The organism is Caulobacter sp. P4_E5 (assembly GCF_056401555.1).
In genome coordinates, this window is the sequence record NZ_JBFUJD010000029.1 from 1 (window position 1) to 50,983 (window position 50,983).

The following is a 50,983-nucleotide window of genomic DNA, read 5'->3' on the forward strand; positions in this document are numbered from 1 at the left end:
CCGTAACCCCTCACCCCTACCCCTCTCCCTATGGGAGAGGGAAGCAGCTCACCCCTCCTCGATCTGCCGTTCGTCCTCGCGGCTGATCGAGACCTCCTCGAAATCCAGTTCCTCTTGCAGGATCAGGAAGGCGTCGGCGCCGACGGTGTCGGCGTCGCGCAGTTCCTCCAGGCGCTCGCGTTGGCGGTGGAGGGCCTTCAGGCCGACGGCGCGGCGGGCTTCCAGGGGCGGGCAGTCGCGGGCCGCCTCGGCCCCGACGGCGGTGAAGCGGTAGCGCCAGTGCTCGGTGGCCGGGCCGCTCTTGTGCTCAAGGGCGGCCAGCGCCGTGGCGGCCAGGTCGGCGCGGGCCCGGGCCAGCTCGTCCTCCAGGCCGTTCTCGCCGTCCAGCTTCAGCAGCCGGACCAGCGGCGACAGGGTCATGCCCTGGACCACCAGGGTGGCCAGCACCACGGCGAAGGCGGTCAGCACGATCAGGTCGCGCTGCGGGAAGGTGGAGGGCAGGGCGAAGGCCGTGGCCAGGGTGACCAGGCCCCGCATCCCGCACCAGCCGACCAGCACCCCGTGGCGCAGCGAGCTCGGCTTGGCGTCGCCGCGCAGCCAGCGGAACCGCTTGGCCAGCCGGTTATAGGTCAGCACCCAGGCCAGGCGCACCCCGACCAGGGTCAGGATCACCGCCCCGGCGAAGGTCGCCGCGTCGCGCAGCCGGTCGGGCTCCATGGCCGTGACGATGGTCCGGGCCTGGAAGCCCATCAGCAGGAAGGCCAGCACGTTCAGCACGAACACCGCCGAGGTCCAGACGGCGAAGCTGTGGATCCGCGTCCGGGGCGGGGTGCGCAGGCCGGCGGTGCGGGCGATGGTCATGGCGAAGGCCACCAGGCACAGCACCGGCGACAGGCCGATCCGCTCGGCGATCACCCACACCCCGAAGGCGGCGACGAACTCGAACACGTTGCCGCCCAGGGTGCCGGCCACGTAGGACGACAGAAAGCGCATCAGCCGGGCCAGCACGATGCCCAGCACGATGCCGCCGGGGGCGGCCAGGGTCAGGCGCAGGCCCAGGGCGCCGTCGATCTGGCCCTGGCTCTGCAAGGCCGTGGCGGCCGAGAATAGCAAGAGGGCGGTGGCGTCGTTCAGCAGGCTCTCGCCCTTCAGCACCGCGACCGAGCCGCGCGGCATCTTCACGCTGCCCAGGACCGCGGTGGCGGCGGCGGCGTCGGGCGGGGCGACGATGGCGCCCAGGGCCAGGGCGGCGGCGATCGGCAGGCCGGCCAGGGTCACACCCAGCCAGGCCACGGCGCCGGCGCTCAGCAGCACGGCGACCACGGCCAGGGCGAACAGCGGCCGCCACAGCCGCCGGACCGCGCCGACCGGGAAGTCGAAGGCCGCGTCGACCAGGGCCGGAGCGATGAACAGGGCCAGCGCCGTGTGCGGCTCGATCGAGATCTTCGGCGCGCCAGGGATCAGGGCCAGGCCGACGCCCGCGGCGGCCAGCATGGTCGGATAGGGGATGGTCAGCCGGCGCGCGGCCTGCAGCAGCAGCACCGCCGCGGCCAGCAGGATCAGCAGGCTCTCGAAAAAGCTCACGAGACCGGTTCTCCCTCGGCCAGGTCCGGGGGCAGCCTAGAGCGGTCGTGAAGGAAGAGGGAAGTCCCTAGGGCCGATCGATCTTCATCTGGGGCGGGTGCAAGTTTCACTGCTTTCTAGGGCAGGCCCAAATCCCACGGCCATTTGGGGCAGGTACAAGTTCCACTGCCATTTGGGGCAAGTGCAAATCCTACTGCCTTCCTGGGCCTTGTGCCCAGGACCCATGTTCGAGGCAGGCCCGGGCTCTCTGGGTTCGCGCGGCCGAAAGGCCGTGAACTCGGCCCCAAGTCTGTCGAAGCTGAACCCTGGGTCCTGGGCACAAGGCCCAGGAAGGCGGGTAAATTGAATGTCGATTGGCTCTAGAGCGTGGCGGCCGAAAGTGCGAGCGGTTTCGGCGCCTRTCAGAAGCCGACAATCCCTACCGCGCGTTGGCCACGCCGTCGACGTCGTCGCCCGAGACCAGGCGCAGCAGGTGGTTGCGGCCCAGGGGGGTGATCTCCCAGCCGCCGCCGCTGTGGCGCGCCAGGCCCCGCGAGGTCAGGGCCTGGGCGGCGGCGATGTTGACGAAGTTGGACTCCTGGCCCGGTTGGCGCTCGGCCAGGCTTTGCAGCGCGCGCAGGTGGCTTTCCGGCAGCGTCTCGGTAGGGGCCTGGGTCATGTCGCTCCGGTGAATTGCGATCGGTGAGTTGCGATCGAAGCCGCCGATCGGCGAGGGCGGGCCCTCGGTAGCGCCTGGGAAAGCCGCCAGGTCGACATGAACGCTGGCAAGATAGCACATCGGCGCTCGGTTGGCGCGCCCTTGATCGAACGGCGCTCGCTTTGCCGGAGGGGAAGGCGCATGGTTCGAGGCGTCGCCGCCCCCTCGACAAGGCGCGCCGAGAACGAGGCCGTCGCGTCCATGACCACCTCTCCCCTTTCCCCATGACCACCTCGGAGAACCGTCTGTTCGGGCCGTACGACTACGAGATCGTCTATGGCTGGTCGGCGCGGGCGCTGGAGGTGACGATCTCGGCGCGGTCGGCCCATCCGCTGATCCGGGGCGACATCTGCACGATCGGCGGCGAGGGCGGGACCGCCTGCAAGGACTTCGTCGTCATCGAGGTCAAGTGGCGCGGCGACCTGTGGTCCGCCCGCTGCGTCGGGGCTGGCGAAGAGTTCTTCTGAGGCGCGCGCCAAGTTCCGGGCGTGTTTTCGCTCTGAATTCGAGAGGGCGACCTCTTGGCCGGGTTCAAGAAAAACACGCGGCCGATTTGACGTCTCTTTAATCGAGCAGCGCTTTTAATTTCATGTTAATGGTGCGAAATGCGTGAAATCACCAATCGTACCGTTCTCACCGTTCTGCGCCACGATGGTGGGTGGAGCGTCGAGCAGGATGGCGACTTCTTCGGTCAGTCGACCGATAAGGAAGTCGCCAAGGCCGCCGCCCACCGGCGGGCGCTCAGCCTGCACGCGTCCGGACAGGCCTGCCAGATCCGGATCTCCGGCGAGCACGGCTTCTGGGGGCGGTCATGATCAAGGCCGCCGCCAAGCCCAAGCCGCTCCTTTCTCCGGCCGTCACGTTCCGGGGCCAGATCGAGGCCGCGATCGCCGGCGGCGCCCCGGTCGCCGCGATGACCCTGCGCCTGACCCTCAATGACGGCCGCCGTCTGCGTCGCGACGAGACCGTACCGCTGGACCAGATCAGCTATCTGGGCGGCGAGATGCACTATCTGGGCGTCAAGGTCGTCGAAGGCGGCGTCGACGCCAGCGTCCTGGACCAGGGCGCGTAGGCCGCCACCGCCGCGGGCCCCCACCTGACCGCTTCGCGGTCGTCCGCCCCCGGAGGGGGCGGAAGGGGGTATGCCCTTCTTCCCCCTCCGGGGGAGGAGCGCCGCAGGCGCGGAGGGGGCAAGTACGGGGATTGGCGGTGCTGTATCCCCGGCGTTCGCGAGAYCGAACCCARCGAAATCAACSMCTTCTCACTTTTACGCGYGTCTGAATGATCCGCGTTSAAWCCCRCTGCACAATCATCGCTGTCCCCGTCGCAAGGGGAGGGCGCTTGGATCCGGCCCGAAGCGGCGATGGGGATAGGCTGAGCGGGGTCGCTGTTAGGTCCCCGGCTGGCTCGTCAGGCCACGTGGCTTACTCTTTAGGAGCGCACGTGGGTGACGGACTCGTCGGGACAAGGCTGAGCGGCGAAACGACAGGGCGGTGATCGATCCAAAACCGCCTATCGTGGATCGCCGAGCTGGAGACGGAGTAGCCGATCCAGTTGGTCCACGCCCGTCCGGGGGTAACGGAGGCCCGAGCAGACAACGCTCACGCCCGCCGTCCTCACGGCAGAGAACAGCCTGGCGGAGCGGTAAGCGAGCCGAAACACACAAACCCTTACGGTCTCCGGGTTCGCCCGGCCGCTCCGTCGCCTCCCCACCCACTTCAGCGGTGAACCGCGTGAAGCGGCGAAGCCGTGCGCCTAGTAGCTGCTCCCCCGCTCGCGGGGGAGCTGTCGCGGAGCGACTGAGGGGGCTAATGCGGCCCGCGTCCAGCTCGCCCCCTCCGGCCCTCTGGGCCACCTCCCCCGCATCGCGGGGGAGGATCAGTTCCTAGCGGCGACGCCCCTCACCAGCTCAGCCCGCCGCGCACCAGCACCGCGGTCTTGTCCGACATGCCATAGGCCATCAGCTCGGCCGGCTTGGCGGGCGGGGCCTTGGCCAGGGCTGGCCAGCCGTCGTGATACTCCAGGGCCGCGACCTCGACCTTGCCCGTTCCGGCGGTCGTGAAGCTCAGGGTCACGCCGTTCGGGTCGGGGGCGTGATAGGTCAGGCTGGACCACTTGCCGGCCACGGTGTTCAGGGTGACGGGCCGGCCGTTCAGGCGCGGCTGGCTGAGCGGGGCGCTGGGCCGCAGGCGGATGGTGACCATCTCGGCGCCGGGGGCGGGGATCAGCCGGACCAGCAGGCGGTCGTCGGCGCGGTCGACGGTCAGCTGCGGCGGCAGGACCGGCGCGGGGCGGGTCTCGGACATCCACACCGGCTCCCGCCAGAACGGGGCCAGGGCCTGCTTCTTCGGTTCGGAGCCGCCGTCGTCGGGCAGCACGGCCCGGGTCCAGGCGTCCAGGCGCGGCTGGTCGGCGACCCGCCAGGCCTTGCCGGTCGACAGGTCGGCCACCTGCAGGGCCTGGGTGATGGCCGGACGGCCGGGCTCGCCGCCCAGCCGCGCGGCGTTGGCGATCAGGGCGATCCCGGCGATGGCCAGGATCCCGGCGGCGCGCCAGGCCCAGCGGGTGGCGGCGAAGTCGTGGGCCAGCGGCGACAGAGCCGGGGCGGCCAGCATGGCGAACAGGGCCAGGATCGCCGGCTCCATCATGCCGACGCCGGCGAAGGTCCAGGCGCCCCAGGCCGCCAGCTGGGCGGTCGACAGCACGGCCAGGAGGCCGACGGCGAAGGTCAGGGCCAAGGCCACCCGCTTGTCCCGCGTGCCGCCGACGCCGATCACCAGGGCCGCGCCGATGGCGGCGACCAGCAGCGGCCAGGTCAGCATCACGGTCAGGCCGGGGGCCAGGGCCTGGGCGGCGGTGGCCAGGATCAGCACCACGATCATCCCGCCGATCCAGGCGCCCAGGGCGCCGGTCCGGAAGCCGAGCGCGGCGGCGGCGAACACGCAGGTGGCGACGCCGAGGCCAAGGCCGATCGGATCGAAGCCGCCGACCAGGCTGCACGCCCCGCCCAGGGCCAGGGCGACGACGCAGGGGATGATCCGGCTGGCGCCCCGCGCCTGGGCCGTGGCCACGCCCAGGCCGGCGGCGACCGCGATGATCCCCGCGCCCCACAGCAGATGGTCGAAGCGGATCAGCAGGCCATAGAAGCGCTGGATGTCCTCGATCATCAGCGCCCGGCCGGCCAGGTGCAGCACCAGGCCCGCGCTGGACGCGATCAGCAGCAGGCCCGCCGCGCCGCGGGCGATCTCCCAGCCGCTGGCGCCCTGTCCGGCCAGGGTGCGCCAGGCGGTGAACAGGATCAGCACGGCGGCCAAGCCCAGCAGGATCCAGCCGACGACCGGCGGATAGCTGACCAAGACCAGGCCCAGCACGTCGGAATAGATGGCGTTCTGGGTCCGGGCCGGCAGCTGGGCCGCGTCGGCCAGGGCGCGCACGGTCGGCAGGGCCTGGTCGCCGATGTGCTGCAGGCTGCCGCGCTGCAGGTGATCGGGCCGGGCCAGCGGCGTGTGATAGGCCAGCTGGTCGTCGATGAAGGCCAGGTTCAGCCCGGGCAGGCCGCGCTTCACCGCGTGGGTGAAATCGGTGTCGTTCGGCATCTTCTCGTAGACGGTCGAGGCGACCGAATTGGCCGACGGACCCTTGGCGGCGCGGGCGAAGACACCCATCAGCGCGCCGTTGCCGGAGCCGGTCTGGAACATCGCGGCTCGGCCGGCGTCGCCGCGCGCCTCCAGGTTCACGACCAGGCCGACGCGCTGCAGCATCGGGTCTCGAGCGAAGAAGGCGTCGGCGCCCAGCAGGCCCGGCTCCTCGGCGTCGGTGAACAGGAAGATGACGTCGCGGGCATGGGGCCCATCGCTCTTCAGGGCGCGGGCGATCTCCAGGGCGGCGGCCACGCCGGTGGCGTCGTCGGCCGCGCCGGGCGAATTGTGGACCGAGTCATAGTGGCTCATCACCAGGATGGCCGGCAGGTCGCGGTCCTGGCCCGGCAGCACGCCGACCAAGTTCTGCACCGCCGCGGCGCCCAGGGCGCGGCCGTCCTTCGAATAGGGCAGGAAGCCCTCGCCCGGACGGACCGAGACCTCAAGGCCCAGCGCGCTGATCCGGGCCAGCAGGTGGTCGCGGACCCGGGCGATCTCGGCCGAGCCGGTCGGGTGGGGCTTGCGGGCGATGGCGGCGACGTCGGCCATGGCCCGGTCGGCCGAGAAGGCGCTGGCCGGGGCGCTGACTGGCACGGCGGCGGGCGGCCGCTGGCTCCAGGCGCCGAGGGCCAGGCCCAGGACCAGGCAGATCCAGAATCCGAGGAAGCGGATCGTCTTCATCGGCGTGCCTCCGGGTTCGAATCGATCCCCCACCCCAAGGCCATGCTGAGGTGATGCGCCGTGATCCGGAACCCCCGAAATGACTGGAGGCCTCGAAATGAAAAGGGCGACCCGGTCGCCCGGATCGCCCTTCCCCTTCCGAAAGCCGGCGACGCGTTTGGCGCCGCCGGTTCCCCCTCCCGGTTAGACTTTTAGGCCGGCTAGAACTTCGACCGCAGCGTCACGCCGTAGGTGCGCGGGGCGCCCAGGAACGCGTCGTAGGTGATCGTGTCCAGCGCCGGGCTGTAGGTCGCCTGGGTGGCGCTGAGGCCCGAGGAGCCCTGCAGCGTGCCGTTGAAGGCGACCTGCATGTACTTCTCGTTGAACAGGTTCTGGCCCCACAGCTCCATGGTCCAGCGGTCGTCAGCCGAGCCCAGGCTCACGCGGCCGTTCACGACGGTGAAAGCCTTCTGCATCTTCGGCGGGAACAGGTCCGAGCCCGTATTGTACGAGGACGAGTACTTGGCGCCGAGGTTGAAGCGGGCCTTCAGATTGCCGCCGACCGGGGTCTCGTAGGTCATCGAACCCGAGGCCGAGTACTTCGGAGCCAGCGACATGCGGCTGCCCGGCAGCAGGGCCAGGGCGTTGCCCGGGTCGTTCGGGATCGGCTGGTCGCCGTACTCGGTCAAGGCGTAGGTGAAGCCGCTCTGAACCATCAGGCCCTTGACCGGGGTGAACCACATGAAGTCGGCGTCGAAGCCCTTGGACTTCACCTCGGGGATCGAGCGCACCACGAACGAGGTGCCCAGGAAGGTGTTCAGCTGGAAGTCGGTGAACTTCTGCGAGAAGGCGCTGACGTTGAAGAGCACCGTGCGGTTGAACAGGGTGTTCTTGATCCCGAGCTCGTAGCTGTCGACAAATTCCGCGGGGAACGAGGTGTCGTAGATCGGCGTCACGCCGCTGCCGCCCGAGGGCAGGCCGTTCGACGACTGGGTGCGGTCGAGATTGAAGCCGCCGCCCTTGTAGCCGCGTGCGAACGAGGCGTAGGTGAAGACCTCCGGCGAGAAGCGGTACGAGGCCTTGAGCGTGCCGCTCCACTCCTTGTCCGATCGCGACTGCTTGGTGCCGCGGCCGTTGAACAGCGGATTGGCCCACGGCAGGCAGAGGTTGCCGATGACGACCGGAGTGGAGGCCGCGCCGACGATGCCGGCGATGCGGGCCTGGCCGGCGGGCGACAGGGCCGTGCCGCAGCCGACGCCGCCGTCGCTGTTGGTCTGGTAGGTGTCGAGCTTCTTCTCTTCCGACGTATAGCGCAGGCCGGCGGTGATCTCGAACGCGTCGGTGACGTGCCAGGTGTCGTTGGTGAACAGGGCGACCGTGGTGGCGCGCTGGTCGTAGCGGTCATAGACGCCTTGGCCGGCGGCGAACGAGGTGTTCGGGGCGCGGTTCAGCAGCAGGGCGATGAAGTTGGCCACGCCCGCCGGATTGGCGCCCGAGCGCGACAGCAGCCGGCCCAGATACTGCTCGTAGTCGTTGCCGTAGAGGAAGTTGGTGCGCGTCTCCAGGCGCTCGTCCGCCAGGAAGGCGCCGAACAGCCAGTCGAACTTCTCGCTCCTGCCGGCCAGGCGCAGTTCCTGGGTATAGGTCGTGAACTGCGAATGGTTGGCGCCGTCCTTGTTGCGGTAGACGAGGTCGGCGGTGCTGAAGTCGGCGTCCTGGCCGTTGTCGGTGCGCCACTGGCGAATGGCCGAGATGCTGGTCAGGCTGCCGAACGGCAGATCGATGTCGCCCTGCAGCGAGACGCCCTTGTCCTCGATGGTCGACGGAGCGCCGCGGTTCGAATAGGCCACGCGCTTGAACGGGTTGGCGGTCGCGGCCACCGGGGTCGCCTGGCCCGAGACCAGGGCCAGGATGCCGGCGGTCGGGCCGGTGCGGATCTGCACGGCGCCGCAGCAGTTCTCGTTGCGCTTCGAATAGTCGGCGATGACACGGAAGGTGGCCTTGTCGTCAGGCACGAACAGCAATTGGCCGCGCACGGTGTAGAAGCCCTGGTCGGCGTCCTGGGTGCGCTTGGACGGGCCGTTGCCGACGATCACGTCGTTGTAGCCGTCGCGCTCGCGAGCCGCGACGTAGAGGCGGCCGGCCAGCTTGTCGCCGACCAGCGGGCCGGTGACCGAGGCCGAGACGCCATGGGCGTCGTAATTGCCCAGGGTCACCTCGGCGTTGGCGCCGAAGCCGAACTCGGGTTCCTTGGTCACCACGTTGATGACGCCGGCCGAGGTGTTCTTGCCGAACAGGGTGCCTTGCGGGCCCTTCAGCACCTCGATGCGCTCCATCTCGCCCAGGTCGCCGAAGCCGACGCCGTTACGGGGACGGTAGACGCCGTCGATGACCACGCCGACCGAGCTCTCCAGGCCCGGATTGTCGCCGACGGTGCCGATGCCGCGCACGCGGGCGGTGGTCGAGGCTTCGGACGAGGTCGAGGTCACGGTCAGGCCGGGGGTCAGGATCGTCAGATCCTTGATGTCCCTGACGCCGGTGTCTTGCAGCAGCTTGGCGCCGACGGCGGTGACCACCACCGGGACGTCCTGCAGGTTCTGTTCCCGCTTCTGGGCGGTGACGATGATGCTGTCGATGGTTTGGTTGTCGCTCGTTTGAGCCTGCGCGGCGCTCGAGGCGCCAAGACCGGCGAGGACAACAGCGGACGCAGTGCCGCAAAGCACCTGGGTGAAGCGCATTTCCTACCTCGGTTTGTTGGCCGAAAGCGCTTGCCCGCCCCCGGCTTGTTTTTCGTTGGTCCGTCGAACGATTGTTCGAATGGATGGCCAAGGGTTAGGCGCCACCCCCGGTCTCGGCAAGTGAAATCCCTTGCCGTGGAAAGGTTCTGGCGGTTTCTGTTGCCGGGAAGCGACAGCGTTCGCCGCCGTCATCAACCTTCGAAAGGGACTTGCGCGGGCGACGGGCCAGGCTCATCTGGCGACCATGAGCTTCTCGCCCGACTATCGCCCCGACCCGCGTTTCCAGGCGCTGGGACGCGACTTCGCCGATCCGGTCGAGGCGGCCGACTTTCCAAGGACCGTCCTTCGCTTTCGGAACGATCGCGCCGCGGCGAGCATAGGCCTGGAGACTCTGAGCGACGCGGACTGGGTCCGTCACTTCGGACGCTTCGAGCCGTTGCCGGCCAACATGCCGCTCCCGCTGGCCATGCGCTATCACGGCCACCAGTTCCGCGTTTACAATCCCGACCTGGGCGACGGGCGCGGCTTCCTGTTCGCCCAGCTTCGGGAGCAGGGAGCTGGTCGCCTGCTGGACCTGGCCACCAAGGGCTCGGGCCAGACGCCGTGGTCGCGCTCGGGCGATGGCCGGCTGACCCTGAAGGGCGGGGTGCGCGAGATCCTGGCCTCCAGCCAGCTGGAGGCCTTGGGCGTCCCGACCTCACGGGCCTTCTCGCTGGTCGAAACGGGTGAGGCCCTGGTGCGCGGCGACGAGCCCAGCCCGACCCGCTCGGCGGTGCTGACCCGGCTGTCGCACAGCCACATCCGGTTCGGCACATTTCAGCGCCTGGCCTATTTCGATCGCCGCGACCTGATCGCCCAATTGGTCGACCATGTCGTCGAGACCTATTTCCCGCACCTGGCCGATGCGCCCGACCGCACGGCGGCGTTGCTGGAGACAACGGTGGCGGCCAGCGCCTACCTGCTGTCCCGCTGGATGGCGGCGGGCTTCGTGCATGGAGTGCTCAACACCGACAACATGGTGGTCACGGGCGAGAGCTTCGACTACGGCCCCTGGCGGTTCCTGCCACGCAACGACCCGAACTTCACCGCCGCCTATTTCGACCATTCCGGGCTCTACAGCTTCGGCCGTCAGCCCGAGGCGGTGTTCTGGAACCTGCAGCAGCTGGCCGCCTGCCTGACCCTGGTCGGCGACCAGGCTGGACTGCTGGCGGCGCTGAACGGCTTCTCCGACGCCTATCGGATCGCTCTGCGCGCGGCGATGCTGGATCGGCTGGGCGTCAAGGCCCTCGACCCCGACGCGGACGTCGAGCTGGTCAACGCCGCCTTTCGGGCCTTGGCCGAGGGCGGGGACGCCTTGCGCTGGGAGCCCTTCTTCTTCGACTGGTTCGGTGGTGAGGCTTCGGAGGCGCGCGCTCTGGCAGGGCCGCGCGCGGCGCTCTACGGAACCGAGGCCTTCCTGACCTTCCGCCGGAGATTGGCCGCGTTCGAGCCCGATCGCCCCGAACGCCTCGCCGATCCGGTCTTCCAGCGGCCCGAGCCCGAGGAACTGATCATCGAGGAGGTCGAGGCGCTGTGGGCGCCGATCGCCGAGCACGACGACTGGGCGCCGCTCCACGCCAAGCTGGGCCGGATCGAGGCGGCGCGGGCGGCGTATCAGCTTGGCCGCGACGGCGGTAAAAAAGCCGCGTTCTGAATTTTTTCGTTCGAGCGCGGAACAACCGTCAAGGTTCCGTCTTACAATTGCGGCACAGTGCCGCCGACGAACGCCGTGTGGAGACACCCAATGCGCTTCTTCCAACCGATCCTGCTGGTCTGCGCCGTGGCCATGTCATTCGTGGGCGCCCTGGGTCTGCCGGGCTGCGCCCGCGCGATTGGCGAGTGCCTGCGCGACCGTCCCGAACTGGCCTAGCGCCCGACTTAAGCGCCCGACCCTTAAGCGCTTAGCGCTTCCAGCTTTGCCGTCGTGTCGCCCGTAAGCTGGCGCCGCGCGGTCATGGGGAATGCGGCCAGGAACCGCTCCAGGAAGAGCCACGTCGCCTTGTCGTGATCAAGATGGTGGGTCAGCAGGCCGATCGGCTCGTCCCATCGGTGTGCGAGGCGTCGCTGGGCCATCAGCCGGCGCATCCGCGACAGGAATTTCCAGCTCCCCCGGAAACGGCCGCCGCCTTTCCAGCGCAGCACGTCCAGGTGCGCGTCCAGCCGCGCGACCCCACTCTCGACGCCGCTGACCCGGTCGAAGCCCGAAACGGCCAGGATCGAGGATTCCGGCAAGGCCGCGAGCAACTGCGGCGTCAGGTTGTTCCAGGGCGGCACGAACAGGGTGGGGGCGGCGCCGGCCCGGTGAAAGGCCATCACGGTCGATCGCAGCTGAGCGCTGACCCAATCGACGCCGTCGCCCTCGACGATCTCGCCGAAGCTCCGGCCTTCCGGTTGGCGATTGATGTGCTTGAACCCGTGGACAGCGATCTCGACGCCCGGCTCGGTCTCGACCCGACGAACCAGCAGCGGCAGGTTCGGACCGGCGATCGACGCCAGAGTCAGGGCGGCGCCATGACGACGAGCAAGGTTCAGCAGTTGCTCCAGCGCCCCGGTCGGGACGCGCGCGTCGTCGTCGCGCCACCACAGCACGGGCGTGCGTCCCGCTCTGGCCCAGAGCAGGAGCTCGGAACCAAGAACCAGGCGGAAGACGAAGGGCAGGCGGGCCGACACCGGCGGCCCTACTGCGCGGCGGCCTCGGCGCGACGCAACGGCAGCGGCGCCGGTGGGACGACCGGACGATCCGCCTGCCCGTCGCGCGCGCGGCTGCGAAGGATCTCGCGCGCCCTCAGGTTTGACAGGATCGGATACAGGCCGGCCATCAGCGAGATCAGGAAGCCCAAGTCGCCTTCACGGTGGCCCTTGCGCGAGACGTAGCACTTGAAGAACCGGCGCACGCCCCGGAAGGCGTCGTCGGCGATGCTCTTGACCTTGCCGCTGTCGGCCAGATCTTGGGCCTTCAGGGCGGTGTAGCGGCCCAGGCGCGCGAACATGTCGGCGATGTCTTCGTCGACCATATGGCGCAGGGGTTCCTTCAGGCTACCGCCAAAGGCGCCGTCCAGCTTGGCGCCCGGATGGACTCGCTCGGCCTTCCAGGACTTCACGCCGCGGCGGAACAGGCGCGCCGCCGACGAGGTGCCGAACGAGCCGCCCCAACCGTGGCGGACCAGCTGGTCGCCGACATAGTTGTCGATCGGGATCTGGTACCAGTCGGCGGCGTCGGCGCGCTCGATGGTGTCGCGGACCTCCTGGGCGAAGGCGGGGCTGACGCCCTCGTCGGCGTCCAGCTCCAGGATCCATTCGCCGGTGCAGCGGGCGATGCCGGCGTGCTTGCGCGGACCCTCGATCGGGAAGATGCCCGACACGACGCGAGCGCCGTACTGGCGCGCCACGGCCTCGGTTCCGTCGCTGCAGCGGTCAGCGACCACGACGATCTCGTCGCAGAACGACAGCGCCGCCAAGCAGGCGTGCAGACGCTGCTCTTCGTTGTGCGCGCAGATCAGCGCCGAAAGCTTGGCCATCACCAATTCCCCGATTGAACGACCACGCCCCCCGGCGATCGTCCTCGAATCGATGACGGCGCGGGCTAGGGCCGCCCCCCGCCCGCGCGGTGAGAATTGTGTAAGCTTTGCAACAAGCTTTCGGTTTTGACGCCTAGAAGTTGGCTGACAGGGCCAGGCTCCACGTACGCGGTCGTTGCGGCGTCACCTGGCGAACCTGGCCGAAGCTGAAGGGGTTGCCATAGGCGAAGGTGTCGCTGGAGCTATTCCAGGGATTGCTGACGAACAGGGCCGCGCGCCAGCGGTCGGTCATCAGCTGGGCCGACAGCTTGCCGGTGTAATAGCCGCCCATCGACGGCGAGTAGCGCGGATCGAAGGTCAGGCGGGACTCGCCAATATAGCCGGTCTCGGCCGTCAGCATCAGGGTGGCGTCGGCCAGGATCGGGCGCTGGTAGGTGACCAGGCTGCCGAACGAGACATCGGGTACGCCCGGCAGGCTGGCCGTGTCGGCGATGCCGTAGCCCGGCGCGATGCGGGTCAGCTTGGGTTCGTTGAACAGCGCGTTGCCTGACAAGGTCAGGTGCGGCGTGGCCCTCCAGGCGGCCTCGACCTCGAGGCCTCGGTTGCGCCCGTCGCCGATATTGGCGGTGTAGGACAGGCCCGAGGCGAAGTACTGGTCCGTCTGGATGTCGCGCCAGTCGTCGTAGAACAGCGCCGCCCGCAGGTTCATCCGTCCCCGGAACGGGTTGAGCGTCGCGCCGACCTCGTAGTTGCGCAGATGGTCGGGGTGGAACACCCGACGAGCCTCGTTGGGCGTGGCCAGGCCCCCGGAGTTGAAGCCGCCGGCGCGGTAGCCCTCCGACGTCAGCGCATAGATCAACCCGCCGCCGGCCAGGTCGCGCTGGACCGAGAACTTCGGCGAGAAGCCGCTGAACGAAGCCTTGCGGTCCAGGTCGCGCGACTGGCCGGGATAGGGCGCCAGCACGTACGAGCGCGTGTGGATCGTGGTCTCGAACGAGCGTCCGCCCAAGGCGACCTTCCAGCCAGCCCCAAGATTGTAGGTCGCCTCGCCATAGAGGGCGTATTCGTTCAGACGATCCTTGCGCTCCTCGTCATAGACGCTGCGGGTGACGCCGCCGGAGCGCGCCCGGAGGTCGGCGTCGCCTTCCTCGATGCTGGTGGCCGTGAACAGCCCGACCATCCAGCGCAGGCGGCCGCGCTCTGGCCCGGTGTAGAGCGCGTCCTCGACGACCATCCGCAGACGGGCGGATTCGTCGTAGAGGCCCAGCTCCACGGCCTCGTCGGCGAACTCCGTCAGGGCCAGCGTGGCGTCGTAGCGGCTGGCGTACTTGTGGGTGACATAGCCGGTGACCGACTCGAAATGGCCCCAGTCGCCCGAGCCGCTGATCTTCAGCGAGGTTTCGCCCAGGCGGTTGCGGTGGGTCTCGCGCACCTGGTTGGCGCGTCTCGGGGCCCCGGCCACGAGCGTGACGTACTGGGTGTCCTTGGACGAAACATTCTGGGCCGCGCCCCCCAGCTTGACCTGCCAATCGCCCAGGTCCACGCGCCAGGCCAACCGGCCGCCCCGGCGGGTGGTCTTGTCGACGTTGGACAGGCGCAGATTGACGTCGTCGAGATAGCCGCCGTCGACGTCGTGATAGACCGCCGCCCGCACGGCCGAGACCTGGCCGAGCGGGGCGTTGACCACGCCCTCGAAGCGATAGCTGAGCGAGCCGGATTCGGTCGTCGCGGAGGTCGCGCCGGCCGAGCCGTAGAAGGCCCCCAGCTCGGGCAGGCGGGTGACGATCCGGTAGATGCCGCTGAGCGAGCCGCCGCCGTAGAGCGCGCCCTGCGGGCCGCGCAGCACCTCGACCCGATCGACGTCGATCAGGCGCAGGTCGGGATCGGGCGCGTTGTAGTTGACCGGCACGTCGTCGAGATAGGTGCCGACCGTCGACTGGGTCCGCCCGGTGAAGGTCCCGTCCGACAGGCCGCGCAGCAGGATCTTGTTGCGCGCCGCGCCCAGGTTGGTGGTGATGAAGCCGGCCGTCTGGCGGGCCACCGAGCCGGTTTCGCCAACGCCGGTGTCCTGCAACTGCGGCGAGCCGATGACGCTGACGCCGCCGGGCAGGCTGCCCAGGCGCGGCGGCCGCTTGCCGGCGCTGATGACCAGAGGGGCCAGCGGAGCGACCGGCTCCACGGCGATCGTGGGTCGCGCGGTGACCACGGGTCTGGCCGGCCCGGCTGCCGGCGGGCGGGGATGGGATGAGAAGCGAACCGTCCGAGCGTCGACGAAGACATAGCCGCAGCCCTTGCCCAGGGTGGCCCGGTTCAGCGCCTGCTTGAGGCTGAAGGTTCCCACCAGGGGGACGCCGGGGCCCTGACAGGTCTCGACCCCGCCGACCGATACGCCCATGCGGACGCCCAGCTCGATAAGGGTTTCCGCGGTGGTGGCCTTGCGGATGTCGAGCGGCGCGCGGACATCCGCGGCGACCGCGCCGTGTCCGCTGGCGCCCAGGCCCAGTATGCTGGCGGCGAAAAGGATCGGGGCCCGTCTCAGGATCGGGCCCGCGCGCAAGCGTCAGTTCGGCGCTGAGGATTTCCCGCGCAGGACAATCGAATCATCGGTTGGCGTCGCCGATAGCGGCATGAGGCTGGTCAGGCGGCGAACCATCGCATCCTGACTATCCACGATCAATACGCCGGAAAACCGAAGGTTGGCCGCGTTTTCACCCTCGAGGCGAAGCGGCCGGTCGAAATAGTGGTTCATGTCGCCCACGATCCGGCCCAGCGGCTGGTCGCGATAGATCAGTCGGCCCGAACGCCAACCCACCTGATCCTCGGCCGCCACGGCGCGGACGACGACGCCAGAGGCGCCTTCGACATGCTCGAGCATCTGGCCGGGGCGTAGGCGCACGGGCGTGTCCTCGCCGTCGGTCGAAACCTCGACCAGACCGCGCAGCACGGTGATGCTGAGCTGGCCGTCACGGCGTCGAACGTCAAACTTGGTCCCGACCACGCGCACCGTCTCGTCGCCGGCGGTGATCAGGAACGGGCGCTGGCTGTCGTGCGCCACGTCGAACAGGGCCTGGCCGTCGTGCACGGTGACGCGGCGGGCGTCCTTGTCGAGGCGCACCGACACATGGGAGTCGGTGTTCAAATCGATGTGGCTGCCGTCCGTCAACTGGACGGCGCGGTGTTCGCCCTTGGCGGTGACGTATAGCGAGTCGGGTTGAGGCAGCAGTTCGCCCCAAGGCGCGACGACGATCGCGACGGCGGCCACGGCGGCGGCCGCGCCCAGACCACCCAGCCAACGCCAGTCGATCGTGAACGCCCGCTTCACCGTGGCGCGCCTGGGTTCGGCCAATTCCCCCCGGACGGCCGAACCTCGCTGGAAGATTTCCTCGTCGACGGCTTGGATAGCGTCATACGCCTCCAGCGCGCCAGGCTCGCTCAGCCAAGCGTCAAACGCCAGCCAGTCGGTCTCTTCGACCTCCGGCCGCTGCAGTCGGGTCAGCCAATCGGCCGCCTCTTGCAGGTGTTGCGCTGACCGGCTCATCCGGCGTTGCTCCGACGAGGATCCATCATCCCCCTGAATGTAGACGGCGCCCCCGAGCGCCGTCCTCCATGCGAGACTGCATAAATCACCGCAGACGCCTCGTCAGGGACTTTAAAGCAGAGCTGATGTGCTTTTCCACCGTGCTGACGCTGATGCCCATGCGGCGGGCGGTCTCCACGTGGCTGTGACCGTCCAGCTTGTGCAGCTGGAAGGCCTGGCGGGTTTTCTCGGGAAGGTCCTCGACCGCCTCGACCAGGGCCTGCAGGCGCTGGCGGCCGGCGACGACCTCGTCGGCCGAGGGCTCGTCGGCGATCTCCTGGCCCGCGACGGCCGTGGTGTTGATCGCGCGCCAGTCGTTGTCGCGAGCGCCGGAGCGCTTCTGGCTGCGCAGGCGGTCAAGCATCAGGTTCGAGCCGATCCGATGCAGCAGGGCGGACGGGTTGTCGACCGGGCCGACCGCCTCCATGCCGCTGAGCCGGAGATAGAGGTCCTGGACCAGATCCTCGGCCTCGGCGCGGGAACCCAGGCGCGCGGCGAAGAAACGCACCAGGTTGGCGCGCTTTTCCTCGTACAAGCCCAGCAGCACGGCCTTGTCCGAGCCCGTCACGCTCAAAAGATCCCCCGCGTCCGCCAATCGCCGCCCCCTCAAGGCGCAGCACTATCCATCTTTTTGGCCGAAAGACGATCGTTAGTTCGACCGTTCGTCCGTCCTCGCCGAAGCAGATAGGGCGGCGATGGATCTGGAGAAGGCGCCGCGAAGATTGAATACCGGTAGTTTTCTTGGTTCCCGTTGAAATCGGTTCGTTTGGCGCGATGGGGCGACGCCGCGAGGACCTGATTTGTGTGGCGAAATGTCGCGGAGACCTTGATGGAGAGCGCCGGCTTTCGCGGCGCCAGGGCGAGATCCGATCATCCGAGGTCCGATCGACGTCCGCTTCGTCCGGACGCGGCGGGGTTCGACAATGTAATCCATTGTAAAAACAACGCCGCCACCTCTGGTGGCGCCGGGGATCTTGCTCTTTAACCTTCCGCGAACGCGGTTCGGGGAGCGCGGGATCATGAGTCAGTCCAGCGTGATGCAGCGACACGTTCCCCAAATGGTCGGCAAGCCGGCCGTCGTCGCCCTCCTCAATCCGGTGGTCGGCGAAATCGCCAGCGCCCTGCTCGACCTGGGCGGCGCGGCGCATCGCGACGTGGTCGTCGCCTACGTCGCCAAGCAGCGCGGTCTGTATCGCCCGCCCGACGCCCTGCGGCGCGAACTGGGCGCGGCGTTTGACGCCTATTGTGATGGCGCCTGTGATCCGCGGGCGCCGGGCCTGCTGCACCTGCCCTATGGCCCCCAGAGCGCCCGCTGGGCCCTGACAGATCGCGGCTATCGCATGCTGCGGATGGGTGAGACGCGATGAAACCGGTCACGCCGCGCTGGGCGGCTGCCGTGGCCAAGCCGGGGCGAGAGCGCCGCCGCTTTACGCCGTTGATCCTGGCTGCCGCCCTCGCGGCCCTGGTCTGGGCCGCCATCGCCTGGGGCGGCGCTGTGCTGGGCGCCTGGCTGGCGTGACCCGCGGCGCGGCTCGCGCTATCGTGGAACGGTTGGGGATTTTCGGGGGCGAGTGATCATGCGCGGACGTAACCTGGGGCTGGGGGTCGCCGGCCTTCTGGCGCTGAGCGCCTGCGCCTCGCCACGGGCCGTGGGTCAAGGCGACGTCGCGGGCCTGAAGGGCGCGACGATCGCCGGCCATGCCAGTCAGGCCGACGGCGATGACGCCGTATACGCCAAGGCCGTGCAGGCCCGGGCGATCGCGCGCCTTGGAAATGAGCTCGCGGCCAAACCCGCCTATCTGGTTCAGGTCGGCGTGGCCCTGGCCCCGCCGGCCGTCGGCGTTTCCAGCGCCGCCGAGACCCTCGAGGCCAAGGCCTGGCGCAGCCAGCCGCCGGCTCCGCAATCCTGGAGTGGGGTTTTCGGCCGCAAGGGCCCCGTCCGCATCGTGACCCTGGCCGTGCTGGACGCTCGTACGGGCAAGACGGTCGCCTGGTCTTCGATCCGGGTGCGCAAGGGCGAGCCGGCGGCGGTGGCCGATCTGCTGGTCCAGACTCTGCAAGCGCCCGCCAAGGGCTGAGCCGCTTCATCGGATTCAAAAGTTGGCGCGCGTTTGGCGGGCGAAACCGCTCACGCTTTCGCCCAGCGCGCTTTAGCTCACGCCGTGGCGTGGCAGGCGCACGGTGAATTCAGCGCCGACGCCGGGTTCGCTGCGGCACGAGACCTCGCCGCCGTGACGGGCGACGGCGGCCTGCACGAAGGCCAGGCCCAGGCCGACGCCGCCGGCCGCCTCCGATCCCGGACGCTCGAAACGCTGGAAAGGCCGGAAAGCCGTGGCCGCCTCCTCGCGCGAGAAGCCCGGACCCTGGTCGGCGATGGCGACATTGGCCGTGGGGCCGTTGGCGGACGGCTGTTCCGACAAGGTGACGGTGATGGTCGAACCCTCGGGGCTGTACTTCACCGCGTTGCCCAGCAGATTGACCAGGGTGCGGGCCAGGACGCCGCGATCGCCCAGCACCATCAACGGGACGTCGCCGCCGACCTGGTCGATCCTCATCCGCCGCTGGATCGACTGTGGCCAGACCTCGTCGATGGCCTCGATGGCGATGTCGGCGAGGTCGACGGGCTCCAGGGACACCGGTGTCACCTCGGCCCGCGCCAACTGCACGAAACCATCGGCCAGGGCCAGGGTGCGCTTGGCGTAGGCCGTGATGCGCTCGGCCAGTTCGGGGGGCACGTCCGGCGTGGTGGCCAATAGCGCCAGGATCGAGGTTTGCGGCGAGCGCATGTCGTGGGTCAGCAGCTGCAGCGCCTGTTCGCGCTGGCGCATGGCGGCGGTCAGGATCGAGATGTCGGCCAGGCGCACGATGAAGCCGGCCCCGGCCCCGGTCTCGTCGCGTCGGAACACGGTTTGTAGCTGATAGGCCCGGCCGTCGGGCAGGTGCAGGTCGATCGGCTCGTGTCGATCGGTCGCRTGCGGCCAGTCCAGCTCGAAGCGGCGGCCCAACGGCTCCAGGGCGTTGATCAGGTCGGCCAGGGAGGCGTCGTTCAAGACACGCTGGGCCGGCCTGAACAGGGTCTGGGCCGCGGCGTTGGCGGCGATCACCCGGCCTTGCGCGTCGGCGACCAGGGTGGCGTCGGGCAGGCTGAACAGGGCGTCGGCCGAGAAGCGGCGCAGGTCGTCAATCCGGCTGATCGCCTCGCCCAGGTCCAGGGCCTGGCGGGCGACGACGTCGCTCTCGAACTCCTTGGACGAGTCCCTCGAGGGCGCGTGGCGGCCACGGACGATCGCGCGCACCCGCGCCAGCTCGCGGCCCAGCAGATCATTGACCCGGCCCAGCTGTCCCCAGCCCCAGACGAGGGCCACCACCTGCAGGCCGACCACGGTGGCGACGGGCGAGAGCCAGACGTGGCCCAGCCAGAACATCGCCGCCGAATAGGTCAGGCCCACCATGCAGAGGCCGATGGTCAGCACCAGATTGGCGCGCGGCGGCAGCACCAGGAAGCCGGTCATCAGCAGCCACAGCAGGGCCAGGGTGAACGCTACCCGGCCCCAGGGTCCGGCCGGCTTGATCATCAGGCCGCTGCGCAAGCCGTCCAGGATGCTGGCCTGGAGCTGAACGCCGGTCATGCTGGCGGCGTCCGGGGTCACGGGTGTAGGGAAGGCGGGCCCCAGGCCCGGCGCGGTCAGGCCCACGAACACGGTGCGGCCGGCGATCAGCGACGGCGGAACCTCGCCGTCCAGCACGCTGGAAAAGCTGACGTGGCGATAGATCGACGGCGGCCCCGCGAACGGGATCAGCAGGGTCTGATCGGCGCCGCGCGTCGTGTCGCGTCCGCCGGGCCGCCGGGTCGCGCGATGGACCACGGTCATCAGGTCCGGGCTGAGGGTGGAGCCGCTGGCCTCGAACGGCGCCATGCGGCGTACGACGCCGTCATCGTCGAAGTGGACGTGGGCCAGGCCGATCCCGGCCGCGCCGTGGGCGACCTCCGCGATCGAACCGACGATCCGGGGCGGGGCGTCGCCGCCGCCATATTGCAGGAACTGAGGCAGATAGACCTTGCCCGAGCGTGCGATGGCCTGACCCAGGGCCTGATCCCGGGCCGGGTCGGACGAGGGCTGGCTGAACAGCACGTCGTAGACGATGGTGCTGGCGCCGGCCGCGTTCAGCCGATCGATCATCTGGCCATGGATGTCGCGCGACCACGGCCAGGCGCCCAGCTGGGCCAGGCTACGGTCGTCGATGTCGACGATCAGGATCGAGGCGTCGGCCGGCCGCCCGTTGGCGCGGGCCAGAACGTCGTACAGCACGTCGTCCACCCGCTTGGGCGGCAGGATCGCGAACAGGACGAAGGCCAGGCTGGAAAGCACGGCCAGCAGCAGCCACGACAGCAGCCGTCCCGAGGTGCGCTGGGGTTTTGAACTCAGGCCTGTCACTTGCCAATCTGCAGGGTCTGCAACGGACCGACCTTCTCGGTGATCGTCCCGTTCTTGAAGCGGACGGCGGTCACCCGCCAGGCATAGGCGCCGGCCGGCAGGTCGGTCAGGGTCAGTTGCGGCTCGGTCAGGCCGGGTTGATCGACCACCGGCGTCTTGCCAACCTTGTCAGCGGGACCGGGGAACAGCTGGAAGCGGTAGTTGCGGACGCCGTCGCCAGCCGAGCTCCAGCGGAACAGGAACTTGCGGTGCTTGCCTTCACGGCTGTCGACGGGAGCGGCGGTCTCCAGGGTGTCGAGGTCGCGGTCGAAGCTGTAGTCGGCCGGAAAGCCTTCCAGCCCGTTGGCGTCCAGCACGGTCAGGCGGACGAAATAGGTGCCGTTGGCCAGCTCGCCGAAGTCGGCGCCGGGCGTGTCGGTCGTCGCTTCCGCGAAGACGCCGATGAAACCCGCGTCGCGTGACAGCTGCAGGCGATAGGCGCTGGCGCTCGCGACGGGCTCGACCGCGAAATGGACGGTCTTGTCGCTCTGGTTCTGGCCGCGGGTGTCCAGCTTCGGCGCGGGCGACAGCTTGATGGGGGGGGTGACCGCGCCCTGGGCGGCGCTGACGCCGAAGCCGGCGGGCACCGGCGGCGCGCGGGCGACGATCACGCCGGCGGCCACGGCGACCGCGCCCGCCAGCACCTCGGTGTGAGCCTTGCCTTCGCTGAAGCTGACCCGGAACTCGGTGCCCCGGACGGCCGAGACCGAGACGGGGGTATGGACCTCGAACTTGGCGGCGGGATTCTGGGTCGGGGTGGCTGAGATGGCGCTGCGGCCCTGCTCCAGCTGGAAGACGCGCTGCGGGGCGTTGTTGATCAGCACCTGGCGCAGCTTGGCGATCCGCACATGGGTGTTCGAGGGGAGGGTGACCCGAGACCCGTCCTCCATCTCGAAAGTGGCGAAGGCGTTGGGCCCGGTAATGACGCTCTGGCCTTCGTTCAGCGCCATGCCGATCCGGGCGGGGAGCTGTTGGCCGTTGGTTTCGATGAACACCGCGCCACTCGACGCCGACAGAGTGGCGGCGATCGGCGTCGATTTCAGCAGACTGGGATCGATGCTCAGCTGCGAACCGGCCTGCATTCGCCGAGGCTGTCTAACGCGGTTGGTCTTCTGGACCGCCCGATAGTCGCCGGTTCGGTTCAGATAGGCGCGGCCGAGGCCGATCAGGGTGTCGCCAGGCTTGACCGCGTAAACGACATGCGGCTCCGGCGCGGAAGCCGGGGCGCGAGTCTGCGCGTTGGCGCTCGCCGCACAGAGCACCGACGCCAGAAGGAAAAGGCCTGCCCCCGCAGCCTTGGTCATGATGTCAGTCTCCCCCGCCCACGCCGGTCTCCGCGACCTCGGGTTCGCAGGCTTCGAGACGATAGCCGAAACCGTAGACCGTGCTCAGTCGGAAACCGTTGCTGGGCCGCAAGTGAAGCTTGGCCCTCAAGCGCGAGACGTGGGCGTCCAGGGTGCGGGTTTCCAGGTCCGGACGCTGGCCCCAGATCCGCCGCAGCAGATACTCGCGCGACAGGGGACGGGACAGGTTGTTGAACAGCAGGGACGCCAGCTGGAATTCCTTGGGCGTCAGGGCTTCGACATGGCCGCCCCAGCTGGCGGTCTGGGCGCCGGGGTCCAGGCGGTACTGGCCATGCTGCTCGGTCTGCGGTTGGACCGGCGGGCGGTGAATGCGGCGCACCACGGCGTTGACCCGGGCCAGCAGCACCTGGGGCTGCAGCGGCTTGACGATGTAGTCGTCGGCCCCGGCGTTCAGGCCTTCGACCAGGTCGGCCTCGACCGAGCGACTGGTCAGCAGCAACACCGGCGGGGCGGTGGCCGGATCCTCGCGCAACAGCTTCAGGGTCTCGACCCCGGACAGCTCCGGCATGTTCCAGTCGAGGATGATCAGGTCGAAGGTTTGCTTGCGCAGCTCCGCCAGCAGCCGTGAGGGCTGGGTGAAACTGGTGCAGGTGAAGCCAGCGGGGTCCAGCACGGAGGCGACGAGCGCATTGTGGCTTTGGTCGTCGTCGAGCAGGGCGACTTTCATTTGCTCACTTAGGCTGACGGGTGGCGCGCCCCGCGGGGGAGCGGGGCGCGCAGCGGGAAGCTCACCGTCGGTGGGGCGACGAGCAGGCGACCAGCCATTCATCTCTACCTTGCCCCGACCCTGTTCGCTCGACTTTGGGAGGCGTTTTTACAATGCTTTACAGTCGAGCCGAACCACCAATCACGTCCGCTGACCGATGATCGGACTCAGACTGGGTGCGAGGTCGCCCGAGGGGCGAATTTCCACGGCGGACAGACCCAGCCACGCGGCCATGAGGGAGAGTTCCTGGGCCAGCCTTGCGGCCGTCTCGCCGTTGGCCTCCGGCTCGGCGTGGGCGGCCAGCACCAGCAGCTTGCCGGCCTTGCGGTCGGCCTTCAGGTCGACGCGGGCGGTGATCGCCTCGTCCTGCAGGAACGGCAGGACGTAGTAGCCGTGGGTGCGCTTGTGGGCCGGGGTGTAGATCTCCAGCCGCACGCGGACGCCGAACATCCGCTCGGTGCGCTCGCGGAACCAGATCAGGTTGTCGAACGGCGAGAGCAAGGCGCTAGCCTTGATTGAACGCGGGCGACGCGCGTCGGGCCACAGATAGGCCGGCTGGTCCCAGCCCTTGACCGCGACCGTCTCCAGGACGCCGGCATCGACCAGGTCGGCCACGCCTTGGCGCGTGTCGGCGAGGCTCAGGCGGAAATAGTCCCGTAGGTCCCGCTCGGTGGCCACGCCCATGGCGCGGGCCGAGATCGTCAGCAACTGGCGACAGGCGTCGGCGCGGTCCGGGGTCGGGGCTTGATGGATCGGCTTGGGCAGCACCCGCTCGGGCAGGCCGTAGACCCGCTCGAAACTGCCTCGGCGCGTGACGGTGGTCAGGCGGCCGGTCCAGAACAGGCACTCCATGGCCCGCTTGCCCTCGCTCCAGCCCCACCAGCCGCCTTCGCCCTTGGCCCCCAGCTCCAGTTCCGAGGCCGCCAGCGGGCCGCGCTCGGCCACGGTGTCGAGGGCCTTCTGGATGAAGCCGGCGTGGCTGCGCAGGAAGGCGGCGACGCCCTTCCAGACCCCGACCCCCTCGGCGGCGTCGGCCATGCGCCAGCGCAGCAGGGGGAGGGTGGACAGCGGCGTCAGCGAAGCCTCGTGCGCCCAGTATTCGGCCAAGGCGGGCTTTCGGCCCCAAGCCAGGTCCTCCAGCAGCGTCCGGTCGTAGGATCCCAGGCGCGAGAACAGCGGCAGATAGTGCGAGCGCGAAACGACATTGACCGAGTCGATCTGGACGACGCCCAGGGCCTCGATCGTGGAAAGGATGTGGCGCTTGCCGGGCGCGGCCGGGCGCGGACGCCCGAAGCCCTGAGCCGCCAGCGCGATGCGCCGCGCGTCCTTCGCGGAGAGGATCTCGACCATGGCCGCAATTGAGCTTGCGTCGCCCGCCAGCGCAAGGCGCTGAGACCGCTGCCGCCGGGCTTGGCCTCGGCGTCGAATGATCCTACCGATGCGGCTCTTTGAGTATCCTTCGGAGCCACCAGAATGACCGCCATCGAGAAGGGCCCGGCCCGCCTGGTGCTCGCGCCCGAGGTCGGCGGGGCGATCGCCGCCTTCACGGTCGAGGGCCGCGACGTGCTGCGGTCGATGACCGAAGGCGCGACCGACGCCCTGCTGACGGCGAGCTTTCCGCTGGTCCCGTTCTGCAATCGAATCCCCCACGGCCGCTTCGCCTTCGAGGGGCGCGAGGTCGTGCTGCCGCCGAATCTCGGCGACCACCCGCACGCCTTGCATGGCCAGGGCTGGCGCGCGGCCTGGACCGTGGAGAAAGCCGAGGACGGCGAGGCCGTGCTGTCCTACGATCACGCGCCCGACGCTTGGCCGTGGGCCTATCGCGCCGAGCAGCGCTTCGTGCTCAGCGAGACGGGCTTCCGGGCCGAGCTGAGCGTGACCAATACCGGCGACGCGCCGATGCCGGCGGGGCTGGGCTTCCACCCCTATTTCCCGCGTCGGCCGGGCGAGACCCTGACGGCGGCCAATGACGGCGTCTGGCTGATCGACACGGACGTCCTGCCCACGATCCATCACCCGGGCCCCTGGGACGCCGACTGGGCGGCGGGGGCGGCGGTCGAGGGGCACGGCCTGATCGACCACTGCTACACCGGCTGGGACCAACGCGCGGTGCTGTCGGCGCCGGGCGCGCCGGACACCGTGATCACCGCCTCGGCCGCGTGCCGCTGGCTGCATGTCTATGTCCCGCCGGGCGAGGGCTATCTCTGCGTGGAGCCTTGCGCCAGCCGGCCCAACCCGTTCGGCGACGGGGACACCGGCATGGTGACGCTGGCGCCGGGCGAGAGCCGCTCGGTGTGGATGGCCGTCGCTACGGCGTGATTCCCGCCTGGGCCTTCAGCCTGGCCACCATGTCATTGGACAGATAGCCGTCGGCCGGCAGTTGCTGGCTCTGCTGCCAAGCGCGCAGGGCCTTGCGGGTGCCGGCGCCGATGACGCCGTCGGCCGGGCCGGGATTGAAGCCGACGCGGGCCAGGGCGATCTGGGCGGCCATGCGGTCCGACATCGACAGGGGCGTCTCGACGGGCCACGGCGTGACCGGCGGATCGCCGCCGCCGAAGCGGTCGGCCAGCAGGCCGATGCCCAGGGCGTAGGACGTCGAGTTGTTGTAGGTGCGGATCGCGAAATGGTTCGGCAGGGCCAGGAAGGCTGGCCCGGTCGCGCCCGCGGGCAGGATCAGCATGGCCGGCGAGGCGGCGTCGGCGGCGGTCCAGGGCAGGCCGTCGGCGCGGCGCACGCCCTTGGCCTCCCACCAGGCCGGGATCTCGCGCGGGCCCTCGGTCACCGAATAGTCGAAGCCGGCTGGTAGGATGACCTCCTTGGCCCAGCCCACGCCGGGCTTCCAGCCACCCTTGGCCAGCAGGTTGGCGGCCGAGGCCAGTGAGTCGGAATCCGAACCCCAGATGTCACGGCGGCCGTCGCCGTCGAAATCGACGGCCGTGGCGCGGTAGCTGGACGGGATGAACTGGGTCTGGCCCATGGCCCCGGCCCAGGAGCCCTTCAGCCGCTCTCGCGTCACCTCACCCGAATCGATGATCTTCAGGGCGGCGATCAGCTCGCCCTCGGCCCAGGCGCGGCGGCGGCCGTCGGCGGCCAGGCTGACCATCGAGCGGACGACGTCGAAATTGCCCTGCAGCTGGCCGAAGGCCGATTCCATCGCCCAGACGGCCAGCAGGATGTCGCGCGGCACGCCGTAGCGCGCCTCGATGGTCGGCAGATAGGCCAGCTCCTCGCGCTTGCGCCGGCCCACGGCGACGCGGTCGTCGCTGATCACGCCCTTGATATAGTCCCCGACTGGCTTGGAGAACTCCGGCTGGCGGCTGTCCAGGCTGATGACCTTGGGGTCCGGCGTGACGCCGGCCAGCTCGCGGTCCAGCAGCTCGGCGGAGAGCCCGGCGGCCTGGGCGCGGACACGGAAGTCGGCCAGCCAGGTGTCGAAGGCCAGCTCGCCCGCCGGCACGGGCGTGGCGGGAGCCGGGGCCGGCGCGCTGGGCGTCCGCGGCTGGGGCGCGGGCGGCTGAGGCGTGACGGCGGTCAGCGGCCCCTGCGGAGAGGTGTCCGCGCAGCCGGCGAGCAGAAGGACGAGAAAGACGCGACGATCCATGGCCATGAGGCGAAAGCTACCGGGGTTCGTGTGAAAGCTTCAATCACAAGCGCGCCAGACGGGTGAAGTTCCCACGCGGCCTGGGCGAAAGGCCTTGAAACGCATTGACTCCCAGCCGTGTCCTGCTTATACGCACCGCCTCCGAAACACCCGGACGTTCCGGCCGTCACCTTGTGCGCGCCCGAACCTCTCCGCTGAGTACAGACAGAGACGGTCATGAAGGTTCGCAGCTCGCTGAAGTCGCTGAAGGGTCGCCACCGCGACTGCAAGATGGTGCGCCGCAAGGGCGTCATCTACATCATCAACAAGACCGACCCGCGCTTCAAAGCCAAGCAGGGCTGATGACGCCTGTGCGTCCCAGAGCCGTTCTCTGGGATGTCGGGAATGTCATCGTGCGCTGGGATCCCCGCGCACTGTATGCGAAGATCTTCAAGGAACCGGCCGATATCGACCGGTTCCTTTCGCATGTCTGCACCCTCGATTGGCATGTCGAACACGACAAGGGCGTCGGCTTTCCGGAGAACGCCGCGTCGCTGATCGAGCGCTTCCCCGAGCACGCGGATCAGATCCGCGCCTGGGACGAGCGCTTCGGCGAAATGCTGTCCGGCCCAGTCCCCGAGACCGTGGCGGTGATCGAGGCTCTGGCCGCCCGCGACACACCACAGTTCGCGCTCACGAATATGCCCCAGAGCAAGTGGCCCGTGGTTCAGGCCATCTCGCCCGCCCATTTCGGCCTGTTCCGGGATGCGATCGTCTCGGGCGACGAGAAGGTGATCAAGCCGGCCCGGCGGATCTACGAGATCGTCCTGGAGCGCACGGGCCTGCAGGCCGCCGACCTGCTGTTCATCGACGACAGCGCCGCCAATATCGAAGCGGCCATGGACATCGGCTTCCACACCCACCACTTCACCGATCCGGCGCTACTTCGCGCCGCTGTCGAGCGGCACGGCCTGCTCTAAGTCTCCTATTCGGAGGATCTCGCATGAACGTCGGTTTCGTCGGCCTGGGCGCCATGGGCGCGGCCATGGTTCGCAACCTGCTGGGCAAAGGCGTGTCGGTGACGGTGTGGAACCGCTCGCAGGCCATCGTCGATGACCTGGCCGCCGAGGGCGCGACGCCGGCCCAGACGATCGACGACGTCTTCGCCGCCGACATCGTCCTGAGCATGCTGGCCCACGACCAGGCCATGCGCGAGGTGCTGGTCGACAGCGGCGCGCTGGCCCGGGCCCGCAAGGGCGTGGTCCACGTCAACCTCGCCACCATCTCCACCGCCTTGGCCGCCGAGCTTTCGGCCCTGCACGCCGAGCTCGGCCTCGGCTACGTCGCGTCGCCGGTGTTCGGTCGGCCGCCGGTGGCCCTGGCCGGGGGCTTGAACGTCCTGGCCGCCGGCGCGCCCGCCGCCGTCGAGGCCGCCATGCCGGTGCTGGAGAAGCTGGCCGCCAAGGTCTGGCCGCTGGGCGAGGACCCCGTCCGCGCCAACGCCCTCAAGCTGGCCGGCAACTTCATGATCGTCTCGGCCATCGAATCGATGGGCGAGGCCGTGGCGCTGGGTGAGGCCTACGGCGTCGAGGGGGCCGAGCTGCTGGACATGCTGACCAGCACCCTGTTCGCCGCGCCGATCTACAAGATCTATGGCGGCATGATCGCCGAGCGCCGTTACAGCCCGCCGGGCTTCGCCGCCGAGCTAGGCCTGAAAGACGTGCGCCTGGTCCTCGACGCGGCCGAGGCCAAGGGCCTGTCCATGCCGCTGGCGGACCTGGCCGAGGCGAGCCTGGAATCGCTGCTGGGCGGGCCGGACAAGGACCTGGATCTGGCGGCGCTGGCCGAGGTCGCGCGAGGACGTGTGGAAGGTCGCTGAATCGCGCTTTCCATGGGCGCGGCTTCGAACTAGGTTCCGCGCCTCCCAATTCCAGCCTCTCGCGAGACTTCCGCATGGCCGACGACGCCACTCCCCACGCAGACGTTCTGAACTCGACCGCCCAGGGTCAGCTGAAGTCGATCATCGACCGCGTCGAGCGGCTCGAGGTCGAGAAGACCGAGATCATGGAGCAGATGAAGGAAGTCTACGCCGAGGCCAAGGGTAACGGCTTCGACGTCAAGATCCTCAAGAAGGTGGTCCGCATCCGCAAGCAGGACCGCGCCAAGCGCCAGGAAGAGGACGCGATCCTGGACCTCTATCTGTCGGCGATCGGCGAGATCTAAGTCCGTCGTTTTTACGGGTGCGCTGGCGCGTCGGATCGCGCTAGCGTTCTCCCCGATGCGCGCCAAGCCGCCCGATCCGAAAGAACAGGCCAAGCGGTCCGCGCTGAACGCCCTCAAGCGGGCTCGGCGCGCGGCCGAGAAGACCGGCGTCGAGCTCTCCGAATGGGAGGGCGAGTTCCTGACCAGCGTCGCCCAGCGCGTCGAGACCTACGGCCGGGCCTTCGCCGACCCGGAGAAGGGCGCGCGCGGCCAGGCCCTGTCGGGCAACCAGGCCATCAAGCTCAAGGAAATCGCCCGCAAGGCCCAAGGCGCCAAGAATGGGGGCGAGTCCAAGCCGATGAAGCGCGGCAAGGGCTTTGGCCGCCGCGAACGGCCGGGAGCCGAGCCGGAAAGCGACGAAGGCTGATTCTCAAAATGGGTGTGTGACGATGTCGACACTCCTATGAATTGTGTTTTAACTCCTCTCTATTGGGGGGAGCCAATGACCGAATTGAATCTTGATCACTTTGTCACCGCGCGGTCCGCCTTCCGGCGACGACTGGTGGGGGCGAGAGCCGAACGTCTGGGCCGACCAGTTCGAGGCGCAGAGTTTGATGATCACGCGATGCTGGTGGAGGTAGATGATCCACCGGCGCCGCCAATGGCCTTCCACATCGTCTACGAGGACACCAAGCTACAATTGACGGGGCGCTGCATCACGCTGCGCAATCTCCTCAGTGAGGTGGCCGAGGTCCGTTTGACCGCCTACTGCCATATGCGCGGAGCTATGCGCATGTTCCTCGCATCGAGGGTCGCGGAGGCGACCGACCTGTCGACCGGAGAAGTTCACGAGGACGCCTTGGGCTTTTTCCGCGAACACCCTCTCCTCCGGTACATGACAGCGGATGACGCCGCGACGCGCAGCCCTGAACTGATGGCAGTTCAGAGTTGCCGCGACGAGATCATCATCCTGAGCTTCGTCGGCGCCGCGGACGGTGATTTCGACGAAGACGAGCAAGAGGAAATCATCAAGCACGTCCTGCTGAACTGGGATGATCCCCTGGATGAGGTGCTCGTCCGGAGACGCGTCCAGTCCTGGGTACCGGATGAGCGGGCCTTTGAAAGAGCGCTTGCTCGCATGTGTGCAGGGGAGGGCAATCCCAAGGCTCTTATGCGCTCCATGCGCCGCGTGATCGATGCTGACGGTGAGGTCGATCCCGAGGAGGTCGCCTTTGCCAGTGAAGTCCAAAATCGATTGGCGGCGGCGGGGCGGATCTAGCGTCAGGCACTAGAAAGCGACGAAGGCTGATCCTGGCGCGACCGGGCCTGACGGCGAGACCGACGTTCTGCGGTTAACTCCCTTACCAACGGGGAGAGAACTTATGGACATCGTCAAATCTTCGCGCGGCGTCGCGCTGACCATCCTGCTGGCCACCGCGGTGGCCGGAACCCTCGATATCAGCGACGCCTGCGTCTATTGGGCGATCACCAAGGGGGTCCCGCCCGAGCGGATCTTACAGTCGATCGCCAGCGGTCTATTGGGCAAGGCGGCGTACAAGGGCGGCGCGCAGACGGCGGCTTTAGGCCTAGTCCTGCATTTCGGCATCATGGCGGTGATGGTGGCGGTCTACGCCGTGGCCAGCCTTCGCCTGCCGATCCTGACCAAGCGGCCGGTCGTGATGGGCCTTGGCTACGGGCTAGCGACCTATCTGGTGATGAACTACGTCGTCCTGCCGCTGTCGCGGGTGGGGCCGCGCGGCGCCTTCGTACTGCCCAATTTCATCAATGGATTGATGGCTCACCTGGTGCTGGTCGGTCTCACGATCGCCTTGATCGTGGCCTGGCGCGAACGGCGAACGAATACACTCTAGGATTTCGTCTCAAAGGCTTACCAAAAACTGTCGTTCACCCGCCACTGTTAAGGTCTTGGTAACGATCCCGGCTGAAAATGTGAATAATTGTAAAGAGTTAACGGTTTCCCTGTTGTGAGGTTCTGGGTCGCGGCTGCTCACAGCGACCCCCGTCTCGATGCGCGCAGGCGAAAGCCTGGATCGGCCGCCGAGCGAGCCCCACGGCTCAACGGACTAAGGACAATGGCGACGACTTATCAATATCTGCTGCGCCGAAAGGCGGAGCTGGAAACCCGTATGATCGAAGCGCAACGGCGGGCTCAAGCCCCGTTCGAGAGTGAGCTGCGCGCGATCATCCTGGCGCTGGACGCGCTGAAGCAGGCTGGCATGGCCGAGCGCCTGTCGGCCGGCGAGCCGGCGACGTTCGCGCCGCCGACGCCGGGCAAACGCGGCCGGCGAGGGCGCACCACGCGCGACATGATCCTGATGACCCTGGCCCAGGCGCCGGGCCTGAACGAGGCCGAGATCGCTCGTCAGCTCGACCACCGCTGGAGCCGCCCGGTCACGCCGGTGGCCGTCGGGCGCGAGCTGGAGGTGATGGAGATGGAGGGCCTCGCCCGCCGCTCGGGACCGGGCTGGATCCGGCTCACGGAGCAGGCGGAAGAGCACGTCACCGAAGAACACGTCGAAGACGCCGAGGAGCGACCAAGCCTCAGCCTGGCGGTTCCCGGACACTAGGTCGGCCCGAACACTAAATCGGCCCGAGCACCAAATCGGCAAGAGACCTAAGCCCGCGCCGTCGGTTTGACGGCCGGGCGGGCCGGTTTCAGCAGCGTCTTCAGGCGCTGCTCGCGCGACACCGGCCGGAAAATCATCAAAGTCGCCATTAGCCCGCTTCCTTCATGTCGACTTCGATGCCCTGCTCGCGGACCTTGCGATAGAGGGTCGAGCGGCCGATGCCGAGGCGGCGGGCCACTTCGCTCATATGACCGGCATAGACGTCGATCGCGTGCTGAATGAGGTCGCGTTCGATGTCCTCCAGCGTCCGCAGATGGCCGCGGTCGTCGAGGATGCGCACGGGCGCGTCGGCGGCCGGAGCGGACATGGCGGCGTGCGCGGCCTGCAGCATGGCGGCGGGCGGCGGCGCGGGCGCGATCGAGACCGCCTCCATCGGCGCGGCCAAGCCCGAGATGGCCGGGAAATCATAGGGCTGCAGATACGGCGCGTCGGCCAGCACGATGGCGCGATAGATCGTGTTCTCCAGCTGACGGACGTTGCCGGGCCAGTCGAAGGCGGTCAGTAGCTGCAGGGTCTCGGGCGAGGCGCCGATGACGCGCTTGCCCTCTTCCACGTTGAAGCGGCGGATGAACGCCTCGACCAGGGCCGGGATGTCCTCGCGGCGCTCGCGCAAGCTGGGAGCCTCCAGCGGGAAGACGTTCAGGCGGTAATAGAGGTCCTCGCGGAAGCGGCCGGCCGCGACGGCCTGCTGCAGGTCGCGATTGGTGGCCGAGACGATGCGGACGTCGACCTTCAGCGAGCGCTTGGAGCCGATCGGGTCGATCTCGCCCTCTTGCAGCGCGCGCAGCAGCTTGACCTGGACGTCCAGCGGCAGTTCGCCAACCTCGTCGAGGAACAGGGTGCCGCCGTCGGCTTCCTTGAACTTGCCCAGGTGCTTGTCGCTGGCGCCGGTGAACGAGCCCTTCTCGTGGCCGAACAGGATCGACTCCACGAGGTTCTCGGGGATGGCGCCGCAGTTGACGGCCACGAACGGCTTGCCCGAGCGGTCGGACGAGCCGTGCACGGCGCGGGCGATCAGTTCCTTGCCGACGCCGCTTTCGCCGGTGATCAGCACGGGGATGGCGCTCTTGGCCGCGCGTTCGCCCATGCGCTTGACCATGGTCATGACCGGCGACGCGCCGATCAGGTCCGCGAAGGTGGTCTTGCCGCCGGCCCGCTTGGTCAGGCGCTCGACCTCACCCTTCAGGTCGCCCATCGACAGGGCGTTGCGGATCGAGACGGTGATGCGCTCCGGGCTGGCCGGCTTGATGAAGAAGTCGGTGGCCCCGGCCTGCATGGCCTTGACCACGGTGTCGACGCCGCCGCTGGCGGTCAGCACGATCACGGGCTGGGTGAAGCCGCGCGCGCGCAGCTCCTTCAGCGTGTCCTGGCCGTTCAGCCCGGGCATGACGAGGTCGAGCAGAATCACGTCGGCGGGCGCGCCCGAGGTCAGGTGCGCGATGGCGGTGTCGCCGCCTTCGGCGTGAGCCACGGCGAAGCCGTCGCGCTCGAGCACCGCCTGGATCAGCCGACGTTGTGTCGGGTCGTCATCGACGACAAGGACCGTTTTGGTCATTGGGCACATCCACCAGAACCGGCCACGCCCACATGGAGCAGGGCTCTTGTTGGTTCAGAGTGATACAGCCTCGGGGTAAACATCGGCTTTCGCAGACGTGTCGTGAACCTTAAGGTTTAGGCTTAACAAGGTGTTGCGCGGAGGGGGCCATGGTCGATGACGAACAGCTGAAGGCGCTGGCCCTGGCCTTGCCGGAAGTGACCGGCGGCGCCAACGAGAGCGGCCAGTTCGGCTATGAGGTCGGCGGCAAGGGGATGGCCTGGGGCTATCTGGCCCGCCCGGCGCCCAAGGCCAAGCGCGTGCTGGTCCCCGGCGTCGCCGCCATCCGCTGTCCGATGGAGACCAAGGCGATGCTGATCGAGGCCGCGCCCGACCGGTTCTTCACCGACGACCACTATCGCGGCTATCCGGCGGTGCTGGTGCGGCTTTCCGAGATCGAGGCCGACGAGCTGGCGGGACTGCTCAAGCAGGCTTGGAAGATCGTGGCGCCCAAGGCGGTCCAGAAGCGTCATCCAGACGTTTGACGCATTGCGCCATGCCGGCGCCGAGGCCTATCTGCTAGCCCATGAACGCCCCCTTCAAGCCTGACGCCCCGCCCGAATGGAACCTGGCCGACCTCTATGTCGGTCGCGACGACCCCCGGATCGAGACCGACCTGGCCGCCGCCAAGGCCGCCAATGACGAGCTGGCCTCGCTGGAGGGGATGTTCCTTGAGGCCCGCAAGGAACCCCAGCGCCTGGGCGTGCTGCTGGATCGCGGCATCGGCCTCTACGAACAGGCGACCAACGGGTTGTGGAGCGTCGGCGCCTATGCGGCCCTGGCCGCCTCGGTGGCGCGCGACGATCCGGCCTGGGCCAAATTCGAAGGCGACCTACGGGCCCGCTCGTCGCAGGTCGCCGCCGAGAGCCTGTTCTTCACGCTGGAGCTGAACCAGCTGGAGGACGGCGAGATCGCCGCCGCGCTTAAAGCTTATCCGCTGAGCGCCCGCTGGGCGCCGTGGTTGCGCCGCGTGCGCCTGTCGCGCCCGCACGAGCTGTCGCCCGAGCTGGAGCGCTTCATCGTCGACAAGGCCCCGGCCGTCGCCAACTGGGTGCGTCTCTATGATGAGACCCTGGCCAAGCTGACCGCCCAGACCGAAGGCAAGGCCGGGACCGAGACCCTGACCCTGCCCGAGGCCTTGAACCGCCTTTCCGACCCCAGCGTCGAGCGCCGCAAGTCGGCCGCCGACGGCCTGGCCAAGGCCCTGTCGGAGCGCGCCTCGACCCAGGCCCTGGTGCTGAACACCCTGGCCTTCGAGAAGCAGATCGAGGACCGCTGGCGCCGCTACGACCATCCGGCCCAGTCGCGGCACCTGGCTAACGAGGTCGACGCCGACGCCGTCGACGCCCTGGAGCGGGCGGTGGTCGAGGCCTATCCGCGCCTGTCGCACCGTTACTACGCGCTGAAGGCCAAGGTCATGGGCCGCGGCAGCCTGGACTACTGGGACCGCAACGCCCCGCTGACCGCGGCCGCCCCGCGCGCCTATGCCTGGGACGAGGCCAAGGGCATGGTGCTGGAGAGCTTCCAGGACCTGGCGCCGAAGTTCGCCGACGCCGCCCGGGTGTTCTTCGACCGCCCGTGGATCGACGCCCGCCCGCGCCCCGGCAAGCAATCCGGCGCCTTCGCCCATCCGGTCACGGCCGACCGCCATCCATTCGTGTTCATGAACTATATGGGCGAGCGGCGCGACGTGCTGACCCTGGCCCACGAGCTGGGCCACGCGGTCCACCAGACCCTGTGCGCGCCGCTGGGCACCCTGTTGGCCGACACCCCCCTGACCCTGGCCGAGACCGCTTCGATCTTCGGCGAGGGCCTGGTGTTCGACCGCTTGCTGGCCGAGGCGACGCCCGAGGACCGCAAGGGCCTGCTGGCCGGCAAGATCGAGGACGGCCTCAACACCGTGGTCCGCCAGATCGCCTTCCATCGCTTCGAGCGCCGCTTCCACGAGGCCCGGCTGGAAGGCGAGTTGTCGGCCGACCAGATCGGCGGCCTGTGGCTGGAGGTGATGGGCGAGAGCCTGGGCCCGGCCGTGAAGCTGAACGACGGCTACGAGCACTATTGGGCCTATGTCAGCCACTTCTGCCACGCACCGTTCTACGTCTACGCCTACGCGTTTGGCGATCTGCTGGTGCGCGGCCTGATGGAGAAGCGCCGCGAGGATCCGGCGAAATTCGCGCCGCTGTACGAGGACCTCCTCGCGGCGGGCGGTACGCGCACCTATGTCGAGGCCCTGGCCCCCTTCGGCCTGAACCCCAGGGACAAAGCGTTCTGGGCCGCCGGCTGTTCGCAGCTGGAGCGGCTGGTGGACGAGTTCGAAGCCCTCGTCTGACGGAGCGACACGACATGCCCACCCAGGAACGCCTGGCCGATTTCATCGCCACCGTGGTCCGCAACGAGCATGTCGAGGCGATCGAACGCTTCTACGCGCCGCACGCGACGATGCAGGAGAACAACGCGCCGCCGCGCGCGGGGCGTGACGTCCTGGTGGCGCACGAGGCGGCCGCCCTGGCGCGGCTCGCCAAGATGGAGACCGAGCCGGCCGGCGATGTGATCCACGACGGCGACCAGGTGGTGATCCGCTGGGTCTTCCACATGACCGGCAAGGACGGCAAGACGCGGCGCTTCGAGGAGCTGGCCCACCAGCACTGGGAGGGCGACGTCATCGTCCGCGAGCGGTTCTTCTACGACCCGGGCCAGTTCGCCTGATGGCCGACGACCCGCGCGATCCGGAACGCGACCGCTTCTCGGGCCGCCTGTCTCGCTTCGCCAAGGTGGGGGCGGGCCTCTCGGGCGCGGCGGTCTCCTACGGAGCTAACCGGGTGTTTGGCGGCGACGACGCCAACGCCCGCAACGCCAAGGCGCTGAAGGCGGCGCTGGGCGGCCTGAAGGGGCCGCTGATGAAGGCGGCCCAGATGTTCGCCACGGTGCCCGACCTCTTGCCGCCCGAATTCGCCAAAGAGCTGGCCGAGCTGCAGACCAACGCCCCGGCCATGGGCTGGCCGTTCGTGCGTCGGCGGATGGCGGCCGAGCTGGGGCCGGACTGGCAGGACCGGTTCGCGAGCTTCGAGCACGAGGCCGCCGCGGCCGCCTCGCTGGGCCAGGTGCATCGGGCCACGACCCATGACGGCCGCGCCCTGGCCGTGAAGCTGCAGTATCCGGACATGCAGAGCGCGGTCGAAAGCGACCTTGGCCAGCTGCGCGCCCTGATCGGCCTGATGAAGCGCATGGACGGTTCGATCGACCCGTCCGAAGCCATCATCGAGATCGGCGACCGCCTGCGCGAGGAGCTGGACTACGCCCGCGAGTCCAAGCTGATGGCGCTGTACGGGACCTTCTTCGCCGGGCGCGAGGATATCCGCACGCCGACGCCGGTTCCGGAGTTATCCACAGGGCGCCTGCTGTCGATGACCTGGCTGGACGGCCAGGGCCTGCTGGCCTTCAAGGACGCCTCGCAAAAGACTCGCGACCATGTCGCCGGCCTGCTGTTCGACGCCTGGTGGAGCCCGATGACCCATCTGGGGATCATCCACGGCGACCCACACCTGGGGAATTACACGTTCGGCGGTGAAGGCGCGGCGCACCTGAACCTGCTGGATTTCGGCTGTATCCGGATCTTCCCGCCGAAGTTCGTGGCGGGGGTGGTGCGGCTCTATCGGGCGCTGTCCAACGACGACCGCGCCGAGCAGATGGAGTCCTATCGCAGCTGGGGCTTCACCGGTCTGACGGACGACCTGATCGATGCGCTGAACGTCTGGGCCCGTTTCATCTACGGCCCGCTGCTGGACGACCGGATCCGCACCGTGGCCGACGATGTCCCGCCCGGCGAGTATGGCCGCCGCGAGGCCTTCAAGGTCCGTCAGGCGCTGAAGGCGGTGGGCGGCGTGACCATCCCGCGCGAGTTCGTGTTCATGGACCGGGCGGCGATCGGCCTGGGCGCGGCCTTCCTGCACCTGGGCGCGCGGCACAATTGGCGGGCGCTGTTCGAGGCCTCGCTAGAGGGGTTCTCGGAAGAGGCGGTGGCTGAAAGGCAGGCCAAGGCGTTGGCGGCGGTGGGGCTGTAGACGCCCCCTCCGTCACGTCGCCTATCGGCGCCGCGCCACCTCCCCCGTTTCACGGGTGAGGAGGACGCGGCCTCCTCCTCCCATGCGAAGCGGGGGAGGTGGCGCGATGCGGATAYGCATCGTGACGGAGGGGGGCGCTGACGCCTAACCCTCATACTCCGCCAGCAGCCCCTCCAGCTTCCGCTGCTCCGGCTTCATCACCCAGAAATAGCGCGCGGTGTTCCAGCCGACGCTGGCGATCAAGGCCACGCCGAACACGAACAGCATCTGCCAGGTGTCGCGCTCGGTGGCCTTGCCCACCTCGCGCAGCTGGCCGACGCTGACCAGCATCGGCGTTACGAAGACCGGCAGCATCATCCAGAAGATCCTCATATTGGTTCGCGCGCGGCGGTTGGCCGCCAGCATCGCCGCAAGCGTGTCGCGCACCGGCGAGCTGTCCGGCTTGCCGCGATGGCGCAGCAGGATCCCGACGACCAGCACCGCCGCCAGCACCAGCCAGCACACCGCCAGCATGGCCAGCGAGCCCCACTCGCGGCCGACGTCCATCCGTCCGGCGGCGATCGTTCGAGCCATGAGGGCCGTGAAGATGGTCATGGCGGTCACGGGGATCGCGAAGAACAGGAGTTCGCCACGGCGGCGAGCCTTCAGCGTCTGCATCAGTGTCTCCATCAGATAGGCCTGGGCCTTGTCGTCGGGCGTGTTGGCCGGCGAGCGCCAGGCGGCTTCGAGCTGTTCAAACTCCATTGTCGGCGTCCTCCACGAGGCTCGAGACGCGCTGGCGGATACGGGTCAGGCGCGCCCCGACATTGGTTTCGGAAAGGCCGTGCAGCTGGGCGATCTGGGCGTAGGCCACCCCGTCCAGCGACAGCAGGATCAGCGACCGCTCGACTGGCGGCAGCTGGCGGATCGCCGCGTAGAGCCGCTCCAGCAGGACGGCCTGCGGGTCCGAGCCGGCGTCGCGCATCAGCAACTCGGCCTCGACCGTCACACCGCGCAGCCGCCGGCGGTTTTCGCCGCGCCGCCAGGTCAGGGCGGCGTTATGGGCCACCCGGTGGACGAACGTCCCGGCCGCGCTTTCGTCGCGGAACCGGGGTCGCGCCTTCCAGAGGGCGAGCGTCATCTCCTGCAGCAGGTCGTGTTGGTCGGCCGACTCGGCGAAGGCGCGGGCCGTCCGGTGCAGCATCGGCAGATGCGGCGCCAGCCAGGCGGCGAAGTCCCCGTCCCTGTCGATGTCGTGCCTACCGATGTCGTGGTCGCGGCCCATCCGTCTCCCCTGTTTCGAAAGGTTAGACGCCAGCTGGGGCGGCGTCCTTACGGAAGGCTTTCGTTTCTTTCAAACGCTCGTTAGCCTGACCTTATGTCCGACGATCTGACAGACGCCCAGACGACCGCCATCCCCGAAGGCTTCAGCCAGTTGAACTGGTCGCGCGGCTTCGGCCGCCAGATCGGGCCGCTGTTCGAGCACCGCGAGGGGCCCGGCCAAGCGCGGTTGGCCTTCCGGGTCGAGGAGCATCACACCAACGGCCTGGGCAATTGCCACGGCGGCATGCTGATGAGCTTCGCCGACATGGCCTGGGGCCGGATCATCTCGCTACGGAAGTCCTACAGCTGGGTGACGGTGCGGCTGATGTGCGACTTCCTCTCGGGCGCCCAGCTGGGCGACTGGGTGGAGGGCGAGGGCGAGCTGATCGGCGAGGAAGACCTGCTGTTCACCGTGCGCGGCCGCATCTGGACCGGCGATCGCGTGCTGATCACCGGCACCGGGATCTTCAAGGCCCTAGCGCCCCGCAAGCCGCGTCCCGGCGAGCTGGCCTACAAGGCAGAGGCTTAAGGCATGGCCGACGACCAGACCCGGCCCGTTTCCTTGCTCGCGCCCTTGAAGGGCCAGAGGCCGCCCGCGCCGGCCTGGTTCGACGCCGCCATCGCCCAGGCGCCCGACCGTTCGCTGATCGAGGCCGACGGCGCCAGGATCGAGCTCCTGACCTGGGGCGAGGTCGGCAAGCCAGGCCTGCTGTTCCTGCACGGCAACGGCGCCCACGCCGACTGGTGGAGCTTCATCGCGCCGTTCTTCGCCAAAGACTGGCGGGTCGCCGCGATCTCGTGGGCCGGCATGGGCGACAGCGACTGGCGCGAGGCCTATTCGGGCGAGAGCTTCGCGGCTGAAATCTTCTCGGCGATCGAGGCTGCGGGCCTCGAGGCGGGCGGGGTCAAGCCGATCCTGGTCGGCCACTCGTTCGGCGGTTTTCCCACCCTTTACTGCGCCGCCCTGCACGCCGACCGGCTGCGCGGCGTGGTGATGGCCGACAGCAGCATCCAGCCGCCGGAAAAGCGCTGGAAAGGCCCGCCGCCGCGTCCCGACGCGGCCAACCGGGTCTATGAGACCTTGGAGGAGGCCCTGGGCCGCTTCCGCCTGGCCCCGCCGCAGCCCTGCGAAAACCTCTACATCGCCGACTTCATCGCCAGGCGTTCGCTGAAGGAAGTCGAGGGCGGCTGGACCTGGAAATTCGATCCGGCCATCTGGCAGCGCTTCAAGATGCCCGACCTAGGCGATCTGCTGACCAGGATCGCGTGTCCGGCCGCCTTGATGTGGGGCGAGCGGTCGAACCTGATGCACGCCGAGACCGTGGACTATATGATCGCCCAGATGCCCAAGGACGTGCTGCTCTTGCCCCTGCCTGACGCCGACCACCACGTGATGATCGACCAGCCCCTGGCCTTCGTGGCCGGGCTGCGGGGGTTGTTGGCGGGGTGGGGGTAGCCGGAGAATCCCTCTCTCATAGAGAGAGGGAGGGGCCCGCGCCGTCAGGCGTGGGAGGGTGAGAGGTTTCACCGCTGGCCGGAAAATCCTGAGTCCTCCGCTTTCTGAGGCCTGCGGCCACGTTTTCGCCGTGGGGACGGCGCCCTAGCCGCGCTTCGTTCTGCGAGATTATAACCTCTCACCCTCCCACCGCCTCTGGCGGCGGGCCCCTCCCTCTCTCTATGAGAGAGGGAATTTCGCGCCGGAGACCCATCGCTCTTGACCGCCTCCGGCCCCGTCCTCGTCTACGCGCCCGATCGCGGTATCGGCGACCTGATGTGGCACCTGCCGACGATCCGGGCGATCGCGGCGACGACGCCGGAGGGCAAGGTGGTGCTGGTCGCTCGACCCGCCAGCCGCGCCGCCGAGGTGCTGGCCGTCGAGCCCCGCGTCGAGCGCGTCGTCTACGCCCCGAACTACAAGGACAAGCTGAAGGGCGTTCGCGAGGTCATCGACTTCTGGAAGATCTGCCGAGCCGAGAGGCCGCGCGCGGTATGGATCCTGGAGAAGATCGACCGGCCCGCCATCGCCGCCGCCCTGGCCGGCGTGCCCGAGCGCCGGGGCTTTGGCTTGGGGCATGGCCAGGAGACGTTCCTGACCACGGGACCCTACCTGCCGAAATCCATGCGTCCGGCCCACCGGATCGACAAGCTGGAAGCCTTCGAGAAGGCCCATGGCCTGGTCGTGACCAGTCGCGAGCCGGAACTGAAACTGGATCCGAAGGCGTTGGCGGCGGTGAAGGCCCGTTATGCCGACAGGCCGGGCCCGTGGCTGACCCTGGGGATTGGCGCCAGCGAACCCGCCCGCACCTGGCCGGCCGAGCGCTTCGCCCAGACGGCCGCGCGGCTGGCGGACCTGTTCGGCACGGTGTTCTGGATCGGCGGCCCGCATGAAGCCGACGGCGCCAGGGCGGCCATCGGTGATCTGCCGAACAATGTCGTGGCCTGCGACCTGAGCCTCGACCAGTCAGCGGCCCTGATCGCTCTGTCGGCCGGGTTCCTGGGCAACGACTCGGGGCCGCTGAACGTGGCCGCCGCCGTCGGTACGCCCTGCGTCGGCCTGATGGGCACCGCCCCGGTGCCGGCCTATTCCCGCTGGCTTTCGCGTCTGGACGGCGGGGAAGGGCGAATCGCGGACATCACCGTCGACCAGGCTGTCGAAGCCGTACGCATCCGGTTCCTTAAGGAGGCGTGGGACAATTCGTACGCTTGAGGCTTAGGCCCCCGCGTTGTATCGGGCGGGCTCGGTATCCTCCCTTTGCTTCCAAGGACGACACATGGCCGGCGACTATCAACGCGGTAAGATGGACATTTCGGAACAGGCCGCGACCTTCGCGGCGTTCAACGGCATGACCAAGTGGGGCTCTTTGGCTGTCGCCACCCTGCTGCTGTTCATCACCCTGCTGTTCTGCACCCCGGCCGGTCTCGTTGGTAGCGCTATCCCTGCCGCCGTGCTGCTGGCCGCCGGGATCTTCTTCCTCCGCGAAAAGCCTGCGACCGCCCATTGACACCGGTAGACATCGGCATTTTTTCTCCCTGAACTGCACGTCGAGCCTCGACAAGAGGCAAGACTATCCCCTACAGAGCGCCCCATGCTGGTGAGCAAACAGCGCTCTGGGGAGGGGTATGCCGATGGCCGTTATCGCCGTCACGAAAGAGACCCGCGCGAACGAGACGCGGGTCGCGGCCACGCCTGAAACCGTCAAGAAGCTCGGCGCCGCCGGCTTCTCGGTGGTGGTCCAGGCGGGGGCGGGGACGGCCGCGTCCTATCCGGACGCCGACTACGAGGCGGCGGGCGCCAAGCTGGTCAAGACCGCCAAGGACGCCCTGAAAGACGCCGACGTCCTCTTCAAGGTGCGCGCCCCCGAGGCGGCCGAGATCGCCGCGCTCAAGAAGGGCGCGATCGTCGCCGCGGCGCTGAATCCTTATCAGGACAAGGAGACGCTGGACGCCCTGGCCAAGGCCGGTGCGACCGCGATCGCCATGGAGTTCATCCCGCGCATCACCCGCGCCCAGGTGATGGACATGCTGTCGTCCCAAGCCAACCTGGCTGGCTATCGCGCCGTGATCGAAGGCGCCGAGGCCTATGGCAAGGCCCTGCCGATGATGATGACCGCCGCCGGCACCGTCGCCGCGGCCAAGGTGTTCATCATGGGCGTCGGCGTCGCGGGCCTGCAGGCCATCGCCACGGCCCGCCGCCTGGGCGCGGTGGTCACCGCCACCGACGTGCGTCCGGCCACCAAGGAGCAGGTCGAGTCGCTGGGCGCCAAGTTCCTGGCCGTCGAGGACGAGGAGTTCAAGAACGCTCAGACCGCCGGCGGCTACGCCAAGGAAATGTCCAAGGAATACCAGGCCAAACAGGCCGAACTGGTCTCCTCGCACATCGCCAAGCAGGACATCGTCATCACCACGGCCCTGATCCCGGGGCGTCCCGCGCCCAAGCTGGTCAGCGCCGCCCAGGTGGCTTCGATGCGCGCCGGCTCGATCCTGGTCGACCTGGCCATCGAGCAGGGCGGCAATGTCGAGGGCGCCAAGCTGAACGAGACGGTCCTGACCGCCAATGGCGCCAAGATCCTCGGTCACGCCAACCTGCCCGGCCGTATCGCCACCGACGCCAGCGCGCTCTACGCCCGCAACCTGATGGCTCTGGCGACTCTGTTCATGACGAAGGAGGGCGCGTTCGCTCCCAACTTCGAGGACGAGATCCTGCAGGCCGCCGTCATCACCCGCGACGGCGCGATCGTCCATCCGAACCTGAAGACCGCCTAACCACAGCATCGAAAGGGAGGCTCCCATGGAAGCCGTCGACCCCACCGTGTTCCGTCTGGCGATCTTCGTGCTCGCCATCTTCGTCGGCTACTACGTCGTCTGGAGCGTGACGCCCGCGCTTCACACGCCGCTGATGGCCGTGACCAACGCCATTTCGTCGGTGATCATCGTCGGCGCCCTGCTGGCCGCCGCGGCCCATGGCGCCAATTCCGACTTGGCCGGCGGCGCCGTCGCCGGCTCGACCTGGATCTCCAAGGGGGCCGGCGCGATCGCCGCGGCCTTCGCGGCGGTCAACATCTTCGGCGGCTTCTTGGTCACCCAGCGAATGCTGGCGATGTACAAGAAGAAAGAGAAGAAGTGAGCGGACGAGAGCAGGGGGAAATAGAACAATGAACGCCAATCTCGCCGCCATTCTCTACATCGTCTCGGGGGTGCTGTTCATCCTCGCGCTGCGCGGCCTGTCCAGCCCCGTGACCAGCCAGGCGGGCAACCGTAACGGCATGATCGGCATGGCCATCGCCGTCGGCACCACCCTGGCCACCCTGTGGAGCCAGGGCGCGCTGGACGTCGTGACCCTGGGCCTGATCCTGGGCGGCGTCGCCGTCGGGGGCGCGGTCGGGGCGGTCATCGCCCGCAAGGTCGCCATGACCTCGATGCCGCAGCTGGTCGCCGCCTTCCACTCGCTGGTCGGCATGGCCGCCTGCCTCGTGGCCGTCGCCGCCATCTACACGCCCGCCGCTTACGGCATCGTGGGCGAGGACGGGGCCATCCACCTCAACAGCCTGATCGAGCTTTCGTTGGGCCTGGCCATCGGCGCCGTCACCTTCACGGGCTCGGTCATCGCCTTCGCCAAGCTGAACGGCAACATGGGCGGCGCGCCGATCCTGCTGCCGGGCCGCCATCTGCTGAACATCCTGATCGCGGCCGCCATCGTGGCCCTGGTCGTGGTGCTGGTGGTCAGCGGTGGCCACGCCATCTGGGCCTTCTGGGGCATCTTCGCCCTGAGCCTCTTGATCGGCGTCACCCTGATCATCCCGATCGGCGGCGCGGACATGCCGGTCGTGGTGTCGATGCTGAACAGCTATTCCGGCTGGGCGGCGGCGGCGCTGGGCTTCACGCTGGAAAACACCACCCTGATCATCACCGGCGCCCTGGTCGGCTCGTCGGGCGCGATCCTGTCCTACATCATGTGCAAGGGCATGAACCGCTCGTTCGTCTCGGTGATCCTGGGCGGCTTCGGCGCCGACGCTTCGGCCGCCGCCGGCCCCGGCGGCAAGGTCGAGAGCCGTCCGGTCAAGCAGGGCTCGGCCGACGACGCGGCCTTCATCATGAAGAACGCCAGCAAGGTGATCATCGTCCCCGGCTACGGCATGGCCGTCTCCCAGGCCCAGCACATCCTTCGCGAGATGTGCGACAAGCTGAAGGAGGAGGGCGTCGAGGTGAAGTACGCCATCCACCCCGTCGCCGGCCGCATGCCCGGCCACATGAACGTGCTGCTGGCCGAAGCCAACGTCCCCTATGACGAGGTCTTCGAGCTGGAGGACATCAACAGCGAGTTCTCGACGGCCGACGTGGCGTTCGTGATCGGCGCCAACGACGTCACCAACCCGGCGGCCAAAACCGACCCGACCAGCGCCATCTACGGCATGCCGATCCTGGACGTCGAAAAGGCCCGCACGGTCCTCTTCATCAAGCGCGGCATGGCCTCGGGCTATGCCGGCGTGGAGAACGAGCTGTTCTTCCGCGACAACACGATGATGCTGTTCGGCGACGCCAAGAAGATGGTCGAAGGCATCGTGAAGGGGCTCTAGGGCTCGGCTTCACTGAAAGACGAAGGCCCCGGCGGCAGCGCCGGGGCCTTTTTCGTTTGGGGCGCTGCCCGGGCGCGTGGCCAAATGTCCTCGGGGCGCTTGGAAAAGGCGGGCCCGCTGATCAATAGCCCGATTGCGCCACCGGGCATTTGACCCGGCTCGCCGGCTTGATTTCCACCGCCTCAAGGCGATCGTTCAACCGCCAGGCGCTCGCGCGCCTTCGTGTCATCGGCTTCGCGTTTTCCTGGCTGGCGATATTGATCACGACGACATCCTCGATCTTCCCGTCGCTGCATTCGACCTCGAATTCGAGCCCCTGTGCGCCACGGGTGGCGGGAAGCGGAATCTCGACGAGGCCGATCGGCGGGCGGGCCAAATTAGCGGGAGACAGCGCCCGATAGTCGCTCGTCGTGTCGATGACAAACGCGGCTTTCGAGAAATGCTCGAGAATCTCGCCGGTCGTTCCCTGATCGACAGGCTTGACCATGACGATCACGACCTTGCCGGCCACGCCGCCGACATCGATGCTGGACCAGGTATCGTTCAACTGCCTGCGCGACGGCAGCCCAGCGTTCACGGGCGTCGCCGGCATCGCCGCCTGCGCGCCACGCGCCGGGGAGGCGGTCGTGGCGACGTCGCCGCGCGACACCGCGCCTCCCGCGCCTTGGAGCGCGTACTTGCCATCGAACGGCACATCGCCCCAGTCGCTAGCACATGCATCCACGTGCAACTGCATGCCGCCAGCCGCGCGTCGCAGTGTCATGCTGCAACGACCTTCGCTGTAACGCCAGCCGCCAGGCGCATCCGTCAACACGCCTTCGCCAGCGCCGCTGCGCAAGCTGCCGGGCTTGCCCTTCTGCATTACCTCCAGCGTGAATTTGCCGTCCTTGCGAATCGTCAGCAGGCGCTCGAACGCACTGTCGCTGGCGTCGTAAACGCCCGCGGGAGGGAAGGGGCTGTAGTCCTCCGCCGCGACGTTGGCCGTCGCGCCCAGGATGCTCGCGGACAGCAGGCCGAGCGCGACAAGGTGGTTTGATCGTTTCATGAGGAAAGGTGTCTCGCGGGAAGGGTCTCGGCGCACGATACGCAGCCAGGTTTTGTGCCGAACCACACGCAAAGATGCAACCACGTGTTGAGGTCGATCCTGAAATCGGAGTTAGGCGCCCCCAGCGCACCTCTCGGGCGCCATGGGGTGCTTTGGCGYAAGTGCGCGGAAATCGGTAGGCCAGGATCGCTGCGCCTCGCCACCTCCAAAAGAACAAAGGCCCCAGGGTTACCTGGGGCCTCTGTCGCGGGGTGCGGGGAGGTGGGACGGTTTTGGGGAAGCCGTACCGAAGATCACTTGGCGGCGAACTCGGTCGACTTGGTGYGGGCGGCGATGGCCAGCTTGTCGCGCTGGGCGGTCGGCAGCTGGCGTTCGACTTCGCGCTCCACGGCGACGACGCAGCCACGGCGGGTCATGCCGTCCAGGTTCCCGGCGCGCAGCTTGGCCAGGCACAGCTCTTCGCCGGCGGCCTCGACGCGGGCCTTGAACAGCTTGGCTTGCGACGGATTGGCCAGGTTCAGGTCGCCGTAGGCGATGCTGACGGTCTGCTCGCGCTCGGCGGCGTTGGCGGCTTGGGTCAGGCCCAGGACCGGAACGGCGGCCAGGCTCAGGCTGGCGACGGTGGTCAGGCTCATGATGAACTTGCGCATTTGAAGTATCCCTCTGGTGTGGCGCTTCTTCGTGCGCCGATGAATACTGTGTATGTCGAAGAGTTCGCCAAGTCCCGTTACGTCTCTTTCATGACGTGTAATTTAAAGAATGACGTCCATTTAATGATATGAACTTCGCGTAATATATGTCGAATACATGAAGGCGTCGCGCCAAGCTGCGCCGCGGGGTAAATGAACGGTTAAGCTGCGCCCTGTTTTCGCCCCATGCGACATTCATAGACCCCGCCAATTCACCAACCCGAAAGGTCGGTGTGAGAGCTAGATCGCCTGCGCGCGGTCCTCTCGACTGACCGAACGTCGAAGAGGTAGCGGTTTGATTTCCAAGAGCCTGGCTGTTCCGCCCCAGCACCTGCGCGTCGCGTTCTTCACGATGCTGGGTGTCGCCGCGATGGCGGGCGCGCTGAACGGCGCCGTGGCCCTGGGCGAATGGGTGGCCGGCCCAGCCCCGGCTGCCGAGCCGACCCCCGCCGTCGTCAAGGCCGAGCCCCAGGTCCAAGAAGAGGCCGAGCCCGCTCCCCCGCCGGCCTTCCAGTTCGACGCGCCGCTGCCGGGCCGGGTGATCAACTCGCCGTTCGGCCTGCGCCAACTTCCGTGGGAAGAGAACGGCCGACTGCACCAGGGCGTCGACATCGCCGCGCCCGGCGGCGCGGTCGTCAAGGTCGCCGCTGATGGGGTGGTCAAGGCCACCGGCGTCAGCCCCACCTACGGCCGCTATGTGCTGGTCATGCACAAGGGCGGCCTGACCACGATGTACGCGCACTTGGCCAAGGCGGCGACGGGGATCAAGCGCGGCGTCTATCTGCATCGCGGCGACACCGTCGCCTTCGTCGGCAATTCGGGCCGCTCGACCGGCTCGCACCTGCATTTCGAGATCCGTAAGGGCGACAAGCCGCTGAACCCCAGCTTCTTTCTGGGCCGCAGCTTCGCCGAGGCGAACGATCTGCCGATCAAGGCCGCGGGCAAGGTTTCGCGCAAGGTCCGCCTGGCCACTGTCTCGAAATGGCCCGACAGCGTGGCCAAGAGCGGCAAGGCGGCCGGCGGGATCAAGGTCGCGCGTCTGAAGAACGGCCGCGTTCGGGCCACCATTCCGGTCGTCGCGATCCAGGCGCCCGGCGCCGCGGCAGCGGCCAGTCCGGCCGGTTCGTCCGTCTAAAGCACAGTTCTCGACACAGCGCGCCTCGACGCGTCACAAAGCCTCACTACATTGAACGTCATGATCCAGCTTCTCGGTCGTGGCGTCGCGAGCCTCGCGCTCCTGCTTGTTTCCTATATCGCCGTCGGGGGGCTGATGAGCGCCGCCGGGGCGCCCAAGCCTCAAGGGCAGATGGTCGAGATCGAGCCGGGGCGAACGCTGCGGCTGGTCTGCGAGGGCCCCAAGAGCGACCGGCCGATCATCTGGCTGGAGGCCGGCGCCTTCGGCCTCGCCGCCGACTGGGGCGGGACCCAGGAGGCCCTGACCGCCGCCGGCTGGCGCTCGTGCGCCTACGACCGCGCCGGCATGGGATATTCGCCGAAGGGGCCCAGTCCGCGCGACGGGATCGCCATCGTCACCGACTTCGAGAAGCTGGTCGCCGCCTCGGGCGAACCGGGCCCCTATATCCTGGTCGGTCACTCGATGGCCGGGCTGCGGCTGCGTGAGTACGCCGGACGCAACCCCGACAAGGTGGCGGGCATCGTCCTGGTCGACGCCGCCACGCCGGAAGCCGCCCAGAACCCGCAGATGCAGGGCTTCATCAAGACCTTCGCCAGCGCCTCGAAATGGGCCGCGCGGGGGGCGTCGATCGGGCTCTACAAGCCGCTAGTCCACACCCGCCTGGGCGACAAGATCGACCTGCCGCCGGCCGCCAAGGCCGAGAAGGGCTGGGCCTTCGCCAATGGCCGCCATAACCGCACGGCGGCCGAGGAGGTTAGTCTGTGGCCGGAGGCGTCGGCCCAGGCCGCCGCCCAGCCGCCGTTCGATCCCAAATGGCCGGTCGCGGTGGTCACCGCCGGGCCGGTCGCTGGCCGCGAGTTGCGCAAGGAGATGCAGGCCGCACCCGCCCGTAAGTCCGAGCACGGTCTGGTCGACCATGTCGAGGCGGCCACCCACACCCTGCTGATCGGCCGCCGCTTCGCCGACCACATCGTCCGCGCCGTGGCCTTCGTGGCCGACGCCTCCAAAAAGGGCTGATACAACCGGAGGACAAGGTCGATTCGGGAGGTCGCCGCCATGGTCAACGCCGTCAGCCTGGAGGGCGTCAGCAAGACCTATGGCGACTTCCACGCCGTCCGGGACGTCAGCTTCGAGGTCCCCGCCGGCCGGATCACCGGCTTCCTGGGCCCCAATGGCGCCGGCAAAACCTCGACCATCCGCATGATCCTGGGCCTGCTGCCGGTCAGCGCGGGGCGGATCATGGTGTTGGGGGGCGACGACGCCACGAAGGTCCGCGAACGGATCGGCTTCCTGCCCGAGGAGCGCGGCCTCTACAAGCGCATGACCCCGATCGACGCCATCGCCTTCTTCGCGGGGCTGAAGGGCCTGCCCGAGGCCGAGGGGCGCAAGCGGGCCAAGGCGATGCTGGAGGCCCAGGGCCTGGGCTTCGCCATGAAGCGGCCGATCAAGGACCTGTCCAAGGGCATGGCCCAGAAGGTCCAGCTGATCTCGGCCCTGGCTCACGAGCCCGAACTGGTGGTGCTGGACGAGCCGTTCTCGGGGCTAGATCCCGTCAACCAGCAGGCGTTGGAAGGCATGATCCGAGAGATCGCCGCGCGCGGGGCCACGGTGCTGTTCTCCACCCACGTGATGCAGCACGCCGAACGATTGTGCGACAAGGTCGTGCTGATGGCGCGGGGCCGGAAAGTGTTCGACGGCGACGTCGCCACCGCCCGCCGCGCGGCGGCGAGGGCCCTGGTGCTGGAGGGGACTCTATCCGCCGCCGACGTCGCGGCCTTGCCGGGTCTGGGGGCGGTGACGTCCGAAGCCCTGGCCGACGGCGATTGGCGGCACGTGGCCGCCTTGCCTGAGGACAGCACGGGCCAGGACGCGCTGAAGACCGCCTTCGCCCGCGACCTGGCCTTGCGTCGGTTCGAGCTCAAGGAGCCCAGCCTGCACGACGCCTTCATCGTCCTGACGGGAGGCCAGGCATGAGCCGGCTGCTGAAGATCGCCCGCCGCGAGTACCTGGCCTATGTCCGCACCGTCGGCTTCTGGCTGTCGATCATCGCCCTGCCGCTGGTGCTCGGCATCAGCGCCTTGGCGCCGCTGCTGACGATGAAATCGGCCCAGCCCGAGCGTCTGGCCATCGTCGACCTGACCGGCCAGAACCTGGGTCCCGCCATCGCCAAGACGCTGGTCGAGGACCAGGGCCGCGCCACGGCCCGCGCCTTGCGCTCGGCCGCCCTGTCCGCCGCCGGCCCCAAGGCCCAGGAAGAGGTCCGCAAGGCTCAGGTCCGGGGCGGCGACGCGGCCGGGCGCGAGGTCCTGGCCCGCTACAACCCGGCCGCCGCCGCCCGCTTCAAGGCCCCCAAGGCCAAGACCGTCGTCCTGCCCGCGCCGGCGGAGGTTCAGACGGCCAAGACCGCCCGCGAGGCTGGCCTCGCCGCTCGTCGCGAGGTCGCCGCCAAGCGTCTCGATTCGGTGCTGATTCTGAGCGGGCGCGACGACGCGGTCGTCATGGACCTGTGGAGCCGCAACCTCGGGGCTCCCGTGCTGGAGAATGACCTGAAGCGCGCCGTGGGCGACTTGATGCGCGAGCGGGCCCTGACCCGGGCGGGAGTCTCGCCGCAGACCTTGAAGGCCGCCGACGATCTCAAGCCCGTGTTCAATAGCCTGTCGCCCAAGGCCGCTTCGGGCGAGAAGGTTGCATTGCGCGACCGCCTGCCGACCTTCGTGGGTCTGGTGGCCGGTCTTCTGCTCTGGTCGATGGTGATGACTGGCGCCAGCATCCTGCTGAGCAGCGTGATCGAGGAGAAGTCGAGCAAGATCCTCGAGGTGCTGCTGTCCTCGGCCTCGGTCCCCGAGATCATGGGCGGCAAGATTCTGGGCGTGGCGGGGCTGACCCTGACGGTGCTGGGCATCTGGGCGGCGGCCGGGTGGCTGGTCCTGATCAATGTCGCGCCGGGCCTGGCCGGCGACCTGGTCGCCGTGCTGCTGGGCAAGGGCCTGATCTTCTATTTCGGGATCTATCTGGTCGGCGGCTATCTGATGTACGCGGCGCTGTTCGCCGGCATCGGAGCCTTCTGCGAGACCCAACGCGACGCCCAGACCTTGCTGGGGCCGATCATGATCGCGGTGGCCATCCCGATCACCTTCATGGGCCAAGCCCTGCGCTCGCCCRACGCGCCGATTCTAAACGCCCTGTCGTGGTTCCCGCCGTTCACGCCATTCCTGATGCCCGTGCGCATCGCCAGCGATCCGCCGGCAGCTCAGGTGGTCGGCACGACGGTGCTGATGGTCGTGACCACCGTGGCGATCGTCGCCTTCTCGACCCGGGCCTTCCACGTGGGGGCGCTGGCGACGGGCAAGGTGGATCTGAGGACGCTGCTGGGCCGCATTGCGCGCAGGCAGGCGGGGTAGGGGGCGAGCGCTCGCCACTTTTCCAGTCGCATCTTCATCGTGTCATCCCGGCCGCAGCGAAGCGGAGAGCCGGCAACTGTGTTTACGGCTGGAATGAGAGTTGGTCGCGCAGGAGGGCGTTTGCGGTGACGAGGAGCTTTCGGGCGATGGCGATGAAGGCCAGCTTTGGGGGTTTTCCGGCGTTTCGCAGGGCTTGGTAGGCGGCCTTGAAGCGGCTGTTGGAGCGGGAGGCGGCGACGGCGGCCATGTAGAGGGC

Annotated in this window: 52 protein-coding genes; 32 read left to right on the forward strand and 20 right to left on the reverse strand. The window is 68.5% G+C overall.

Annotation, left to right across the window (positions count from 1 at the left end; genetic code table 11):
* Positions 1–48: 48 nt before the first annotated feature.
* Both AC1DSO_RS11140 and AC1DSO_RS11145 read right to left on the reverse strand, forming a co-directional pair.
* A complete protein-coding gene (locus AC1DSO_RS11140; RefSeq protein WP_477068883.1) occupies positions 49–1,584 on the reverse strand; it encodes a cation:proton antiporter in 1,536 nt (511 codons plus the stop codon).
* A 418-nt stretch (positions 1,585–2,002) separates the two neighbouring features.
* On the reverse strand, positions 2,003–2,242 hold the full coding sequence (locus AC1DSO_RS11145; protein WP_477068884.1) for a hypothetical protein: 240 nt from the start codon (positions 2,240–2,242) through the stop codon (positions 2,003–2,005).
* Positions 2,243–2,505: 263 nt separating this feature from the next.
* On the opposite strand from AC1DSO_RS11145, the gene AC1DSO_RS11150 reads away from it, so the two are divergent.
* The 3 genes from AC1DSO_RS11150 to AC1DSO_RS11160 all read left to right on the forward strand — a co-directional run bounded on the left by AC1DSO_RS11150 (position 2,506) and on the right by AC1DSO_RS11160 (position 3,353).
* Complete coding sequence (locus AC1DSO_RS11150; protein ID WP_477068885.1) at positions 2,506–2,748, forward strand: hypothetical protein; 243 nt, start codon at positions 2,506–2,508, stop codon at positions 2,746–2,748.
* Positions 2,749–2,886: 138 nt separating this feature from the next.
* Positions 2,887–3,096, forward strand: coding sequence for a hypothetical protein (locus tag AC1DSO_RS11155; RefSeq protein ID WP_477068886.1), 210 nt, complete (start codon positions 2,887–2,889; stop codon positions 3,094–3,096).
* The gene (locus AC1DSO_RS11160) at positions 3,093–3,353 is read left to right on the forward strand and encodes a hypothetical protein (RefSeq protein ID WP_477068887.1); all 261 of its coding nucleotides are present in this window, start codon (positions 3,093–3,095) and stop codon (positions 3,351–3,353) included. Before AC1DSO_RS11155 ends, AC1DSO_RS11160 begins: the two co-directional genes overlap by 4 nt.
* A gap of 829 nt (positions 3,354–4,182) precedes the next feature.
* On the opposite strand, the gene AC1DSO_RS11165 is transcribed toward AC1DSO_RS11160, so the two are convergent.
* Together AC1DSO_RS11165 and AC1DSO_RS11170 are read right to left on the reverse strand one after the other, a co-directional pair.
* Positions 4,183–6,600, reverse strand: a complete 2,418-nt coding sequence (locus AC1DSO_RS11165) for a M20/M25/M40 family metallo-hydrolase (protein WP_477068888.1) — start codon at positions 6,598–6,600, stop codon at positions 4,183–4,185.
* 200 nt (positions 6,601–6,800) lie between these two features.
* Positions 6,801–9,317: a TonB-dependent receptor gene (locus AC1DSO_RS11170; RefSeq protein ID WP_477068889.1), complete on the reverse strand. Its 2,517-nt coding sequence runs from the start codon at positions 9,315–9,317 to the stop codon at positions 6,801–6,803.
* A gap of 244 nt (positions 9,318–9,561) precedes the next feature.
* Between AC1DSO_RS11170 and AC1DSO_RS11175 the strand changes: the two genes are divergently transcribed.
* Together AC1DSO_RS11175 and AC1DSO_RS11180 are read left to right on the forward strand one after the other, a co-directional pair.
* Positions 9,562–11,010: a protein adenylyltransferase SelO gene (locus tag AC1DSO_RS11175; protein ID WP_477068890.1), complete on the forward strand. Its 1,449-nt coding sequence runs from the start codon at positions 9,562–9,564 to the stop codon at positions 11,008–11,010.
* Between the two features lie 90 nt (positions 11,011–11,100).
* Positions 11,101–11,226 carry a hypothetical protein gene (locus AC1DSO_RS11180; RefSeq protein WP_082009038.1) on the forward strand — a complete coding sequence of 42 codons (126 nt, stop codon included), beginning with the start codon at positions 11,101–11,103 and terminating at the stop codon, positions 11,224–11,226.
* Positions 11,227–11,249: 23 nt separating this feature from the next.
* On the opposite strand, the gene AC1DSO_RS11185 is transcribed toward AC1DSO_RS11180, so the two are convergent.
* From AC1DSO_RS11185 to AC1DSO_RS11205, 5 genes are all read right to left on the reverse strand, one after another.
* Complete coding sequence (locus tag AC1DSO_RS11185) at positions 11,250–12,026, reverse strand: polysaccharide deacetylase family protein (protein ID WP_477068891.1); 777 nt, start codon at positions 12,024–12,026, stop codon at positions 11,250–11,252.
* 8 nt (positions 12,027–12,034) lie between these two features.
* Entirely contained in the window at positions 12,035–12,874 is an 840-nt protein-coding gene (locus AC1DSO_RS11190) for a glycosyltransferase family 2 protein (protein WP_477068892.1), read from the reverse strand.
* A gap of 133 nt (positions 12,875–13,007) precedes the next feature.
* Positions 13,008–15,431, reverse strand: a complete 2,424-nt coding sequence (locus tag AC1DSO_RS11195; RefSeq protein ID WP_477068893.1) for a TonB-dependent receptor — start codon at positions 15,429–15,431, stop codon at positions 13,008–13,010.
* Between the two features lie 3 nt (positions 15,432–15,434).
* Positions 15,435–16,412, reverse strand: coding sequence for a FecR family protein (locus tag AC1DSO_RS11200; RefSeq protein ID WP_477068894.1), 978 nt, complete (start codon positions 16,410–16,412; stop codon positions 15,435–15,437).
* Between the two features lie 85 nt (positions 16,413–16,497).
* Positions 16,498–17,019: an RNA polymerase sigma factor gene (locus AC1DSO_RS11205; RefSeq protein ID WP_477068895.1), complete on the reverse strand. Its 522-nt coding sequence runs from the start codon at positions 17,017–17,019 to the stop codon at positions 16,498–16,500.
* 451 nt (positions 17,020–17,470) lie between these two features.
* Here AC1DSO_RS11205 and AC1DSO_RS11210 point away from each other — a divergent pair, with 451 nt between their 5' ends.
* Genes AC1DSO_RS11210 through AC1DSO_RS11220 form a run of 3 tightly spaced genes read left to right on the forward strand, consistent with a single transcriptional unit; the run spans position 17,471 to position 18,529 of the window.
* A complete protein-coding gene (locus tag AC1DSO_RS11210; RefSeq protein ID WP_477068896.1) occupies positions 17,471–17,818 on the forward strand; it encodes a hypothetical protein in 348 nt (115 codons plus the stop codon).
* Complete coding sequence (locus tag AC1DSO_RS11215) at positions 17,815–17,970, forward strand: hypothetical protein (RefSeq protein WP_477068897.1); 156 nt, start codon at positions 17,815–17,817, stop codon at positions 17,968–17,970. The genes AC1DSO_RS11210 and AC1DSO_RS11215 overlap by 4 nt, the downstream gene beginning before the upstream one ends.
* 58 nt (positions 17,971–18,028) lie before the next feature.
* Positions 18,029–18,529 carry a hypothetical protein gene (locus AC1DSO_RS11220; RefSeq protein WP_477068898.1) on the forward strand — a complete coding sequence of 167 codons (501 nt, stop codon included), beginning with the start codon at positions 18,029–18,031 and terminating at the stop codon, positions 18,527–18,529.
* 72 nt (positions 18,530–18,601) lie between these two features.
* Here AC1DSO_RS11220 and AC1DSO_RS11225 read toward each other — a convergent pair whose 3' ends face one another.
* From AC1DSO_RS11225 to AC1DSO_RS11240, 4 genes are all read right to left on the reverse strand, one after another.
* Positions 18,602–20,887 carry a CHASE2 domain-containing protein gene (locus AC1DSO_RS11225; RefSeq protein WP_477068899.1) on the reverse strand — a complete coding sequence of 762 codons (2,286 nt, stop codon included), beginning with the start codon at positions 20,885–20,887 and terminating at the stop codon, positions 18,602–18,604.
* Positions 20,884–22,230, reverse strand: coding sequence for a FecR family protein (locus AC1DSO_RS11230; RefSeq protein ID WP_477068900.1), 1,347 nt, complete (start codon positions 22,228–22,230; stop codon positions 20,884–20,886). The genes AC1DSO_RS11225 and AC1DSO_RS11230 overlap by 4 nt, the downstream gene beginning before the upstream one ends.
* Before the next feature lie 4 nt (positions 22,231–22,234).
* Positions 22,235–23,059 carry a response regulator transcription factor gene (locus tag AC1DSO_RS11235; protein WP_477068901.1) on the reverse strand — a complete coding sequence of 275 codons (825 nt, stop codon included), beginning with the start codon at positions 23,057–23,059 and terminating at the stop codon, positions 22,235–22,237.
* 78 nt (positions 23,060–23,137) lie between these two features.
* Positions 23,138–24,346 (reverse strand): winged helix-turn-helix domain-containing protein, encoded by a 1,209-nt coding sequence (locus AC1DSO_RS11240; protein ID WP_477068902.1) that lies wholly within the window; start codon positions 24,344–24,346, stop codon positions 23,138–23,140.
* A 123-nt stretch (positions 24,347–24,469) separates the two neighbouring features.
* Here AC1DSO_RS11240 and AC1DSO_RS11245 point away from each other — a divergent pair, with 123 nt between their 5' ends.
* The gene (locus AC1DSO_RS11245) at positions 24,470–25,315 is read left to right on the forward strand and encodes an aldose 1-epimerase (RefSeq protein ID WP_477068903.1); all 846 of its coding nucleotides are present in this window, start codon (positions 24,470–24,472) and stop codon (positions 25,313–25,315) included.
* Here the strand turns inward: AC1DSO_RS11245 and AC1DSO_RS11250 are convergent.
* Positions 25,305–26,603 carry a lytic murein transglycosylase gene (locus AC1DSO_RS11250; protein ID WP_477068904.1) on the reverse strand — a complete coding sequence of 433 codons (1,299 nt, stop codon included), beginning with the start codon at positions 26,601–26,603 and terminating at the stop codon, positions 25,305–25,307. The genes AC1DSO_RS11245 and AC1DSO_RS11250 overlap by 11 nt on opposite strands.
* Before the next feature lie 210 nt (positions 26,604–26,813).
* Between AC1DSO_RS11250 and ykgO the strand changes: the two genes are divergently transcribed.
* The 8 genes from ykgO to AC1DSO_RS11290 all read left to right on the forward strand — a co-directional run bounded on the left by ykgO (position 26,814) and on the right by AC1DSO_RS11290 (position 31,366).
* Positions 26,814–26,939 (forward strand): type B 50S ribosomal protein L36, encoded by a 126-nt coding sequence (gene ykgO, locus AC1DSO_RS11255; RefSeq protein WP_004616427.1) that lies wholly within the window; start codon positions 26,814–26,816, stop codon positions 26,937–26,939.
* Positions 26,939–27,556 (forward strand): HAD family hydrolase, encoded by a 618-nt coding sequence (locus tag AC1DSO_RS11260; RefSeq protein WP_477068905.1) that lies wholly within the window; start codon positions 26,939–26,941, stop codon positions 27,554–27,556. Before ykgO ends, AC1DSO_RS11260 begins: the two co-directional genes overlap by 1 nt.
* A 23-nt stretch (positions 27,557–27,579) precedes the next feature.
* Complete coding sequence (locus AC1DSO_RS11265) at positions 27,580–28,455, forward strand: NAD(P)-dependent oxidoreductase (protein WP_477068906.1); 876 nt, start codon at positions 27,580–27,582, stop codon at positions 28,453–28,455.
* A 74-nt stretch (positions 28,456–28,529) separates the two neighbouring features.
* Positions 28,530–28,799: a nucleoid-associated protein GapR gene (gapR, locus tag AC1DSO_RS11270; RefSeq protein WP_047403559.1), complete on the forward strand. Its 270-nt coding sequence runs from the start codon at positions 28,530–28,532 to the stop codon at positions 28,797–28,799.
* 55 nt (positions 28,800–28,854) lie between these two features.
* Positions 28,855–29,205: a hypothetical protein gene (locus AC1DSO_RS11275; protein WP_477068907.1), complete on the forward strand. Its 351-nt coding sequence runs from the start codon at positions 28,855–28,857 to the stop codon at positions 29,203–29,205.
* Between the two features lie 75 nt (positions 29,206–29,280).
* The gene (locus tag AC1DSO_RS11280; protein WP_477068908.1) at positions 29,281–30,057 is read left to right on the forward strand and encodes a tellurite resistance TerB family protein; all 777 of its coding nucleotides are present in this window, start codon (positions 29,281–29,283) and stop codon (positions 30,055–30,057) included.
* A gap of 103 nt (positions 30,058–30,160) precedes the next feature.
* A complete protein-coding gene (locus tag AC1DSO_RS11285) occupies positions 30,161–30,649 on the forward strand; it encodes a hypothetical protein (RefSeq protein ID WP_477068909.1) in 489 nt (162 codons plus the stop codon).
* A gap of 222 nt (positions 30,650–30,871) precedes the next feature.
* On the forward strand, positions 30,872–31,366 hold the full coding sequence (locus AC1DSO_RS11290) for a hypothetical protein (protein WP_477068910.1): 495 nt from the start codon (positions 30,872–30,874) through the stop codon (positions 31,364–31,366).
* A gap of 47 nt (positions 31,367–31,413) precedes the next feature.
* Here AC1DSO_RS11290 and AC1DSO_RS11295 read toward each other — a convergent pair whose 3' ends face one another.
* Both AC1DSO_RS11295 and AC1DSO_RS11300 read right to left on the reverse strand, forming a co-directional pair.
* Positions 31,414–31,515 (reverse strand): hypothetical protein, encoded by a 102-nt coding sequence (locus AC1DSO_RS11295; RefSeq protein ID WP_082009039.1) that lies wholly within the window; start codon positions 31,513–31,515, stop codon positions 31,414–31,416.
* Positions 31,515–32,981 (reverse strand): sigma-54-dependent transcriptional regulator, encoded by a 1,467-nt coding sequence (locus AC1DSO_RS11300; RefSeq protein ID WP_477068911.1) that lies wholly within the window; start codon positions 32,979–32,981, stop codon positions 31,515–31,517. Before AC1DSO_RS11300 ends, AC1DSO_RS11295 begins: the two co-directional genes overlap by 1 nt.
* Positions 32,982–33,130: 149 nt before the next feature.
* On the opposite strand from AC1DSO_RS11300, the gene AC1DSO_RS11305 reads away from it, so the two are divergent.
* The 4 genes from AC1DSO_RS11305 to AC1DSO_RS11320 are packed head-to-tail and all read left to right on the forward strand — an operon-like array spanning position 33,131 to position 37,081.
* Positions 33,131–33,505 carry an MmcQ/YjbR family DNA-binding protein gene (locus tag AC1DSO_RS11305; RefSeq protein ID WP_477068912.1) on the forward strand — a complete coding sequence of 125 codons (375 nt, stop codon included), beginning with the start codon at positions 33,131–33,133 and terminating at the stop codon, positions 33,503–33,505.
* 41 nt (positions 33,506–33,546) lie between these two features.
* Positions 33,547–35,349 (forward strand): M3 family oligoendopeptidase, encoded by a 1,803-nt coding sequence (locus tag AC1DSO_RS11310; protein ID WP_477068913.1) that lies wholly within the window; start codon positions 33,547–33,549, stop codon positions 35,347–35,349.
* A 14-nt stretch (positions 35,350–35,363) separates the two neighbouring features.
* Positions 35,364–35,726: a nuclear transport factor 2 family protein gene (locus tag AC1DSO_RS11315; protein ID WP_477068914.1), complete on the forward strand. Its 363-nt coding sequence runs from the start codon at positions 35,364–35,366 to the stop codon at positions 35,724–35,726.
* Positions 35,726–37,081 carry an ABC1 kinase family protein gene (locus AC1DSO_RS11320; RefSeq protein WP_477068915.1) on the forward strand — a complete coding sequence of 452 codons (1,356 nt, stop codon included), beginning with the start codon at positions 35,726–35,728 and terminating at the stop codon, positions 37,079–37,081. Before AC1DSO_RS11315 ends, AC1DSO_RS11320 begins: the two co-directional genes overlap by 1 nt.
* Positions 37,082–37,225: 144 nt before the next feature.
* Here the strand turns inward: AC1DSO_RS11320 and AC1DSO_RS11325 are convergent, their stop codons facing one another.
* Both AC1DSO_RS11325 and AC1DSO_RS11330 read right to left on the reverse strand, forming a co-directional pair.
* Positions 37,226–37,825, reverse strand: a complete 600-nt coding sequence (locus AC1DSO_RS11325) for a hypothetical protein (protein ID WP_477068916.1) — start codon at positions 37,823–37,825, stop codon at positions 37,226–37,228.
* Entirely contained in the window at positions 37,815–38,345 is a 531-nt protein-coding gene (locus AC1DSO_RS11330) for an RNA polymerase sigma factor (RefSeq protein ID WP_477068917.1), read from the reverse strand. The genes AC1DSO_RS11325 and AC1DSO_RS11330 overlap by 11 nt, the downstream gene beginning before the upstream one ends.
* 93 nt (positions 38,346–38,438) lie before the next feature.
* On the opposite strand from AC1DSO_RS11330, the gene AC1DSO_RS11335 reads away from it, so the two are divergent.
* From AC1DSO_RS11335 to AC1DSO_RS11365, 7 genes are all read left to right on the forward strand, one after another.
* Entirely contained in the window at positions 38,439–38,912 is a 474-nt protein-coding gene (locus tag AC1DSO_RS11335; protein ID WP_477068918.1) for a PaaI family thioesterase, read from the forward strand.
* 3 nt (positions 38,913–38,915) lie between these two features.
* Positions 38,916–39,839 carry an alpha/beta fold hydrolase gene (locus AC1DSO_RS11340; RefSeq protein WP_477068919.1) on the forward strand — a complete coding sequence of 308 codons (924 nt, stop codon included), beginning with the start codon at positions 38,916–38,918 and terminating at the stop codon, positions 39,837–39,839.
* A 315-nt stretch (positions 39,840–40,154) separates the two neighbouring features.
* Entirely contained in the window at positions 40,155–41,090 is a 936-nt protein-coding gene (locus AC1DSO_RS11345; RefSeq protein WP_477068929.1) for a glycosyltransferase family 9 protein, read from the forward strand.
* Between the two features lie 64 nt (positions 41,091–41,154).
* Entirely contained in the window at positions 41,155–41,385 is a 231-nt protein-coding gene (locus tag AC1DSO_RS11350) for an aa3-type cytochrome c oxidase subunit IV (protein WP_477068920.1), read from the forward strand.
* Positions 41,386–41,503: 118 nt separating this feature from the next.
* Positions 41,504–42,646, forward strand: a complete 1,143-nt coding sequence (locus tag AC1DSO_RS11355; protein ID WP_477068921.1) for a Re/Si-specific NAD(P)(+) transhydrogenase subunit alpha — start codon at positions 41,504–41,506, stop codon at positions 42,644–42,646.
* A 25-nt stretch (positions 42,647–42,671) separates the two neighbouring features.
* Positions 42,672–43,007: a proton-translocating transhydrogenase family protein gene (locus AC1DSO_RS11360; RefSeq protein ID WP_047403586.1), complete on the forward strand. Its 336-nt coding sequence runs from the start codon at positions 42,672–42,674 to the stop codon at positions 43,005–43,007.
* Between the two features lie 28 nt (positions 43,008–43,035).
* Positions 43,036–44,457: an NAD(P)(+) transhydrogenase (Re/Si-specific) subunit beta gene (locus tag AC1DSO_RS11365; protein WP_477068922.1), complete on the forward strand. Its 1,422-nt coding sequence runs from the start codon at positions 43,036–43,038 to the stop codon at positions 44,455–44,457.
* Positions 44,458–44,578: 121 nt separating this feature from the next.
* Here the strand turns inward: AC1DSO_RS11365 and AC1DSO_RS11370 are convergent, their stop codons facing one another.
* Both AC1DSO_RS11370 and AC1DSO_RS11375 read right to left on the reverse strand, forming a co-directional pair.
* Positions 44,579–45,502: a hypothetical protein gene (locus AC1DSO_RS11370; protein WP_477068923.1), complete on the reverse strand. Its 924-nt coding sequence runs from the start codon at positions 45,500–45,502 to the stop codon at positions 44,579–44,581.
* 293 nt (positions 45,503–45,795) lie between these two features.
* Entirely contained in the window at positions 45,796–46,152 is a 357-nt protein-coding gene (locus AC1DSO_RS11375) for a UrcA family protein (RefSeq protein ID WP_477068924.1), read from the reverse strand.
* A gap of 334 nt (positions 46,153–46,486) precedes the next feature.
* On the opposite strand from AC1DSO_RS11375, the gene AC1DSO_RS11380 reads away from it, so the two are divergent.
* From AC1DSO_RS11380 to AC1DSO_RS11395, 4 genes are read left to right on the forward strand one after another with little or no spacing between them, the layout of a single operon-like run.
* Positions 46,487–47,326 (forward strand): M23 family metallopeptidase, encoded by an 840-nt coding sequence (locus tag AC1DSO_RS11380; protein WP_477068925.1) that lies wholly within the window; start codon positions 46,487–46,489, stop codon positions 47,324–47,326.
* Positions 47,327–47,386: 60 nt separating this feature from the next.
* Entirely contained in the window at positions 47,387–48,343 is a 957-nt protein-coding gene (locus AC1DSO_RS11385) for an alpha/beta fold hydrolase (RefSeq protein WP_477068926.1), read from the forward strand.
* A gap of 39 nt (positions 48,344–48,382) precedes the next feature.
* Entirely contained in the window at positions 48,383–49,300 is a 918-nt protein-coding gene (locus AC1DSO_RS11390; RefSeq protein WP_477068927.1) for an ABC transporter ATP-binding protein, read from the forward strand.
* Positions 49,297–50,727: an ABC transporter permease gene (locus tag AC1DSO_RS11395; RefSeq protein ID WP_477068928.1), complete on the forward strand. Its 1,431-nt coding sequence runs from the start codon at positions 49,297–49,299 to the stop codon at positions 50,725–50,727. Before AC1DSO_RS11390 ends, AC1DSO_RS11395 begins: the two co-directional genes overlap by 4 nt.
* Positions 50,728–50,983 lie beyond the last annotated feature (256 nt).

Coding starts and splice junctions, on each gene's coding strand:
- AC1DSO_RS11145 (WP_477068884.1), bottom strand. CDS start 2,242: ATGACCCAGGCCCCTACCGAGACGCTGCCGGAAAGCCACCTGCGCGCG.
- AC1DSO_RS11150 (WP_477068885.1), top strand. CDS start 2,506: ATGACCACCTCGGAGAACCGTCTGTTCGGGCCGTACGACTACGAGATC.
- AC1DSO_RS11155 (WP_477068886.1), top strand. CDS start 2,887: ATGCGTGAAATCACCAATCGTACCGTTCTCACCGTTCTGCGCCACGAT.
- AC1DSO_RS11160 (WP_477068887.1), top strand. CDS start 3,093: ATGATCAAGGCCGCCGCCAAGCCCAAGCCGCTCCTTTCTCCGGCCGTC.
- AC1DSO_RS11165 (WP_477068888.1), bottom strand. CDS start 6,600: ATGAAGACGATCCGCTTCCTCGGATTCTGGATCTGCCTGGTCCTGGGC.
- AC1DSO_RS11170 (WP_477068889.1), bottom strand. CDS start 9,317: ATGCGCTTCACCCAGGTGCTTTGCGGCACTGCGTCCGCTGTTGTCCTC.
- AC1DSO_RS11175 (WP_477068890.1), top strand. CDS start 9,562: ATGAGCTTCTCGCCCGACTATCGCCCCGACCCGCGTTTCCAGGCGCTG.
- AC1DSO_RS11180 (WP_082009038.1), top strand. CDS start 11,101: ATGCGCTTCTTCCAACCGATCCTGCTGGTCTGCGCCGTGGCCATGTCA.
- AC1DSO_RS11190 (WP_477068892.1), bottom strand. CDS start 12,874: ATGGCCAAGCTTTCGGCGCTGATCTGCGCGCACAACGAAGAGCAGCGT.
- AC1DSO_RS11200 (WP_477068894.1), bottom strand. CDS start 16,412: ATGAGCCGGTCAGCGCAACACCTGCAAGAGGCGGCCGATTGGCTGACC.
- AC1DSO_RS11210 (WP_477068896.1), top strand. CDS start 17,471: ATGAGTCAGTCCAGCGTGATGCAGCGACACGTTCCCCAAATGGTCGGC.
- AC1DSO_RS11215 (WP_477068897.1), top strand. CDS start 17,815: ATGAAACCGGTCACGCCGCGCTGGGCGGCTGCCGTGGCCAAGCCGGGG.
- AC1DSO_RS11220 (WP_477068898.1), top strand. CDS start 18,029: ATGCGCGGACGTAACCTGGGGCTGGGGGTCGCCGGCCTTCTGGCGCTG.
- AC1DSO_RS11230 (WP_477068900.1), bottom strand. CDS start 22,230: ATGACCAAGGCTGCGGGGGCAGGCCTTTTCCTTCTGGCGTCGGTGCTC.
- AC1DSO_RS11235 (WP_477068901.1), bottom strand. CDS start 23,059: ATGAATGGCTGGTCGCCTGCTCGTCGCCCCACCGACGGTGAGCTTCCC.
- AC1DSO_RS11240 (WP_477068902.1), bottom strand. CDS start 24,346: ATGGTCGAGATCCTCTCCGCGAAGGACGCGCGGCGCATCGCGCTGGCG.
- AC1DSO_RS11245 (WP_477068903.1), top strand. CDS start 24,470: ATGACCGCCATCGAGAAGGGCCCGGCCCGCCTGGTGCTCGCGCCCGAG.
- AC1DSO_RS11250 (WP_477068904.1), bottom strand. CDS start 26,603: ATGGCCATGGATCGTCGCGTCTTTCTCGTCCTTCTGCTCGCCGGCTGC.
- ykgO (WP_004616427.1), top strand. CDS start 26,814: ATGAAGGTTCGCAGCTCGCTGAAGTCGCTGAAGGGTCGCCACCGCGAC.
- AC1DSO_RS11260 (WP_477068905.1), top strand. CDS start 26,939: ATGACGCCTGTGCGTCCCAGAGCCGTTCTCTGGGATGTCGGGAATGTC.
- AC1DSO_RS11265 (WP_477068906.1), top strand. CDS start 27,580: ATGAACGTCGGTTTCGTCGGCCTGGGCGCCATGGGCGCGGCCATGGTT.
- gapR (WP_047403559.1), top strand. CDS start 28,530: ATGGCCGACGACGCCACTCCCCACGCAGACGTTCTGAACTCGACCGCC.
- AC1DSO_RS11275 (WP_477068907.1), top strand. CDS start 28,855: ATGCGCGCCAAGCCGCCCGATCCGAAAGAACAGGCCAAGCGGTCCGCG.
- AC1DSO_RS11280 (WP_477068908.1), top strand. CDS start 29,281: ATGACCGAATTGAATCTTGATCACTTTGTCACCGCGCGGTCCGCCTTC.
- AC1DSO_RS11285 (WP_477068909.1), top strand. CDS start 30,161: ATGGACATCGTCAAATCTTCGCGCGGCGTCGCGCTGACCATCCTGCTG.
- AC1DSO_RS11290 (WP_477068910.1), top strand. CDS start 30,872: ATGGCGACGACTTATCAATATCTGCTGCGCCGAAAGGCGGAGCTGGAA.
- AC1DSO_RS11295 (WP_082009039.1), bottom strand. CDS start 31,515: ATGGCGACTTTGATGATTTTCCGGCCGGTGTCGCGCGAGCAGCGCCTG.
- AC1DSO_RS11300 (WP_477068911.1), bottom strand. CDS start 32,981: ATGACCAAAACGGTCCTTGTCGTCGATGACGACCCGACACAACGTCGG.
- AC1DSO_RS11305 (WP_477068912.1), top strand. CDS start 33,131: ATGGTCGATGACGAACAGCTGAAGGCGCTGGCCCTGGCCTTGCCGGAA.
- AC1DSO_RS11310 (WP_477068913.1), top strand. CDS start 33,547: ATGAACGCCCCCTTCAAGCCTGACGCCCCGCCCGAATGGAACCTGGCC.
- AC1DSO_RS11315 (WP_477068914.1), top strand. CDS start 35,364: ATGCCCACCCAGGAACGCCTGGCCGATTTCATCGCCACCGTGGTCCGC.
- AC1DSO_RS11320 (WP_477068915.1), top strand. CDS start 35,726: ATGGCCGACGACCCGCGCGATCCGGAACGCGACCGCTTCTCGGGCCGC.
- AC1DSO_RS11325 (WP_477068916.1), bottom strand. CDS start 37,825: ATGGAGTTTGAACAGCTCGAAGCCGCCTGGCGCTCGCCGGCCAACACG.
- AC1DSO_RS11330 (WP_477068917.1), bottom strand. CDS start 38,345: ATGGGCCGCGACCACGACATCGGTAGGCACGACATCGACAGGGACGGG.
- AC1DSO_RS11335 (WP_477068918.1), top strand. CDS start 38,439: ATGTCCGACGATCTGACAGACGCCCAGACGACCGCCATCCCCGAAGGC.
- AC1DSO_RS11340 (WP_477068919.1), top strand. CDS start 38,916: ATGGCCGACGACCAGACCCGGCCCGTTTCCTTGCTCGCGCCCTTGAAG.
- AC1DSO_RS11345 (WP_477068929.1), top strand. CDS start 40,155: ATGTGGCACCTGCCGACGATCCGGGCGATCGCGGCGACGACGCCGGAG.
- AC1DSO_RS11350 (WP_477068920.1), top strand. CDS start 41,155: ATGGCCGGCGACTATCAACGCGGTAAGATGGACATTTCGGAACAGGCC.
- AC1DSO_RS11355 (WP_477068921.1), top strand. CDS start 41,504: ATGCCGATGGCCGTTATCGCCGTCACGAAAGAGACCCGCGCGAACGAG.
- AC1DSO_RS11360 (WP_047403586.1), top strand. CDS start 42,672: ATGGAAGCCGTCGACCCCACCGTGTTCCGTCTGGCGATCTTCGTGCTC.
- AC1DSO_RS11365 (WP_477068922.1), top strand. CDS start 43,036: ATGAACGCCAATCTCGCCGCCATTCTCTACATCGTCTCGGGGGTGCTG.
- AC1DSO_RS11370 (WP_477068923.1), bottom strand. CDS start 45,502: ATGAAACGATCAAACCACCTTGTCGCGCTCGGCCTGCTGTCCGCGAGC.
- AC1DSO_RS11385 (WP_477068926.1), top strand. CDS start 47,387: ATGATCCAGCTTCTCGGTCGTGGCGTCGCGAGCCTCGCGCTCCTGCTT.
- AC1DSO_RS11390 (WP_477068927.1), top strand. CDS start 48,383: ATGGTCAACGCCGTCAGCCTGGAGGGCGTCAGCAAGACCTATGGCGAC.